This window comes from Pseudomonas sp. EL_65y_Pfl2_R96 (assembly GCF_963970905.1).
In the GTDB taxonomy this organism is placed as follows: Bacteria; Pseudomonadota; Gammaproteobacteria; order Pseudomonadales; family Pseudomonadaceae; genus Aquipseudomonas.
This window is the reverse complement of sequence record NZ_CAXAQH010000022.1, coordinates 1-57,671: the sequence shown is the minus strand read 5'-3', so window position 1 is coordinate 57,671 and position 57,671 is coordinate 1. Positions and strand designations below refer to the sequence as shown.

Genomic DNA, 57,671 nt, shown 5'->3' with positions numbered 1-57,671 from the left:
GGACCCGCAAACCGCGATCTATCAGGCAGCGCTGCTGCGCTTTCGGCCGATTCTGATGACCACCCTGGCCGCGTTGTTCGGCGCGGTGCCGCTGATGCTGGCCACCGGCTCCGGCGCGGAGTTGCGCCAGCCTTTGGGTCTGGTGATGGTCGGTGGCTTGCTGGTGAGTCAGGTGCTGACGCTGTTCACCACCCCCGTCATTTACTTGTACTTCGACCGCCTCGGGCGGCGCTGGGGCCGTAAGGCCGAGTCCGTGGACCCGGTAGAGCAGCCATGAACCTGTCTGGACCTTTCATCAAGCGCCCGGTCGCGACGATGTTGCTGAGCCTGGCGATCATGTTGCTGGGCGGCGTGAGCTTCGGTCTGTTGCCGGTGGCGCCGTTGCCGCAGATGGATTTCCCGGTGATCGTGGTTCAGGCCAGTTTGCCCGGCGCGAGCCCGGAGGTCATGGCCTCGACCGTGGCCACGCCGCTGGAGCGTTCCTTCGGCGCCATCGCCGGGGTCAACACCATGAGCAGCCGTTCCAGCCAGGGCTCGACCCGGGTGATTTTGCAGTTCGACCTGGACCGCGACATCAACGGCGCGGCGCGGGAAGTGCAGGCGGCAATCAACGCCTCGCGCAACCTGCTGCCCAGCGGCATGCGCAGCATGCCGACCTACAAGAAGGTCAACCCGTCCCAGGCACCGATCATGGTGCTGTCGCTGACCTCGGATGTGCTGGAAAAAGGCCAGCTCTACGATTTGGCCTCGACCATTCTGTCCCAAAGCCTGTCCCAGGTGCAGGGCGTGGGTGAAGTGCAGATCGGTGGCAGCTCGTTGCCGGCGGTGCGCATCGAACTCGAACCTCAGGCGCTCAACCAGTACGGCGTGGCGCTGGACGATGTGCGCACCACCATCGCCAACGCCAACGTGCGCCGGCCCAAGGGGTCGGTCGAAGACGGCCAACGGCTGTGGCAGGTCCAGGCCAACGATCAGCTGGAAAAGGCCAAGGATTACGAGTCGCTGATCATTCACTACGCGGACGGCGCGGCCCTGCGCCTGAAGGATGTGGCCAAGGTCAGCGACGGCGTCGAGGACCGCTATAACAGCGGGTTCTTCAACGATGACGCGGCGGTGTTGCTGGTGATCAACCGCCAGGCCGGCGCCAACATCATCGAGACGGTCAACGAAATCAAGGCGCAGTTGCCGGCGTTGCAGGCCGTGCTGCCGGCCAGCGTCAAGCTGAACCTGGCGATGGACCGTTCGCCGGTGATCAAGGCCACCCTGCATGAAGCGGAAATGACCCTGCTGATCGCCGTGGCGCTGGTGATTCTGGTGGTGTTCCTGTTCCTTGGTAACTTCCGTGCCTCGCTGATTCCGACCCTGGCGGTGCCGGTGTCGCTGGTGGGCACGTTTGCGGTGATGTACCTCTACGGGTTCTCCCTGAACAACCTGTCGCTGATGGCGCTGATCCTGGCCACCGGGCTGGTGGTGGATGACGCCATCGTGGTGCTGGAGAACATTTCCCGGCACATCGACAAGGGCGTGCCGCCGATGAAGGCCGCGTACCTCGGGGCCCAGGAAGTCGGCTTCACGCTGCTGTCGATGAACGTCTCGCTGGTGGCGGTGTTCCTGTCGATCCTGTTCATGGGCGGGATCATTGAAAGCCTGTTCCGCGAGTTTTCCATCACCCTGGCGGCGGCCATCGTGGTGTCGTTGCTGGTGTCGCTGACGCTGACACCGATGCTCTGCGCCCGCTGGCTCAAGCCGCACACGCCGGGTCAGGAAAACCGCCTGCAACGCTGGAGCCAGCGGACTAACGAGTGGATGGTCGGCAAATACGCCACCAGCCTTGATTGGGTGCTGCGTCACCGTCGGCTGACCTTGCTCAGCCTGTTCGTGACAATTGGCGTCAACATCGCGCTGTATGTTGTTGTTCCTAAAACCTTCCTGCCCCAGCAAGACACCGGCCAGTTGATCGGTTTCGTGCGCGGCGACGATGGGCTGTCGTTCAGCGTGATGCAGCCGAAGATGGAAATCTTCCGCCGCGCCGTGCTCAAGGACGAAGCGGTGCAAAGTGTCGCCGGGTTCATCGGTGGCAACAACGGCACCAACAACGCCTTCATGCTGGTACGGCTCAAGCCGATCAAGGAACGCAACCTGTCCGCCCAGAAAGTCATCGAGCGCCTGCGCAAGGAAATGCCCAAGGTGCCCGGTGCACAGTTGATGCTGATGGCGGATCAGGACCTGCAATTTGGCGGCGGCCGTGAACAGACCACCTCGCAGTATTCCTACATTCTGCAAAGCGGCGATCTCGGTGCGTTGCGCGAGTGGTATCCGAAAGTCGTCGTCGCCCTCAAGGCGCTGCCGGAGCTGACGGCGATTGATGCGCGCGAAGGCCGTGGCGCCCAGCAAGTGACGTTGATTGTCGATCGCGATCAGGCCAAGCGTCTGGGCGTCGACATGGACATGGTCACGGCAGTGCTGAACAACGCCTACAGCCAGCGGCAGATTTCGACGATCTACGACAGCCTCAACCAGTATCAGGTGGTGATGGAGGTCAATCCGAAATACGCTCAGGACCCGATTACCCTGAATCAGGTCAAAGTCATCACGGCTGACGGCGCGCGGATTCCGTTGTCGACCATCGCCCATTACGAAAACAGCCTGGAAGACGACCGGGTCAGCCACGAAGGCCAGTTCGCTTCGGAAAGCATTGCTTTTGACATGGCCGAAGGCGTGACGGTGGAGCAGGGCAGCGCCGCCATCGAGCGGGCGATTGCCAAGGTGGGTCTGCCAGAGGATGTGATCGCGAAAATGGCCGGCACCGCTGACGCCTTTGCCGCCGCCCAGAAAAGCCAGCCGTGGATGATTCTCGGCGCGCTGGTGGCGGTCTATCTGGTGTTGGGTGTGTTGTATGAAAGCTACATTCATCCGCTGACCATTCTCTCGACCTTGCCGTCGGCCGGGGTCGGCGCGCTGCTGTCGATCTATGTGCTGGGCGGTGAGTTCAGCCTGATCTCCTTGCTCGGGCTGTTTCTGCTGATCGGCGTGGTGAAGAAAAACGCCATTTTGATGATCGACCTGGCGCTGCAACTGGAGCGGCACCAAGGCCTGGAGCCGTTGGAGTCGATCCGCAGCGCTTGTTTGCAACGTTTGCGACCGATTCTGATGACCACCCTGGCGGCAATCCTCGGCGCCTTGCCGTTGTTGCTGAGCCGGGCCGAAGGGGCGGAAATGCGTCAGCCGCTGGGCCTGACCATCATCGGCGGGCTGGTCTTCAGCCAGGTGCTGACTCTTTACACCACCCCGGTGGTTTACCTCTATCTCGACAAACTGCGCCATCGCTTCAACCATTGGCGTGGGGTGCGTACCGATGCTGCTCTGGAAACTCCGCTATGACTGACCGTTCGCTTCTCAACCTGGCTGCACCGCTGATCACGGCCCGAGGCTCGCGTTTGCTGAGCCTGTCGCTGTGCGTGGCGATGCTCAGCGCCTGCGCCATCGGCCCGGATTACCAGCGCCCGCAAGCCGCCGCACCTGCGCAGTACAAAGAGGCGGCCGGCTGGCGTCAGGCCAACCCCAGCGATTCGTTGGCGCGCGGTGCCTGGTGGGAGCTGTATGGCGATCAGCAGCTCAACGGTCTGATTGAAAAACTCAACAGCGCCAACCAGACCGTCGCCCAGTCCGAAGCCCAGTACCGCCAGGCTCAAGCCTTGGTGCGCAGTGCCCGGGGGGCGTTTTTCCCGACGGTGGACCTGACCGTCAGCAAGAACCGCTCCAGCCAGGGCACCGGCAGCAGCAGTTCCAGCCTGAGCAGTTCCTCCAGCGGCATCCGTGACACTTACTCGGCACAGGCCGGGGTCAGTTGGGAAGCTGATATCTGGGGCAAATTGCGCCGAGGCCTGGAAGCCGACACGGCCAACGCCGAGGCGAGCTTTGCCGACCTGGCAGCGATGCGCCTGAGCCAGCAATCGGAGCTGGTGCAGAACTACCTGCAACTTCGGGTGATCGACGAACAGAAACGCCTGCTGGAATCAACAGTCGAGGCCTATCAGCGTTCGCTGAAAATGACCGAAAACCAGTACCGCGCCGGTGTCTCCGGCAAGGATGCGGTGGCTCAGGCCACCACTCAGCTCAAAACCACCCAGGCGGAGAGGGTCGACCTGATCTGGCAGCGCGCGCAGTTCGAGAACGCCATTGCCGTGCTGATCGGCTTGCCGCCCGCTGAATTCAGCCTGGCCGAAACCCGGGACATCCCGGCATTGCCGCAGGTGCCGCTGAGCCTGCCTTCGCAGTTGCTGGAACGCCGCCCGGACATTGCCGCCGCCGAACGCTCGGTGATGGCCGCCAACGCCAACATCGGCGTGGCGAAGGCTGCCTATTACCCGGACCTGACCCTGAGCATGAACGGCGGTTATAGCAGCAGCACCTACGCCAACTGGATCAGCCTGCCGAACCGCTTCTGGTCGGTCGGCCCGCAACTGGCCATGACCCTGTTCGACGGCGGCCAGCGCTCGGCGGAAGTCGACCGCAGCGAAGCGGCCTACGACGAGACTGTCGCCAAATACCGCCAGACCGTGCTCGATGGCTTTCGCGAGGTAGAAAATTACCTGGTGCAGCTCAAGGTGCTGGAAGACGAAGCCGTCGTGCGCCAGGAAGCACTGGATGCGGCGCGCGAGTCCCTTCGCTTGACCCGGAATCAGTACAAGGCCGGGTTGATCGCTTATCTGGACGTGGCGGTGGTTCAGGCCACGGCGTTGAGTAACGAGCGTAACGTACTGAGCTTGTTGCAGAGCCGCTTGATCGCCAGCGTGCAGTTGATTGCCGCGCTGGGCGGCGGGTGGGACGGGCAGCTTCAAGTGAGCGACAAGCAATAACCCGACTCTGTGGCGGGCTTGCCCTGATACCAGCCAGTCAAGGTGCAAAACCTGTGGGAGCGGGCTTGACTTGCCGGCCCCTATCGTTATTGCGACCCTGTGCAACGATTACACAAACGTTTCATCGACTTGATGGCCTTTTGATTACTTTGTGAGTGCGTTCATCCGCGGAATCAGTACAATCTCCGACTTTGCTCCCCGAGAACGGATGCGGGGGCGTTGCGAGAAGTCCCATGCTCATCGGTAGCTATTCCCTTACATTAGTTTTCATATCGCTCTGCGTGGCGATACTGGCCTCTTATACTGCGCTCGACCTCACCGGCCGCATCGCCACGGCCACGGGCCGAGCCGTGCATCTATGGACGGCGGGCGGCTCTTTTGCGATGGGCATCGGCGTGTGGTCGATGCATTTCATCGGCATGCTCGCCTTCACATTGCCAATCGATCTGGGTTACGACGCCACCCTGACGGCGCTGTCGCTGTTGATCGCAGTCCTGTCCAGCGGCTTTGCCCTGTGGCTGGTCAGTCAGCCACGACTGCCCGCCTGGCAACTGGCGTTCGGCGCGCTGGTCATGGGCGCTGGCATCAGTGCCATGCATTACACCGGCATGGCCGCCATGCTCATGCAGCCGGGCATCGATTACGACCCCGCCCTGTTTAGTGCATCGCTGCTGATTGCCGTCGGCGCGTCGGGCGCGGCGTTATGGATCGCGTTCCGCCTGCGTCGGCACGCACCGTATGTTCGCTTGATCCGTGGCGGTGCCGCGATCATCATGGGCATCGCCATCGTCGGCATGCACTACACCGGCATGGCCGCGGCGCGCTTTGCCGACGGCAGTTTCTGTGGCGCGGCCATCCGTGGCTTGAACGGCAAGGGTCTGGACAGCCTGGTGCTGATCACCACTCTGGCGGTATTGAGCATCGCCTTGCTGACCTCGATCCTCGATGCGCGCCTGGAGGCTCGCACCGCTGACCTCGCCCGCTCGCTGACAGAGGCCAACCGCGAACTCACTCAACTGGCCCTGCACGACACCCTGACCGGTTTGCCCAACCGCATGCTGCTCGCCGACCGTATCGATCAGGCCATGTCGAAAGTGCAGGATCAGGGTGGCTGTTTTGCGCTGATGTTCATTGATCTGGATGGCTTCAAACCGGTCAACGATGCGTTCGGCCATCACATGGGCGACCAGCTGTTGCGCGAAGTTGCACTGCGCCTGCGTGAAGACTTGCGTAGCCAGGACACCCTGGCGCGGATCGGCGGCGACGAATTCGTGCTGCTGGTGCGCCTGAATGAGCCGAACGATGCGCTGAACCTCGCCGCACGCCAGGTCGGGTTGATCGCGCGGTCGTTCCGGGTGACCGAACATGACTTGCAGATTTCGGCCAGCGTCGGCATCGCCCTGTACCCGGGCAACGGCCAGAGCGCTCAGGAACTGTTGATGAACGCCGACGCGGCGATGTATCACGCCAAGGGCGGCGGTAAAAACGGCTACAGCTTCTTCGACGCCTCGATGAACAGCAACGCCCGCAAGCAATTGCAGCTGCTGCAGGATCTGCGCGCGGCGCTGGAGCACGGGCAGTTCTGCCTGCATTATCAGCCCAAGTTCGATGCCGCCAACGGTCGCCCTGTCGGTGCCGAGGCGTTGCTGCGCTGGATGCACCCGACCGAGGGCATGTTGCTGCCGGACACGTTCATCGACCTGGCGGAAAAGACCGGGCTGATCATTGCGATTGGCGAGTGGGTGCTCAATGAAGCCTGCCGTCAGATGCGCGAGTGGTACGTGCTCGGCTACACCGACTGGCGCATCTCGGTGAACCTGTCGTCCTTGCAGTTCTGCCACGCAGGGCTGGTCCAGAGCGTTGCCAAAGCCTTGGCGACTCATCATTTGCCAGCCAACAGCCTGACCCTGGAAATCACCGAAACCACCGCCATGAACGATGCCGATGCGAGCATGACGGTGCTGCAGGAACTCTCGGAAATGGGCGTCGACCTGTCCATCGATGACTTCGGTACCGGCTATTCGAGTTTGATGTACCTCAAGCGTTTGCCGGCCAATGAGCTGAAGATCGACCGGGGATTCGTCCGCGATCTGGAGCACGACAGCGACGACGCGGCTATCGTCTCGGCCATCGTCGCCCTTGGTCAGGCGCTGGGCTTGCGAATCGTGGCCGAAGGGGTGGAAACCGATGTCCAGCAAGACTTCCTGACCCGGCTGGGCTGCGACTCGTTGCAGGGGTACCTGCTCGGGCACCCGCTGCCGGCCGATCGCTTCATGATCGACATTCACCGCGGGGAGCAATTGACTACCAGCTGATGGACCCCCGTGGTGAGGGGGCAGCCCCCTCGCCACAGGGTTGACGCAGGCCCATGCAAAACCCGCCGATGGCGGTTATCCTTGGCCCCGACTGCTTACGCTACAAATGGGGGAAAGCCAGCATGGACAAAGTCATCGTCATCACCGGCGCCAGCCGCGGAATCGGCGCCGCCACGGCCCTGTTGGCCGCAGAGCTTGGCTATCGGATCTGTATCAACTATCAGTCCGACGAACAGGCGGCACAACGTGTGCTCGAGCAAGTACGTGCGCTCGGCGCCCAAGCCATCGCGGTGCGCGCCGACGTCAGCATCGAAGACGAAGTGATCGGACTGTTTCACCGGGTGGACACCGAGCTGGGCCGCGTCACCGCACTGGTCAACAACGCCGGCACCGTCGGGCAAAAGTCGCGGATCGACGAAATGTCTGAGTTCCGTATTCTGAAAATCCTCAAAACCAACGTCCTGGCACCGATCCTCTGTGCCAAACACGCGATTTTGCGCATGTCGCCCAAACACGGCGGGCAGGGCGGCAGCATCGTTAACGTATCGTCGGTCGCCGCTCGCTTGGGCGCGCCCAGCGAATACGTTGACTACGCCGCGTCCAAAGGCGCGCTGGACACCTTCACCATCGGTCTGTCCAAGGAAGTGGCGGGCGAGGGGATTCGCGTCAACGCCGTGCGCCCAGGTTACATCTACACCGATTTCCATGCCTTGAGCGGTGATCCGGACCGGGTCAGCAAGCTTGAGTCGGCAATACCAATGGCGCGCGGTGGGCGGCCGGATGAAGTGGCGGAGGCGATTGTGTGGTTGTTGTCGGATAAAGCGTCGTATGCGACCGGGACTTTCGTCGACCTCGGTGGTGGGCGTTAATCGTTAAGATGCTTTGTTGTCTGATCTGGCCTCTTCGCGAGCAAGCCCGCTCCCACAGGGGGCGTTGGTGAACACGTCATTTGTGAACACCACCGACCCCTGTGGGAGCGGGCTCGCGAAGGCGATAGCTCAGACGCCATTGAGCCCTTAGAACGACCGCACAATCCTCCCCAACGTCTCCATTGCCTTTTCCGAATCCTCAGTCCACGGGCTGCCGTAATTCAACCGAATACAATTCCTGAACCGCTGGGTCGGTGAAAAGATCGGCCCTGGGGCAATGCTGATCCCTTGCGCCAATGCCATCTGGAACAACTTCAGCGAATCCATCTGCGGTGGCAGCTCCAGCCACAGGAAGTAGCCGCCGGCCGGTTGGCTGACGCGGGTTTGGGCCGGGAAGTAGCGGGCGATGGCGGCGAGCATGGCGCTTTGCTGTTCTTCCAGGGCGTAGCGCAGTTTGCGCAGGTGTCGGTCGTAGCCGCCGTGTTGCAGGTAATCGGCGATGGCCGCCTGGGCGGGCATCGAGGCGCAGAGCGAGGTCATGAGTTTCAGGCGTTCGATCTTCTGCGCATAGCGCCCGGCGGCGACCCAGCCGATGCGGTAACCGGGGGCCAGGCTCTTGGCGAACGAACCGCAGTGCATCACCAGCCCTTCGGTATCGAAAGCCTTGGCCGGTTTTGGCGCCTGTTGGCCGTAATAGAGTTCGGCGTAAACGTCATCCTCGATCAGCGGCACCTGATGGCTGCGCAGCAGCTCCACCAGTTCCTGCTTCTTCGCCTCGGGCATGGTCGCGCCCATGGGGTTCTGGAAACTGGTCATGCACCAGCAGGCCTTGATCGGATGCCGTTCCAGGGTTTGCGCCAATACGCCGAGGTCAATGCCGTCTCGCGGGTGGACGGGAATTTCCACGGCTTTGAGTTTCAACCGTTCCAGCACTTGCAGGCTGGCGTAAAACGCCGGGGCTTCGATGGCCACCAGATCGCCAGGCTCCGTCACGGCTTGCAGGCACAGGTTCAGTGCTTCCAGCGCACCGTTGGTGATCAGCAGTTCTTCCATCGGCAGCATCAGCCCGCCGACCATGTAGCGCCGGGCGATTTGTCGGCGCAACTGCGGGTTGCCCGGTGACATGTCGGTGACCACCATGCGCGGGTCCATCTCCCGGGCGGCACTGGCCAGTGAGCGGGACAACCGTTGCAGCGGGAACAGCGTGGGGCTGGGGAAGGCCGAGCCGAAGGGCACGGTGGTCGGGTCCTTGATCGAGTCCAGCACCGAGAACACGAGCTCGCTGACGTCGACTTCGGTGGACTCGTTGACCTGGCTGCTGATCACCGGCTCCGAGAACGGGCTCGGTGCATGCGCATTGACGAAGTAGCCGGAACGCGGCCGGGCGCGGATAAGGCCGCGACGTTCGAGCAGGTAATAGGCCTGGAACACCGTGGACGGGCTGACGCCGTAGGTCTGACTGGCGTAGCGCACCGACGGCACCCGCTGGCCGGGGCCGAGAACGCCGGAGCGGATCAGTTCAGCGATGTCGTCGGCGAATTTTTCGTAGCGTTTCATCGAAGGCCCGGTTTGAAGTTATTCAAGTTTGTGCACTGTTGTGGCGAGGGAGCTTGCTCCCGCTCGGCTGCGTAGCAGTCGTAAAATTTTGGGGGCGCTTCGCACCCCAGCGGGAGCAAGCTCCCTCGCCACAGGGGACCGCATCTGACAAAGGACTGCATCTTAAAGGCTCAACGGTTCATCGGTGCAACAAACCGGCTGTTGGCCACGCTGTAGATGTCCGGCTCATCGCTGTCGACAATCTTGAAACTGATCGTCTGTGAGCTGCTGCTCGGCCGTTCCGTGGTCATCGCCACCGATACCGGTACGTCGACGATCTCTCCGGGGGCCAGGCTCAGTTCGGTCTTGCCTTGCAACTGGAAGCCGTCGCCATCGACCAGCGTCAATTGATAATCCTGACGTTGCTGGGTCTTGTTGATGACCTTCAGGCTGTAGATGTTTTCGATCTGGCCTTCACTGTTCTCGCGGAACAGGCCACGGTCTTTGCTCACGTCCAGCGACACCATCGGCCGTTCCACCAGCGCCAGGGCGAGGGCGCCGATCATCACCAGCAGCACCATGGTGTAACCGATCAGCCGCGGGCGCAGCAGGTGGGTCTTGCCACCTTGCAATTGATGCTCCGAGGTGTAGCTGATCAGCCCACGGGCGTAGCCCATTTTGTCCATGATCGAATCGCAGGCGTCGATGCAGGCGGCGCAACCGATGCATTCCATCTGCAAGCCGTCGCGGATGTCGATGCCGGTCGGGCAGACCTGCACGCACAATTGGCAGTCGATGCAATCACCCAGTCCGACCTCGGCAGGTTTCACCTCACGTTTGCGTGGGCCACGGTTTTCACCGCGGGCCACGTCGTAGGAAATGGTCAGGGTGTCCTTGTCGAACATCACGCTCTGGAACCGCGCATACGGGCACATGTGCATGCACACCGCTTCGCGCAGCCAACCGGCGTTGATGTAAGTGGCCCCGGTGAAGAACAGCACCCAGAACAGGCTGACGCCGCCGATTTGCAAGGTCAGCAGTTCTTCGGCCAAGGGCCGGATCGGCGTGAAGTAGCCGACAAAGGTCAAGCCGGTGAGCAGGCTGATCGCCAGCCACAAGGTGTGTTTGGCCGAGCGGCGGAGCAGTTTGTTCAGGCCCCAGGGAGCGGCTTGCAGCTTGATTCGCTGGTTGCGTTCGCCTTCGGTGATTTTTTCGCACCACATGAAGATCCAGGTCCAGGAGCTCTGCGGGCAGGTGTAACCGCACCAGACTCTGCCTGCGAACACGGTGATCGCAAACAGACCGAACGCGGCGATGATCAGCAGCGCCGAGAGCAGGATGAAATCCTGTGGCCAGAAGGTCGCGCCGAAGATGTGGAATTTGCTTTCGGAGAGGTCCCAGAGCACCGCCTGGCGACCACCCCAGTTCAGCCATACCGTGCCGAAGAACAGCAGAAACAGAAACCCCGCGCCGCTCATGCGCAGGGTGCGGAACAAACCGGTGAAGCTGCGGGTGTGGATCAGGTTGTCGCTGGACTTGGCCTTTATCTTTGGACGCAAGGGCTCATTGCTTTTTATAAATGAGGCAGGCTCAACGGTTCGGACGGGGATTCTATTGCTCATGGTCTTTCGCTCATCAGCCTCCATCAGGCCTGAGCACTATGACCAGCGATCTGTTTGCATAACAGACTCAGCTAACGCAATAAAAAGCGGATCAGATGGATTGCCCGCACCCGCCTGCGACAACTTGATGCACCCGCAAGGGCGGGCTGCAAACGCCTGTGGCAGGTGTTTGCGGCGTGTATTGTGCGGGTCAGTCAAATCACCGAATCACTGTCCGTGGCCTTCAAGTGCCGGCGACCGTCCACGGCGCCTGCTACGGTCAATGCATCGGCTTCTGCTTCGGTGATGTAGAAGCGCTGGCCGTCGAGGTCGACCGCCGACATGGATTTTTCCCCGTCGGTGATGATGGTGACATCGGGGCAAAGACGAATTTCTTCGCTGTTCTCGGTGATGAAAAAGCAGGTCTGGTTGTCGATGCGCACGGTCATGGGGGTGTCCCTTTTCTACGGATTCTTAAGGGTTAGGACCCATCTGTCGGTTATCGTTCTGTGCAACCGATTAATGGCGGGCACCCTGCTGTAAAAGGACCGCCCCCCGCCCATCGGTTCATGGGTTCACGACCGTCTACAGTGGCAGATGGCGTGAGTCGTGCTTAAGTTGGTTGACCTGTACGCGGGGAATTTGATTCCCCGAAAGACTTGGCAAATCCCTCTGAACTTTTACCGGTGCCTGCGGCTCGGAACTTAAGTGAGTTCATGTCGGGGCAGACCGCTCCGCGTGAACGACGACCAGGCACAAGAGCGTCCTTGGGGCGTAAAGGAGAGATGCTCGATGACTGCTGAAAAACCCACAGAGCTGAGCTACAACCCCCATATACCGCTGTCGCAGGCCTTACTGCTGCCGCGGATCGTGATCGAAAACACCATGCCGACCCTCGATGGCGGGCAATTCGCCGTTAAAGCCGTGGTCGGTCAGGACGTGGTGGTGACCAGCAAGGTATTTGCCGACGGTCACGACAAACTGGCCGTGCGCATTCGCTGGCGTGCCGAGGGCGACGACACCTGGCAGAGCGAGGTGATGGCCGAGCTGGGCAATAACGGCTGGCAGGGCCAGTTCCGTGTCGAGCAGCAGGGCCGCTATGCGTTCTGTCTCGAAGCCTGGATCGATCAGTACGCCAGCTTTTGTTATGAGCTGGAAAAAAAGCACGTTGCTGGCGTCTCGGTCAGCCTGGAGTTGCAGGAAGGGCGCACTCACGTCCAGCAGGCGGCCGAACGCAGCGACGGCCAACTCAGCGAACAATTGGCGGCGTTGCACCATGAGCTGTCCAGTCTGCTCGAAACCGAGCAGGTCGCCTTGTTTCTGCACCAACACAGCGCGGACTTGATGGCCCGGGCCGACCATCGTCCCTTCCTGAGCCTGAGCCCTGAATACCCGGTGGACGTGGAGCGGGAGTTGGCGCAGTTCGCCAGTTGGTATGAGTTGTTTCCGCGCTCGATCACCAATGACCCGGCCCGTCACGGCACCTTCAACGATGTGCATGCGCGGCTGGCGATGATCCAGGACATGGGCTTCGACGTGCTGTACTTCACGCCGATTCACCCGATCGGCCGCAGCTACCGCAAAGGCCCGAACAATTCGTTGACCGCCGGCCCTGACGATCCGGGCAGCCCTTACGCCATCGGCAGCGAAGAGGGCGGGCATGAGGCGATTCACTCGGAACTGGGCAGCCGCGAGGACTTTCGCCGGCTGGTCGCGGCCGCCGCCGAGCATGGGCTGGAAGTGGCCCTCGACTTTGCGATTCAGTGTTCCCAGGATCACCCGTGGCTCAAACAACATCCGGGCTGGTTCAACTGGCGGCCGGACGGCACGGTCAAATACGCCGAGAACCCGCCGAAGAAATACCAGGACATCGTCAACGTCGATTTCTATGCCGTGGACGCGATTCCCAGCCTGTGGACCGAGTTGCGGGACATCGTGGTGGGCTGGGTCGAGGAGGGCGTGAAGCTGTTTCGCGTCGACAACCCTCACACCAAACCGTTGCCGTTCTGGCAGTGGCTGATCGCCGATGTGCGAGCGCTGTACCCCGAGGTGATCTTCCTGGCCGAAGCCTTTACCACGCCGGCGATGATGGCGCGTTTGGGCAAGGTCGGTTACTCCCAGAGCTACACCTATTTCACCTGGCGCAACACCAAGACCGAGCTGGCGACCTATTTCACCGAACTCAACGAGTCGCCATGGCGGGAATGCTACCGGCCGAATTTTTTCGTCAACACGCCAGACATCAACCCGGCGTTCCTGCATGAGTCCGGGCGTGCCGGCTTTCTGATTCGTGCCGCGCTGGCGACCATGGGCTCCGGGCTGTGGGGCATGTATTCGGGTTTCGAACTGTGTGAAGCGGCGCCGGTGCCAGGGCGGGAGGAGTACCTCAATTCCGAGAAGTACGAAATCCGCCCACGGGATTACAACGCGCCGGGCAACATCATTGCCGAAATCGCCCAGCTCAACCGTATCCGTCGGCAGAACCCGGCGTTACACACGCACCTGGGCCTGAAGGTCTACAACGCCTGGAACGACAACATTCTGTACTTCGGCAAACGCAGCGTTGATGGCAGCAATTTCATTCTGGTGGCCGTCAGCCTCGATCCGCACAACGCCCAGGAAGCGAATTTCGAATTGCCGCTGTGGGAAATGGGCCTGCCTGACGACGCCAGCACCCAGGGTGAAGACTTGATGAGCGGCCATCGCTGGACCTGGCACGGCAAGTACCAGTTCATGCGGATCGAGCCGTGGCACCTGCCGTTCGGGATTTGGAGGATTACCGCACCGTCATGATCGTTCCCACGCAGAGCGTGGGAACGATCTCGGCCAAGGCGTTCTCTAGTATTAACAGGAGTTTCAAATGGCGAAGAAACCCAGGTCAGCCACCTTCATCAAGGACCCGCTCTGGTACAAGGATGCGGTGATCTACCAGGTTCACGTTAAGTCTTTTTTCGACTCCAACAATGACGGGATCGGCGACTTTCCCGGCCTTATCGCCAAACTCGATTACATCGCCGATCTTGGCGTCAACACCATCTGGCTGTTGCCGTTCTACCCCTCGCCACGACGTGACGACGGCTACGACATCGCCGAATACCGTGGCGTGCACGCTGACTACGGCACCATGGCCGATGCCAAGCGGTTCATTTCCGAGGCCCATAAACGCGGCCTGCGGGTGATTACTGAACTGGTCATCAACCACACCTCGGACCAGCACGCGTGGTTCCAGCGCGCGCGCAAGGCCAAGCCCGGCTCGGCGGCCCGCGACTTCTACGTCTGGTCCGATGACGACCAGAAATACGACGGCACCCGCATCATCTTTCTCGACACCGAAAAGTCCAACTGGACCTGGGACCCGGTGGCCGGTCAGTACTTCTGGCACCGTTTCTATTCCCACCAGCCAGACCTGAACTTCGACAACCCGCAAGTCATGAAAGCGGTGCTGTCGGTGATGCGTTACTGGCTCGACATGGGCATCGACGGTTTGCGCCTGGATGCGATCCCGTACCTGATCGAGCGCGACGGCACCCACAACGAAAACCTCCCCGAGACCCACGATGTCCTCAAGCAGATCCGTGCCGAGATCGACGCAAACTATCCCGACCGCATGTTGCTGGCCGAGGCCAATCAGTGGCCGGAAGACACTCAGCTGTACTTTGGCAACACCGATGCCAGCGGCCAGAACGGCGACGAATGCCACATGGCCTTTCACTTCCCGTTGATGCCGCGCATGTACATGGCGTTGGCCCAGGAAGACCGCTTCCCGATCACCGACATTCTGCGTCAGACCCCGGAAATCCCCGCCAACTGCCAGTGGGCGATTTTCCTGCGCAACCACGATGAGCTGACCCTGGAAATGGTCACCGACCGGGAGCGCGATTACCTGTGGAATTACTACGCGGCCGACCGTCGGGCGCGGATCAACCTGGGGATTCGCCGGCGTCTGGCGCCGTTGATGGAGCGCGATCGTCGCCGCGTGGAATTGCTCAACAGCCTGCTGCTGTCGATGCCCGGCACGCCGACCCTGTATTACGGTGATGAAATCGGCATGGGCGACAACATCTACCTCGGCGACCGCGACGGTGTGCGCACACCGATGCAGTGGTCGATCGACCGTAACGGCGGGTTCTCCCGCGCCGACCCGGCCAGCCTGGTGTTGCCGCCGATCATGGACCCGCAATACGGCTACCTGTCTGTCAACGTCGAAACCCAGGCTGGCGACCCTCATTCGTTGTTGAACTGGACCCGGCGCATGCTCGCGATACGCAAGCAGTCCAAGGCCTTCGGTCGCGGGACGTTGAAGATGCTCTCGCCGAGCAATCGACGAATTCTGGCTTATACCCGCGAATTCACCGGTCCGGACGGCAAACACGAGATTATTTTGTGCGTGGCCAACGTGTCCCGCAGCGCGCAAGCGGCGGAACTGGATCTGTCGGCATACGTCGGCATGGTTCCGGTGGAGATGCTCGGCGGCAATGCATTCCCGCCGATCGGCCAGTTGAATTTCCTGCTGACGCTGGCGCCTTACGGCTTCTATTGGTTCGGGCTGGCGGCGGAAAACCAGATGCCGAGTTGGCACGTGGAACCGGCGCAAAGCCTGCCGGACTTCACCACCCTGGTGCTGAAGAAACGCATGGAAGAGCTACTCGAAGCGCCGTCCCGTCACACGCTGGAACAGGGCATCCTGCCAAGCTGGTTGCAGAACCGCCGCTGGTTCGCTGGCAAGGACGGCACCATTGATAGCGTCAACCTCGCCTACGGCGTGCGCTTCGGCGACCCGCAGCATCCAGTGCTGTTGGGTGAAATCGATGTCACCAGCGGCGGTCAGACCAGCCGCTATCAGTTGCCATTCGGTTTTATCTCCGAGGAGCAGGTCGGCGCGGCGTTGCCGCAGCAATTGGCGCTGGCCAGGGTCCGGCGCGGTCGGCAGGTCGGCTTGATCACCGACGCCTTCAGCCTCGACAGCTTTGTTCATGCGGTGTTGCAGGGCATGCAGGCCGGCACGGTGTTGCCGTCTGATGGCGGCGAGATCCGTTTCGAACCTACCGAAGAGTTGGCCAGACTGGGACTGAGCGCCGAGTCGCAGGTGCGTTACCTGTCCGCCGAGCAATCCAACAGTTCGGTGGTGATCGGCGGCAGTCTGGTGCTGAAACTGATCCGCAAGGTCGCGTCAGGCGTGCACCCGGAACTGGAAATGAGCGCCTACCTGACCCACGCCGGTTTTGCCAATATTTCGCCGCTGCTGGGGGCGGTGATACGTCGCGATGCGGCGGGCGAGGACACGCTGTTGATGATTGCCCAAGGCTATTTGAGTAATCAGGGCGATGCGTGGGAATGGACGCAGAACAACCTCGAACGGGCGCTTCGCGACGAACTCGCCAATGCCGTGTCCGAGCAGGAGCAGCACTACAACGCCCTCGGCGAACTGAAGGATTTCGCCAGCATGCTTGGCCAGCGCCTGGGGGAAATGCATCAGGTGTTGGCGGCCCCGAGTGCCGACCCGGATTTTGCGCCACAGGTCACTACCCAGAAAGATGCCCTGGCCTCGGCCAAGGATGTGACGGCGCAATTGGAGCACGCGCTGAAGTTGCTCAAGCAGCATCAAACCGAACTGAACGCGGTGGACCAGGCATTGGTCGGTCGATTGCTGGATAACAAAAAAGCCATCCTCAGTCATGTTCAGGAACTGGGGAAAAAGGCGGCTGGCGGATTGCGCATTCGCGTCCATGGCGACTTGCATTTGGGGCAGGTGCTGGTGATCAAGGGTGATGCCTACCTGATCGATTTTGAGGGTGAACCGGCGCGACCGCTGCATGAACGCCGGGGCAAACACAGCCCTTATAAAGATGTCAGCGGCGTGTTGCGCTCCTTCGATTACGCCGCGGCGATGATGATCAATGTGCAGAATGTCGACAACACCCCCGACGCCCGGATGGCGCGTCAACGCGTCGCCGAGCGTTATTTGAAAGAGGCGCGACAATCATTTGTCGACGCTTATCGGCTGGCGGCAGCTAGTCTTGCTCATGCATGGCAAGATCCTGAAGGCGAGGACGCTGCGCTGGCGTTGTTCGGTCTGGAGAAGGCGGCGTATGAGGTGGCCTATGAGGCTGAAAATCGCCCCACTTGGCTGCCCGTGCCGTTGCACGGTTTATATGGACTATTGAGTGGGCTTAAACCCTTTTCCGATCTTGGTGGAGAGTAGTCATGAGTTTCTCGAACAAGGAACAGGGTCACGCTAAAGAGGCAATGTTGCCCAGGGCGCGGGACATCGACGCGCTGGTGCGTGCCGAACATCACGATCCTTTTGCAATACTCGGCCCCCATGGCGATGGCGCTGGCGGGCAATTCATTCGCGCTTATCTGCCGGACGCGTTAAGCGTGCAGGTGTTGGCCAAGGACTCCGGGGAAGAGCTCGGCCATCTTGAGGCGACCCAGACACCGGGGCTGTTTGTCGGCCACTTCGATCGGGCGCAACCCTATCTGCTGCGTACCCGTTGGGCCGGCGGCGAACAAACGTCAGAAGATCCTTACAGCTTCGGCCCGTTGCTCGGCGAGATGGACTTGTACCTGTTCGCCGAGGGTAATCACCGTGATCTGAGTGGTTGCCTTGGCGCGCAGCTGAAAACGGTCGATGGCGTGGATGGCGTGCGGTTCGCCGTATGGGCGCCGAACGCCAAACGGGTGTCGGTGGTTGGTGACTTCAACAACTGGGACGGTCGCCGGCACCCGATGCGGCTGCGCCATCCTACCGGTGTCTGGGAACTGTTCATCCCGCGCCTGCAAGCGGGGGAGGCCTACAAATACGAAATCCTCGGTACTCACGGCATTCTGCCGCTCAAGGCCGATCCGATGGCCCTCGCCACCACGCTGCCGCCGGACACCGCGTCGAAAGTCGCCTCACCGCTGAAAGTCGACTGGCGGGACCAGGCCTGGATGCAGTCACGGGGCGAGCGTCAGCGAACCAGCGCACCGTTGTCGATCTACGAGTTGCACGCCGGTTCCTGGCAATGCGAGCTGGATGACCTGGGCGAAGTCGCCCGTCAGTACACCTGGCCCGAGTTGGCCGAGCGGCTGATTCCTTATGTGAAGGAGCTGGGTTTTACCCACATCGAGCTGATGCCGATCATGGAACATCCGTTCGGTGGCTCATGGGGTTATCAACTGCTGTCGCAATTCGCCCCGAGCGCCCGTTACGGCTCGCCGGATGAGTTCGCTGCCTTCGTCAATGCCTGTCACCAGGCCGAGATCGGCGTGATCCTCGATTGGGTGCCGGCGCATTTCCCCACCGATACCCACGGCCTTGCACAGTTCGACGGCACTGCGTTGTATGAGTACGGCAACCCGATGGAGGGTTTTCACCAGGACTGGGACACGCTGATCTACAACCTGGGCCGCACCGAGGTGCACGGTTATATGCTGGCGTCGGCGTTGCACTGGCTCAAGCACTTCCACGTCGATGGCCTGCGGGTCGACGCGGTGGCGTCGATGCTGTACCGCGATTACTCGCGCAAGGCCGGCGAGTGGGTGCCCAACCGTCACGGCGGTCGGGAAAACCTGGAAGCCATCGATTTCGTCCGCCATCTCAACGATGTAGTGGCCCTGGAAGCACCGGGCGCGCTGGTGATTGCCGAAGAGTCCACCGCGTGGCCGGGTGTCAGCCAGAGCACGCAACAGGGCGGACTGGGTTTTGCCTATAAGTGGAACATGGGCTGGATGCACGATTCGCTGCATTACATTCAGCAAGATCCGGTATACCGCGCCCATCATCACAACGAGCTGAGTTTCGGCCTGGTGTATGCCTGGTCCGAGCGTTTCATCCTGCCGATTTCCCATGACGAAGTGGTTCACGGCAAGCACTCGCTGATCGACAAGATGCCCGGCGATCGCTGGCAGAAGTTTGCCAACCTGCGGGCTTATCTGAGTTTCATGTGGACGCATCCTGGCAAGAAACTGTTGTTCATGGGCTGCGAATTCGGCCAGTGGCGTGAGTGGAATCACGATCAGCAACTGGACTGGTATTTACTGCAATACCCGGAACACCAGGGGGTGCGCAAACTGGTCGGTGACCTGAACCGGCTGTATCGCGAAGAGCCGGCGCTGCACGATCAGGACGATGCCCCGCAAGGCTTCCAGTGGTTGATCGGCGACGATGCGATCAACAGCGTCTACGCCTGGCTGCGCTGGAGCAAGGAGGGCAGGCCGGTGTTGGTGGTGGCCAACTTCACTCCGGTGCCGCGTCAGTCCTACCGCATCGGCGCGCCGTTTGCCGGGCGCTGGGTCGAGTTGATCAACAGCGATGCCGACACTTATGCCGGGTCCAATTATGGAAACGGTGGCGGGGTGTTCACCGAGGAAGAGCCGAGCCATGGGCAGGCCCTTTCGCTGGTGTTGAATTTGCCGCCGTTGGCGGTGTTGATCCTGCGTCCGGAGGGTTGATTTAACACCGTGTCGCTCCTATCGCGAGCAGGCTCGCTCCCACAGAGGAATGCATTTCAAATGTGGGAGCGAGCCTGCTCGCGAAGAGGCCGGTCCGAACAAAGCACGTCTTGAAGGCATACTCTCACCACCGCATCCGCACACCCAGGCTGCCAATCAACCCGTTCAAATCATTGTCATCCACATTGCTGCTGTAATCGGCGCTGACATACAGGCTGACCAAAGGTGTCACTCTGGCCACCAGCCCCAGACCCACGTCCACCGACGAGGAGCTGCGGCTGCTGCTGATTTTGTCGACCTGATCCAGGCTGACGGTGTTGCCGGTGTACACCGTGTGCCACAGGTTGGTCCGCACATAGGGTTCGACCGGCAGGCCGTTGATATCGTAAGTGCCTTTCAAGCGTGCCCCGACCCGTCCGCTCCAGGCGTTCACGTCGCTGGACGAGGCGTTGCCGGAGCCGGCGTACGGCGTATCCAGCGTGATGCGTTGATTGATCAACTGCGCCTGGGGTTCGACCACCCAGTTATCGCTCAGGCCGATGGGGAAGCCCCCTTCCACCGACAATGTCACCGCGCTGCCCTCGGCGGCTTGCCGCGCGCCCTGGTCGTTGCGGCTGTAACCGCTGACCCGGCCACCGCTGGCCGACAAATCTACGTGCCAGCCTTGCGGCCCGGTCAAGCTCCAATAGGCACCAAGGCTTTGGCCTTGAAGGTTGAGCGTGTCATTACCGGGGTCGGCGAGGGCGCGGCTGGTCAGCAGGCCGTTGTCGTTGCCCTGGAATTGAGCGGTGCCGCCGATTAGTCCGACCCGTTGGGTATTGCCGCTGGCGCTTTGCACGGTCAGGAGCGCCGGGCCTTTGAGTTCGCTGGCGCCGGGAATTGTGCCCTGGGCCAGATAATCGGTTTGGGCCTGCCGCGATGTCGCCCCATAGACGTAGTCCCAGGCCGAAGGCGCAGTGTCTTCGATCGTCAGGCGTGAGTTGTGTAAACGGTCGGGATAGGTGGCGAAGCCGAAGGGCAAGGTGAGTGTCGGCGGTTCCTGGTTGTACCAGAGGGTTGTTTCATCCTCGGCGGGCGATGCTCTCACCTCCATGGATGAGCACAGCAGGAATGAACCCGAGACAACGCAAAAAGTAATTTTTATCTCTTGTGGGGTGAATGAAGTTCTCATGGGGGTCTACCTTGCAATCGCATGCGTATCTCGCTGTGGCGTCTCTCCTACCCCGAATGAGGGGCGACCGAATGGATTGAGGCAAGGTCCGACCCGCCCGTTTTTACGGGTGTCTGGAGGCTTGCCCCTGATGGATTTCCGGGGGTAGTAAGGACTAGCTAAGAAGACCGATGGCGTCGCGTCAAGAAAATGGCCGATAAGTGGTATTGCTAATTTTAGTTCTGTAAGTGACTGATTTTTGGCGCAGATCTAAGTTGTTGTTTGTGCGAAAAATCATTCTGAAAGGTGCGCTCCAGACGTGTTAGGTAGTGGGCTATCGGTTGCGCGACGGATCACCCGTGCAAAATTCATGAGCAAGTCCGGCACGTTATTACGGTCATTTTTTCTGTTGGGCGCGGCAGTTCCTGGCGCCTGTCGCTTGACGGTGTTAAAGGCGCACCTCCACCGCCAGCGGCAAGTGATCCGACAGGTGCGTCCAGGGCTTGTAGCCGAGTATGCGCGGCTCATGACTGCTGGCATTGCGCAGGTAGATCCGGTCCAGGCGCAGCAGGGGAAACCGCGCCGGGTAAGTTTTCGCCGGCCGGCCATGGTGGCGTTCGAAGGCTTCATGCAGGTAGTCGCGTCGGGCGAGGGCGGCGTTGCCTTGTAACTGCCAGTCGTTGAAGTCGCCGGCAATGATCACCGGAGCATCGTCAGGCAACGATTCGAGCAACAGGCAGAGCAACTGGAGCTGGAGTTGTCGATGGCTTTCCAACAGGCTCAGGTGCACGCAAATGGCATGCACCTCGGCATGGCCCGGCACATCCAGCACACAGTGCAGCAACCCGCGCCGCTCGGGGCCGGTGATCGAGACATCGAGGTTACGAAATTCGCGTATCGGGTATTTCGACAGCAGGGCATTGCCGTGGTGGCCGTTGGGATAGACCGCGTTGCGACCGTACGCGAAATCGCTCCACATGCTGTCGGCCAGGAACTCGTATTGCGAGGTTGGTGGCCAGTCGTTGTAACGGGAGGAATGCCGGTCGTGCTCACCGACCACTTCCTGTAGAAACACCAGGTCCGCCGACGTACTGCGTACCGCTTCACGCAATTCCGGGAGGATGAAGCGTCGGTTGAGGGCGGTGAAGCCCTTGTGAGTGTTGACCGTCAGCACTCTGAGTCGATGAATCGCCGGGGGCGTGTTCGATGGCACTGATTCGACGGCTTGGCGTTCGGCATCGCTGGTCACGTTCACTCCTCTGAATCAGGGCTGCTGTATCTATGCGACTGATGCGTGGGCGAGCAGTTCAGCGTGATTTGTGGCAAGGGTGCTTTTGTGGTGAGGGAGCTTGCTCCCGTTCGGCTGCGCAACAGTCGCAATGATTTTGGGGCCGCTTCGCAGCCCGGCGGGAGCAAGCTCCCTCGCCACAAGAAAAATCTTCGAGTCATTCAGACAAACACGATTTCATACGGCAACCGCATGCGCTCCAGAATCACCCGGGGCAACATCGGGGCGATGCCGATCGCCGGTTCGCCGTCGAGTTGGCTGGCGTAGGCGTAGGTGGCGTGGCTTTTGCGCGCGACGGTCCAGGTGTCGAGGCGCACCTTGCGCGCGCGATGCCAGGGGATCAGCCCGTGATCGCGCATCGGCCAGTGCCAGGCCCAGACCGGTACTTCGTTGAGCGTCGCACCGACCAGGGCCGCAGCCCGGGCGCTGGCCCGGCCGACAGCGTCGTGGTCAACATTGCCGTCTTGGCGCCAGGTGCTGAACACCACATCGCCGGGGCGCAGGTAGCGGACGATGAATTGGGTCAACTCTGACTCCCGCTCGGCCAGCGCATTGTCGGTGAAGCCGCCGCGAATCCACTTCAGGCTGTGCATCGGCAACCCGAGCCGGCGCAAGGCTTCGACGCTTTCCTGGGGGCGGAACACGCTCAGGCGTTTTTCCGACCACTGTCGCGAGCCTGGATGGCTGGCGCTACCGTCGGTGATCGAGATCAATTGCAGGGGATGACCGAGGACGCACAGCAGTTGCAGCAGGCCACCGCAGGTCACCACTTCATCGCCGGGATGCGGGGCGATCACCACCGCGCGGGCGCCGGCCGGGACCAGCGTTTCGGTGTTGATGACGGGAATGTTGTCCAGTTGCGCGGCGCTGTTCCAGATCTGCGCGGGCAAGCTGTTTTCGCTGATGGAAACTGTTTTCATAGGCGCTACGTCCTTGTTCAGTCTTGCCCTCAGTCATGCGCAATGCTTGCGGGGGAGCAAGCCTGGCAAACCCTTGAAGGCGGGGTAGATAGCAATGTGCAGCGCTCCGAACCCTGGATTGCCGCGGGCAGAGTATTGCCCATGAAACGCTATTCGTCGCCCCAGCCTTTGGTCTGATGCGGTTTTTTTAACCCTGGCTGTGTCGGGGTTCGCAAAAAATCAGCAAAACCCTGTGGGAGCGAGCCTGCTCGCGATAGCGGTCTGTCAGTCACATCAATGCCGCATGTGCCATCGCCTTCGCGAGCAGGCTCGCTCCCACAGGGATTGCCTCGTTTTCACTCTTCTTCCTCATGCTGCAATTCGAACAGCAGCAGCGAACGGCCGGTGACCGAGTATTGGCGACCGAATTCGAAGTGTTCCTGGCCTCGAATCGACGGTTGATTGGTATCGATCATGCAGGTCCAGAAACCGCCGTCAGGCACTTCCGGCAGCAGGAAATTGACGATGTCATGGTGGGCGTTGACCACCAGCAGCAGGGTCGCGTCGGCACCCTTGCGGCGAATGCCGGTTTCCTGGGCGCGGCCATCGAGCAGCATGCCCAGGCAGCGACCGTGGCCTTCCTCCCATTGCTCGTTGGACATTTCGCTGCCGTCCGGGGCCAGCCAGGTCACGTCCTTGACGCCGATGTCTTCGTTGTAATTGCCCACCAGGAAGCGCCCGCGCCGCAGGATCGGGTAGGTCAGGCGCAGTTTGATCAGGCGTTTGACGAACTTGAGCAGGGCCTTGCCGTCTTCGCTCAGGTCCCAATTGACCCAACCGATCTCGCTGTCCTGGCAATAAGCATTGTTGTTGCCTTCCTGGGTGCGGGCGAATTCGTCGCCGGCTACCAGCATCGGCGTGCCCTGGGACAGCAGCAACGTGGCAAAGAAATTGCGCATCTGGCGCTGGCGCAGGGTATTGATCTCGGGATCGTCGGTGGGGCCTTCGACGCCGTGGTTCCAGGACAGGTTGTTGTTGCTGCCGTCCTGATTGTTCTCGTCGTTGGCTTCGTTGTGTTTGTCGTTGTACGACACCAGGTCGTTCAGGGTGAAACCGTCGTGGGCGGTGACGAAGTTCACCGAGGCATACGGCCGCCGGCCACGCTGATTGAACATCTCGCCGGAGGCAGTCATGCGGCTGGCGAAGTCCGCCAGTTGGCCGTCGTCGCCTTTCCAGAACGCGCGCACGGTGTCGCGGAATTTGTCATTCCACTCAACCCAACCCGGCGGAAAGTTGCCGACTTGATAGCCACCGGGGCCACAATCCCACGCTTCCGCAATCATTTTCACCTGGCGCAGCACCGGGTCCTGACGGCAGGCCACGAGGAAGCTGTGACGCTCGTCGAAGCCGTCGTGGTAGCGGCCAAGAATGGTCGCCAGGTCGAAGCGGAAGCCGTCCACGTGCATTTCCGTGGCCCAGTAACGCAGGGAGTCGGTGACCATTTGCAGCACGCACGGGTGGCTCAGGTCCAGGGTGTTGCCGGTGCCGGAATCGTTGATGTAGTAGCGCTTGTCGTCGGGTCTCAAGCGGTAGTAAGAGGCATTGTCGATGCCACGCATGGACAGGGTCGGGCCTTGTTCGTTGCCCTCGGCGGTGTGGTTGTAGACCACGTCGAGGATCACTTCCAGATTGGCCTCGTGCAGGTGCGCGACCATCTCCTTGAACTCGGCGATCTTGCCGCTGGCCAGGTAGCGTGGGTCCGGGGCAAAGAAGGCGATGCTGTTGTAACCCCAGTAATTGGTCATGCCTTTGTGCAGCAGGTGCTGGTCATTGACGAAGGCATGAATCGGCAGCAATTCCACGGTCGACACGCCGAGTTTGCGGATGTGTTCCAGCACGTCATCGACCATCAACCCGGCGAAGGTGCCGCGCAGGTTCTCGGGGACGGAGGGATGACGCATGCTGAAACCGCGTACGTGTGTCTCATAAATGATCGTCTTGTCCCACGGCACGCTGACCCGATGGTCGTGGCCCCAGGTGTGAGCCGGGTCGATCACTTTGCATTTGGGCACGAAGGGCGCGCTGTCCCGTTCATCGAAACTGAGGTCGGCGTCAGGATGGCCGATGGTGTAGCCGAACAACGCTTCGGACCATTTCAATCGGCCGACCAGTTGTTTGGCATAGGGATCGATCAGCAGCTTGTTTGGGTTGAAACGATGACCGTTGGCCGGGTCGTACGGACCGTACACGCGATAGCCGTAGATCAAGCCCGGGTGGGCATCGGGCAAGTAGCCGTGGTAGATCTCGTCGGTGTATTCCGGTAATTCGATACGTTCGAGTTCCACCTCGCCAGCATCGTCGAAGATGCACAGTTCGACCTTGGTCGCGTTAGCCGAAAACAGCGCGAAATTGACCCCCAGGCCATCCCAGGTCGCGCCTAGCGGGAAGGGCAAGCCTTCACGGATTCGCGAAGCCTCGGCACGAGGTTCGGGCGCGGTTTTCTTTGGACTGGTCATAGCTGCTCCTGCAACGTTTTTTTGAGGGCGAATGCGCTCTCGGTGGCGAGAGGGCTCGCCACGAAGTCAATCAGGACAAGGCCGTGAAGCGTCAGACCGCGGGCGGTTTACGCGCGGCGCGAGGCTTTTTTACGGTGGCTTTTTCGCCCGGCGGAGTCACTGCCGAAGCTGCGGCGGGTTTGGCTTTGGGCTTGGCACGGGCTTTGGGTGTGGCTTCGATGCCCTTGGCATTGACCAGTTTGCCGTCGGGCTTGCTGGCAGCGGACTTGTTGCCGACACTTTTGCTGCCGGTCGCTTTCGCTGACTTGCCGGGCGCCAGTGCTTCGGCTTCGGCCAGCTTGCAGGCCATTTCCCAATGGCGTTTTTCCTGGCCTACGGGTTTGCCTTCGGATTCCCAGATTTGATAGGCAAATTCGCGGATGCGTTTATCGTCGGTACTCATCGCAATGCTCCTGGACTGAACTCAAGCTTGGGTCGTTTGGATAATGAGATTGACCGGGAAAGCCCCCAGCGCGGCGCTGACCATTAGTTCCCTGTGTTTTGTGACTGCGACGCTTGCAAAAAGTCCCTTCAGATTTTCTTCAGGGGCGGCGAATGGCAATTTGACTCGGGTATCGCCCCACAGGGGCGCATCAACCTGTGGATCGGCACTGTTTTCCAGCAGTTCGGCACAGCGTATCGGTACGATCACGATAGCCCGTTTTCCCTGCCATTCCCGCGCAAACGCCAGTACCCGGTGAGCCTGGCTGCCAATCACTTCAAGGGTTTGATAAGTCCCTTTTTGAAACAGCTCGACATGCTCGGCACGCAGGTTCAACACCTGGGCAACCAGGGCTTGCTTGATGCGCCCGTCACGCCAGTTCGCCAACAGATCGGGCAGCTCCAACCGCCAGTGCATGGCCTGCTGACGGCTGACGTAATCCACCGGTCGACGGTTGTCTGGATCGACCAACGTAAAGTCCCAGAACTCGTTGCCCTGATAGAGGTCCGGAACCCCCGGCACGGTCATTCGCAGCAAGGTTTGCGCCAATCCATTCAGCGCGCCCGGTGCGGCAATGCTCTGCGCGGCCGCACCGATGGCCGCGCGCAGTGGCTGGCCTTCGGGGCTCAGCAGCAGACGCTCGAGAAACCCGTGGGTCGCCTGTTCATACGCCTCGTTTGGCGCGCTCCAGCTGCTTTGCAACTTGGCTTCGCGCAGGGCTTTTTGTTGCCACTGCCAAATACGTTTGGCGTAGTCCTCGAGCGCCACTTGATCGTCACTGCGCAGTTCCAGTGGCCAACTGCCGAGGATCGCTTGATAGAGAATCAGCTCATCGCCCGCCGAGGGCGCGCCGGGGTCGGTGCGCAGTTCGCCGGCGAGGTTTCGCCAGTGTTCGACCTGTTCGGCATACCAGGCGCTGCGTTCGCTCAACACCGCCAGCCGCGCGCGGCTGTCTTCGCCGCGTTTGTGGTCGTGGGTCGCGGTGGCCAGCAGGTTGTCGGGGAATTCGGCGAGGCGATTAACGCAGGCAGCATGGAAGTCGGAAACCGGCGCACTGAACTGCTCGGTGTTGTAGCCGACATCGTTGCGCGACAGCAGCACCGCCGAGCGATAGAGCGCGGTGTCTTCCACCGCCTTGGCCGCCGCCGGTGAGGTCAGTTGCTGGAAGCGCACGCACGCATGCTTGAGCAGTTTGCGTGGGCGGCCCATTGGGTGTTTGCGCCAGGGTTGGCCACCGAGCCAGCCGGCCAGGCAGTCGAGCACCGGCCAATCGGCTTCGCCAAGGGTTTGCCTTGCACCGTCCATGGCCTGCTGGAAAAACGCCTCGTCCTGAGCAAAGCGGCCCAAGGGGCTGATGTAAGTGCGGTACACCGGGAAGTGCACGATCAATTCCTGCAAGGCCCGACGGATCGCGCCGAGGGTCAGGTCCCGCGTCATCAGGTCGTCCCGGGCCACTTGCAACAGGGCGTGGGCGACACTTTCGAAATCCCCGGCCAACGAGCCGTTGAGAATCTGCTGGCGCGCCAGTTGCGCTTCCTGGCGGAAATCGGCGGGCCGTTCGCTGTGCCGGCTCCAGAGCTCACCCAGGGTCCGGGCGCCTTCGGGGTCGTGTTGCAGCAACGACAACTGGTTCATGAATTCGTAACCGGTGCTGCCATCGACGCACCAGTCGCGGTGCAGGGTTTCGCCTTCGCCGAGGATCTTCTCGACGTAGATCGGCAGGTGCCGCTGCGGTGACAGGCGATCGACCCTGCGCCGCAGTTTGCGGCAGTAACCGCGCGGGTCGGCGAGGCCGTCGATGTGGTCGATGCGCAGTCCGTCGACCAGGCCTTCGGCCACCAGCTCGAAGATTTTTGCATGGGTCGCTTCGAACACCGCTGGACGTTCGACGCGCAGGCCACCCAGTTCGTTGATATCGAAAAAGCGCCGCCAGTTGATATCGTCCGCCGCGGTGCGCCAACTGGCCAGGCGATAACTCTGGCGTTCCAGCAGCGTGTGCAGACGCTGGAAGCCCTCGGGGTTGAGCGAGTCGTAGGTGCCGAGCGTGCGCTGGATGGCGTGCAGAACGGCCGGATCGCTGGCCAGTGCCCGCAGCTCCATTTTCAGTGGAATCGCCAGACTGTGGGCGTCGGTCTGATAGCTCAAGGTACTGAAGCGGTCCGCCAGGGATTTGAGCCGCTCAGCCTGTTCGGCATGCAATTGATCATCCGTCTTGAGCAGTTCGCCGTAGTTCGTGGGGCAAATCGGGAAGTGATGTTCGTAGTGCTCGACATAAAAGGCACCGCGCCGGGCATCGAAGCGCAAGGGCAGGGTGCCGTTCTGCAAGGCGACGCCGTAATCGCTGCCCAGGAAGGGCAGCAGCAACTGGCCTTCCATCAACGGGTCGGGCGAGTGCCATTGAATGTCGAAGAACTCGCCGTGAGGGCTCAGTCGTCCCCATTCCAGCAAGTCGAGCCACCAGGGGTTATCGCCACCGCCGACGGCCATGTGGTTGGAGACGATGTCGAGGATCAGCCCCATGTGCTGTTCGCGCAACGCAGCGACCAAACGGCGCAAGGCAGCTTCGCCGCCCAGTTCAGGGTTGACCGTGGTCGGGTCCACCACGTCGTAGCCATGCATGGAGCCTGCGCGGGCGGCGAGCAGCGGCGAAGCGTAGACGTGGCTGATGCCCAGACTGGCAAAGTACGGCACCAGCGGGATCGCCTGATCCAGGGTGAAGTCTTTATGAAATTGCAGCCGCAGGGTCGCCCGCAGCGGTGGGTTGAGCGGTTGCTTCATTGGTCACGCTCGGCCGCCTGAAGTCGCGCGCAGGCGAGCAGTTCCAGGCGGCGGGCGGCGTCCGGATCATCGAGCAGGGCTTCGCTGTCGCCAGGTAGCCTGCGGGACCAGTTGGGATGGCTGTCGGTAGTGCCGGGCAGGTTGGCCTGCTGTTCGATACCCAGGGCATCTTCCAGCGGCAGCAACACCAGCGGCGCGCGGGTATGGCCGAGGAAGCGGACGCTGGCGTCGAGCACCTGATCGGTTTCGTGGGACTCTTCGCGAAAATTCTGCGGGTCCTGGCTCAATACCCGACGCAAACCTTCGCGCTCGCGTTCGCGATGGTGGCGCCATTCGATTTCACCCGTGGCGTCGGTCAGGCCCAAGCGAGCGCTCCAATCGATATCGCGGCCATGCCACCAGCCATTGAGCGTCGGCAGGTCATGGGTACTGGTGGTTGCCAGGGCGTTGTCCGGCCAATCGAGAATCGGCTTGAAGTGGGTGTTGTCCTGTTCGAACAGCAGCACGCGCATGCCGAGGATCGAGCGCGCGATGAGTTTTTCCCGCAGGCCATCGGGTACGGTGCCGAGGTCTTCGCCGAGCACGATGGCCTGATGCCGATGGGATTCGAGGGTCAGCAAGCGCAGCAGGTCGTCCACCGGGTAATAGAGGTAGGCGCCGTCGCTGGGCGGTGCGTCGTTGGGGATCACCCACAGTCGTTGCAGGCCCATGACATGATCGATGCGCAGGCCGCCGGCATGGGCGAAGTTGGCCCGCAGCATTTCGATGAACGCGCGAAAGCCGTTGCGCACCAGGCCTTCGGGGGAAAACGCGGAAATGCCCCAGCCCTGGCCCGTGCGGTTGAGGATGTCCGGTGGCGCACCCACGGTCAGGGAGGCGAGTAATTCGTCCTGGCGACTCCAGGCCTGGCTGCCGCCGCCGTCGGCGCCCACCGCGAGGTCGGCGATCAGGCCGATGCCCATGCCGGCACCGCGGGCGGCGGCCTGGGCGCGTTCCAGGCTGCGGGCAATCAGCCATTGGCAGAACGCGTAGTAGCCGATGCGGGACGAGTTTTCTTCGGCAAAATGCGCAAGAGCGGTGCTGCGCGGGTCACGCCATTGCTCGGGCCACGCGCGCCAGTCGAGGTTTTCACCGCGCTGCGCACGGGCTTCCTGAATCGCTTCGAAGCGGCAATGATTTTCCAGCGCTTCGCCACCGGCATGGCGGAAGCTGCTGAAGTCGGCATGCAAGGGGTGTTCGCCGTGGGTGAACCCTTCGTACAAGGCTTCGAGCAAGCGGTGCTTGGCTTCGGCGGCGGTGGGCCAGTCGATCAGCGGCAGTGCTTCGAGGTGCTTGAGCTCAGCGCCAAGGCCGGTGGCGTCGATCGCGGTGCGCAGGGCGCGCTCACCGAGAATGGCACCGGGCGCCGCGTACAGGCTATTGAGGAACAAACGGCTGGATGGCGAGTAAGGACTGTAACGCTGGGTGTCGCCGCTGAACATCGCGTGCAGCGGGCTGATCGCCAACGCTTCGGCGCCCCGTTCGCCGGCCACCCGGGCCAGATCTTCGAGGGCCTGGGTATCGCCGAAACCGCCATCGCCGGGACGGCGCAGCGAGTACAACTGCACACTCAGGCCCCAGGCACGCGGGTTTTGACTGTCAACGGCGTCGCCGACGCTGTAGCAGCGCTCGGGCGCCACCGCGAGGGTGAAGGATTGATCGTCGATGCTGACGTGCTGATAACCCACCGGCACCAGCCCGGGCAAAACAGCGTTGTCATCCAGCTTCAGGTTGATCCGTGAGCCGTCTTCCAGATGAATTTCACATGGGGTTTGCGGTGCGAAGTAGTGGGCCAGATTAAGGCCGACGCCCACGTCGCAGGTCAGCAGCGGCGGCAGGTGCCGGGTTTGTTGCACCTCCTGTAGTTGCAGCAGGCTGGCGTCGATTTCCTCGGCGGTGTCGGCGGGATGGCCAAGCCCGGCCAGCACTGAGCGCAGCACCGCCGGGGCGACTTTTTGTGGGCGGCCATTGGCGTCGATCCAGTCGACGGCCAGGCCTGCTCGGCCGGCCAGTATTTCCAGTTGTGCATCGCTCATGGGCGCTCTCCATCCGGGGGTAGCAAAGGGGCTGCGGCCGTGAGGCTGACGAGCGCGCAATGCGGGGCAAGTGTGCCCTGATCCAACAGGTCGGCCGATTGCGGCGGGTATTCGAACAGCCGCGTCGCGTTGGCCTGTGGGGTGTGGACCACGGGCGCGTCGCTGAGGTTCAGGTCAATGCGCAGCTGACTGCCATTGCCCAGCCGCCAGCGTGCCGTCACCGCGCCCTCGGCCAGTACCTGCGCACCCAGGGCCTGGGCGCCCGGCAGGTGCGGGATGATGTGCTGATGGCGGATCTGCAACAGTTGGCGATACAGGGCGTAAACCGGCGATTGGCGGCTGGTGGTCAGTGTCGGCCGCGAGACTTCGAAGGTCTGCGTCGCGTTGGGGTCGGGTATTTGCTCGCGCTTGTGCGGGTCGGCAAAGGCACTGAAGGCCGCGAACTCATTGCGTCGTCCTTCGCGCACCAACTCCGCCAGTTCACCGTGGTGGTTGGTGAAGAACAGGAACGGTTGCTCGGCGGCGAACTCATCGCCCATGAACATCAGCGGAATCATCGGCGACAACAGCAGCAACACGGTGGCGGCGTAGAGGGCATCAGGCCGGGCCAGTTGATGCAGGCGCTCACCAAAGGCGCGGTTGCCGATCTGGTCGTGGTTTTGCAGAAACAGCACGAAGGCCGTGGGCGACAAGTGACCGCTCGGCTCACCGCGTGGCGTACCGTGGCGGGTGATATGGCCCTGAAATACGAAACCCTGGCTCAGGCAGCGGGCGAGTTGTTCGGTGGGGTTTTCGGCGTAGTCGGCGTAATAGGCGTCGGTTTCACCGGTGAGCAAAACGTGCAGGGCGTTATGGCCGTCGTCATTCCACTGCGCGTCGAAACCTTGCTCCAGCAGGCTGGCCTGGTTGTGCTCGTTTTCCGCCATGAGCCACACGTGCCGCGCCGTGTCGGTTTGCTGGCGAACCCGTTGCGCCAGTTCCTGAAGGAAGTCCGGGTCTTCGATGGCGTGCACCGCGTCCAGACGCAGGCCGTCGAAGCGGTACTCCCGCAACCACATCAGCGCGTTGTCGATGAAGAAGTCGCGCACCTCGCGCCGCCGGAAGTCGATGGCCGCGCCCCACGGGGTGTGCTGGTCTTCGCGGAAAAAGCCTTGGGCGTAGCGATGCAGGTAATTGCCGTCCGGGCCGAAGTGGTTGTAGACCACGTCGAGAATCACCGCCAGGCCATGACCATGGGCCGTGTCGATCAGGTGTTTGAGTTGTTCGGGGGAGCCGTAGGAGGCCTGAGGCGCGTAAAGTAAAACCCCGTCATAGCCCCAATTGCGCTCGCCGGGAAACTGCGCCAGCGGCATCAGTTCGATGGCAGTAATGCCCAGCTCGGCCAGGCGCGCCAGATGTTGCTCGACCTCGCTGAACCCCCCGAGTGCACCGACGTGCAGCTCGTAGATCACCGCCTCATTCCATGGCCGACCCTGCCAGGCGCTGTGTTGCCACCGATAAGCGAGGGGGTCGACCACCACGCTGTGGCTGCCGATGTCGCCCGCCTGGGCGCGGGAGGCTGGGTCCGGCACCGTAAGCTCGCCATCGATGTTGTAGCGGTAACGGGTTCCTGCGGGGCAGCGGGTATTGATCACAAACCAGCCATCGGCCTGAGGCAGCAGCGGCAGGGATTGTCCGTTTTCCAGTTCAAGACTGACGTAAAACGCATCTGGCGCCCACAAGGCAAAACGCGTGTGCTCTGCGTCCAGCATGATTGCGCCGTGGGGCCAGGTCTCAAGGGTCCGTAACGGCATCGTTGAAAACCTCTTACTGTTTGCCCGATTTGCCCAGCGCTTTAGCCACCAGTTGTTCATAGAGTTCGGCGTAGGGTTCGACCGCCTTGCACCAATTGAAGGGCGCCGCCATGGCCCGGCAGCGCATGGCGTTGAGCAGGCCCGGGAAGGCGAACACCTTGAACGCGCGGCTCAGGGCTTCGCGATAGCTCTCCACGGTGGATTCGTCGAAAAGGAAACCGGTCACGCCGTTTTCAATGGTGTCGGCCAGGCCACCGGTATTGCGCGCCACCGGCAATGAACCGAAACGCTGGGCGTACATCTGGCTCAGGCCGCAAGGTTCGTAACGCGAAGGCATCAGCAGGAAGTCACTGCCGGCGAACATCCGGCGGGCGTCGGTTTCATTGAAGCCGATGTGCACGCCGATTTGCCCGGGGACGCGCAACGCCAGCTCACGCATGGCTTGCTCTTCTTCCGGTTCGCCACGGCCGATGATCGCGATCTGCCCGCCATTGGCGACGATGTATTCGGCCACCGCTTCGGTCAGGTCCAGGCCTTTCTGGTAGACCAGCCGCGAGACCACGGCGAACAGCGGACCTTCGGAGTCTTCCAGGCCGAACAGTCGGCGAACGTGCGTCGCGTTGATCGCCTTGCCGTCCCAATCGCCGATGCCGAAAGGGTGGAACAGGTGCGGATCGGTAGCGGCGTCCCAGCTTTCATCGATGCCATTGGGAATCCCGCTGAGCAGACCTTGCTGGGTCTTGGCGGCGAGAAAGCCGTCGAGGCCGCAGCCGAAGGCCGGCGTGGTGATTTCCTGGGCATAGGTGGCGCTGACGGTGGTGATGTGGCTCGAATAGGCCATGCCGGCCTTGAGAAACGACATCTTGCCGTAAAACTCCATGCCTTCCTGTTGCAAGGCATGCAGGGGGATACCGAGTTCCGGGCACGAGCCGAGGCTGGTGACACCCTGGTATGCCAGGTTGTGGATGGTGAACAGGGTCGGGGTGCGTTGCCCGCGCCAGTGCATATAAGCGGGCGCGAGGCCGGCAGGCCAGTCGTGGGCGTGCACCAGGTCGGGGCACCAGTGAATTTGTGCGAGGTTGGCGGCGATATCGGCTGCGGCGAGGCCCAGCCGGGCGAAACGAATATGGTTGTCCGGCCAGTCGCGGCCGTTGTTGGCGCCGTAGGGCGAACCTTCGCGCTGGTACAGTTCAGGGCAGATCAACACGTAAATGACCAGGCCGTCGGGCATGTCCATGCGCCCGATCTTGCAGGGCGGCAACGCGGCGTGCCCGCCCAGTTCACCGATGATATGAATCGGATTTTCGCTGTTCAGCACTTGCGGGTAACCGGGGATCAACACCCGGACGTCGTGCAAGTGAGCCATGGCTCGTGGCAGCGCGGCGGAAACGTCGCCCAGGCCACCGGTCTTCACCAGATCGGCAATCTCCGAGGTGACGAACAGGACTTTCTTCTTGTTGGGGTTTTGACTGGCTACCGGTGCCAGCGTCTTGGTGACGGGTACGCTGACCGATTTGGCGGTAAGAGCCTCCACGGCGTTCGTTTCGCCGACCTGCTGATGAGCACGCTCTCCCTGAATATCTAACGCCGTACTGATCATATGGATCTCCCCGTGTTGTTGATCTAATTCCAGGCCGGGCACAAATGGTGTTCGTGGCCAAATCCGTGACCGGGCGCAAACGCGCTACGCATCGGTGAGCAAACGCTGCCCATGCGCTGAAGCAGAATGGGTGGAGTGGCTGTTGCAAGGAATGCACCAGTCGCTGTGGCCCTACCTTTAACCTGACCCGAAGCCGGCATCGAAAGTTTCGATTTTTTTCACCGAATGACCGGCCGGTTTTACCCCGCGAAAATGAGTCTAGGCCAGAACCTAGAGCGGGGCTCGTCAACTGGGGAGATTGTTCGACAATCGGTTGAGAGAAGATGCAAGCACGGGGCTTTGCGGGGAAGCGCACCGACGAAGGGCAGGTTTGTTTTTGGGTGTGGGTCAAATCGGCACCGGGAAGTCACCGAAATGGGCGCGGTGAAACAGGTGTTTGCACCATTGCAGTGCGCAGGGTGCAGGAAGTGGTGGTGGGTTTGAGGGCCTCATCGCGAGCAGGCTCGCTCCCACATTTGCTCTGCACCGAACACAAAACCCCTGTGGGAGCGAGCCTGCTCGCCAAGAACGATAACGCGGTCTTAGTTCAGAATCCGAACCGGCGCCCCGGCCACCCAGGCTTGAATGTCCTCGATCATCTGCGAAAAAAACAGTTGGTAGTTCTGCCGGCTGACATACCCGACATGAGGTGTGGCCAACACATTGTCCAGCGTTCTAAAGGGATGATGGCGGGGCAACGGCTCGTGTTCGAACACGTCCAACGCAGCGCCCGCCAGGCGTTTTTTCTGCAGCGCCTTGATCAGTGCCGACTCATCGACAATTGGCCCGCGCGCAGTATTGACCAGCCATGCCGTGGGTTTCATCCAGTCCAGTGCCTGAGCGTCCACCAGCCCTCGGCTGCGGTCGCTGAGCACCAGATGGACCGACAACACATCGGCTTGCTCGAACAGTTCCTGCTTGCTGACGTAGGTCACGTCGACTTCGGCAGCACGTTCGGCGGTCAGGTTTTCGCTCCAGGCAATTACCCGCATGCCGAACACCTGACCGAACCGGGCGACCCGTTGACCGATGCTGCCCAGGCCGAGGATCCCCAGCGTCTTGCCTTGCAGGTCACCGCCCAGGCCTTGTTGCCAAAAACCTGCGCGCAAGGCATTGGCTTCATTCACCAGGTTGCGGGTCGCGGCCATGATCAGCGCCCAGGTCAGTTCGGGCGCGGCGTGTTTGTAACTGTCGGTGCCGCAGACCTGGATACCCAGCGCGGCAGCCGCTTTCAGGTCCAGGGCGGCGTTGCGCATGCCACCGGTCACCAGCAGTTTGAGTGTGGGCAAGCGGCGCAGCAGGTCTTCGTCGAACCGGGTGCGCTCGCGCATCACGCAGATCACCTCGAATGCGCCCAGACGCTCGGCCAGGGTTTCGTTGTCGGCGGGGTAGTCATGGATAAAACTCACCTCCCCGATGGTGTCCAGCACCGACCAGTCCACCACGTCGCGAGCTACGCCCTGCCAGTCATCGATCACCGCAATTTTCACCGCCATCAGCCTTACCTCATCAACGAACGGGATTGGTTTTGTTCAGCCAGTCGAGCAACGCCTGATGGAACTTCGCCGGTTCCTCCATCTGCGGCGCGTGGCCAAGGCCCGGGAACTCAATCAGGGTCGACTGCGGGATCAGCTTCGCCACATGCTTGCCGAGTACGTCGTAATGACTGATTTTCGCCTTGACCTCGGGCGGAGCGATGTCCTTGTTGATGGCTGTGGTGTCGCAGGTGCCGATCAGCAGCAGGGTCGGCACTTTCAGGTCCTTGAACTCGTAGTACACCGGTTGTGTGACGATCATGTCGTAAATCAGTGCCGAGTTCCACGCTACCGCTGTTTTGCCCGGTCCTTTGGCCAGGCCTGCGTACATGTCCACCCAGCGGTCAGACTCGGGCTTCCAGCGGCCATCGTAATAGGTGGTGCGTTGGTAGTCGTGGATACCTTGCGCGGTCACGTTCAGCTCGCGCTCATACCATTGATCAACCGTGCGATACGGCACGCCGAGGGTTTTCCAGTCTTCCAGGCCGCGTTCAACCCATCCAGCCCAGCGTGGCCAGGGCCAGCACACCATAGCGGGCGCCTTTGGCGAGGGTCACGATCACCAGGAAACGCCCCAGCGGTTCGCGCATGACACCGGCCACCAGCGTCAGTGGGTCGCCAATGATGGGCACCCAGCTCAGCAGCAAGGACCAATGACCGTAGCGCTGATAGTGCTTTTGGGCTTGCTGGAGGTGGCGAGGCCTGACTGGAAACCAGCGTCGGTCGCGGAACCTCTCGATGCCGCGCCCCAGCCACCAGTTCAGCAGCGAGCCCAGCACGTTGCCCAGCGTTGCCACTGCCAGCAGCGACCAGAGCCCATACTGGCCGCTGAGCAACAGCCCCACCAACACCGCTTCGGACTGCAAGGGCAGCAGGGTCGCGGCACCGAACGCCGCGAGAAACAGCCCGATGTAGGCACCCAACATCAATGGGCAGGGTAGTCCGCCACCACCACGTCAGTGCCGTCCTTTTTCAGGCCGATCACCTGGTAGGCATCACTCATGCCGTCCATTTCCATGCCGGGCGAGCCCATGGGCATGCCGGGGGCGGCAACCCCCAACAGATCGTCACGCTTGCTCAAGGCCAGCACTTGCTCGGCCGGTACATGGCCTTCGACGAATTTGCCGTTGATCAAGCCGGTGTGGCAGGACGCGAGGCGAGGCGGAACGCCGTGTTGTTGTTTGAATTGGCTCATGTCGGCTTCGACATGATCTTCAACCTTGAAGCCGTTGGCTTCCAGATGGCTGACCCATTTCTTGCAGCAGCCACAGTTGGCATCGCGGTGAACTTCGATGGGGATCAAGTCGGCGGCCTGGGCCAGGGAGGAAATGAACAGGGCGCTCAGGGCGGCCAGACGCAGGTGGGTTCGCATGGGGATTTCGTCTCGGGTTGCGGCCAAAAAAGATGCATTTTGACCCTTTTCAGCCGAGAGGAGATACGAGATTGTTTCCGGGTAATACAGCCTTGAGTAAACCCTTGTGGGGCGGGCTTGCTCGCGAAAGCGGTGTGTCAGGCGACATCAATGTTGGCTGTGCCGCCGTCTTCGCGAGCAAGCCCGCTCCCGCAGGTTCCGCATCGCCAGCCCCCTCACCACAGGGCCGGGGACCACTTATCGGTCGAGCAACTTCATGACCTCTTCCGGATAGCGCAAGCCTGCGGTGGCATTCGCCGGGAATATTGCCTCCAGAGCGTGCAATTCTTCGCGACTCAGCTTCACGTCCAGCGCGGCGACATTTTCTTCCAGGTATTTACGCTGTTTGGTCCCCGGAATCGGGATCAGGTGGTCGCCTTGGGCCAGCACCCACGCCAGTGCCAGTTGGCCGGCAGTCACGCCTTTTTCTGCGGCCAGGCCCTGCACTTGTTGCACCAGCAACAGATTTTTCGCGAAGTTTTCCCCTTGAAAACGCGGGCTGAAACGACGGTAGTCGTCCGCCGCGAAATCATCCGGACTTTTCAGTGCCCCGGTGAGAAAACCCCGACCCAAAGGGCTGTATGGGACGAAGGCGATGCCCAGGCGCTGGCACGCGGCCAGGCAACCGTTCTCCTCCTGATCGCGGCTCCACAGCGAATATTCACTTTGCAGTGCGCTGATCGGATGAACCTTGTTCGCTCGCTCCAGCGTGACGACCGATGCTTCACTCAACCCCAGGTAACGCACCTTGCCGGCATTCACCAGCTCTGCCATCGCGCCGACGGTTTCCTCGATGGCCACCCGCGGATCGATGCGGTGTTGGTAATACAAATCCAGGGTTTCCACGCCGAGGCGCTTGAGGGTGCCGTCAATCGCCTCGCGAATGTATTCCGGTCGACCGTTGACGCCCCGTGCACCGGGGTTGGACGGGTCACGGACAATGCCGAACTTGCTGGCCAGAAACACCTGGTCACGCTTGCCGGCAATGGCCTTGCCGATCAGCTCTTCGTTGGTATGTGGGCCGTACATGTCTGCCGTATCGAGCAGGTTGATCCCCAGTTCCAGCGCGCGGTGCAACGTTGCCGTGGCTTCGCGGGTGTCCACGCCCGTGGTGTAGAAATCGGTCATGCCCATGCAGCCCAGTCCGATCGCGCTCACTTGCGGACCGTTTTTGCCCAGTTGACGTGTTTGCATGACATCAGCTCCCTGTGAATTGAAATCCCATTGTTGACCTCGACAGAAACAAGATAAACCGGCTAAAACTGCTATCACTATTTGCATTTTCTAAATAATCAGCCGGTAAGCCAAAGCAATGGACCGTTTCAACGCCATGCGTGTGTTCACCCGAATCGTCGAACTGGGCGGCTTTGCCAAAGCGGCGGACAGCCTGCAATTGCCCCGGGCGTCGGTGACCATTCTGATCAAGCAACTTGAGGCGCATCTGGGCGTGCAGCTGCTGCAACGCACCACCCGGCAGATCAGCCTGACGCTCGATGGCGCCGCCTATTACCCGCGTTGCGTACGGTTGCTGGCGGATCTGGATGAGACCGAGGCCGTATTTTCCGCTGCTCGTCACAACCCCAAAGGTCTGCTGCGAGTGGATATGCCGGCGGGGGTGGGGCGTTTGATCGTGATCCCGGCATTGCCGCTATTCACAGCCCGGTATCCCTTGATCGAGCTGGAGATCGGTTTGAATGACCGGCCTGTGGATCTGATTCGCGAAGGCGTCGATTGCGTGTTGCGGGGGGGCTCGCCCCTTGACGACTCACTGGTGGCGCGGCCGCTGGTCACGCTGGATCAAGTCACCTGTGCCAGCCCGGAATACTTGCAGCGTCTCGGGACGCCGCTGTGTCTGGAGGATCTGAAGGTTCACCAGATGGTGGAATACTTTTCCAATAGCACTGGCAAACGCTACGGGCTGGAATTTGTAGTCGATGACCAGCGGCGGCTGATCGACTTGCCCAAGCACGTTTCGGTCAACAGCGCCGATGGTTATCTGGCGGCGTGTGAGGCGGGATATGGTTTGGTCCAGGCTCCGTACTATCACGTTGCCCGCCAGTTGAAGGAGGGGCGCTTGGTCGAGGTCCTGAAGGATGTGCCGCCACCAGGTATGCCGCTGACGGCGCTCTATCCTCCTCACCGGCAGTTGTCCCGGCGGGTGCGAGTATTCGTCGACTGGATGGTGGAGCTCTGCACGCAGTCGGCTAATGGTTTTTATAGATAGGACTCAAGCGGCTGAGCGCACTGCATTCAGTGCTTTGGCGCTACTGTGTGTGCTCGTGGTATTGGCGTTCAGCTGTAAGTCGTCATGTAACTGTTGCATGTGTGGGCAGTGCAGGTTGAGGGATCGAGACTGGGCACCTCGATGAAACAGGGCGAACCAGCCATTGTCGCCCGGCATGGGCATCAGGCCGGTGAAGGCGAAGCCCAGCGCCGAAAATCTGCGCAGATCCCGGGCGAAGTACCGGGACAGTTCGAGTCTGGCTGAGAGCAGCCAGTGACTGGGCAGTCGCCAGAGCTGCTCGAGCAAGTGTCTGTTCAAGCGCTGAATCACAATGTCGTACCGATGTTGGTGTTGCTTGACTTGCAAGGGCATCGCCGGTGGTGACGCCTTGTCCTGATGGGTTCCGAACACCGAGCACAGGTGCTGCATAAACGTCCGGCAGCTTTCGGGCCAAGGGATGTCGGGGAGAGGACGGGTGTGTCCGTCGATCATGTGACAGCCCATCACAATGGTTTCCGGCAGTGGTTCAGCGAATGGCGAAGGGACGTAGTCAGGAAGCAGTCCTGTACTGTAGAAGCCGATTTTTTCTGCCATGCGTTGAGTGTAGGGGTGGTGGGTCACTTGCTTGATCGAGACGCTCTTGAGCCCCAGAGCACCTGACTGCCTCAGTAACTCGCAGCTCAGACGGGTTGCGAGACTCTGTCCCTGGGCGGCGGGATGCACCACGCTGAGGGCCAGCTCCGCGGTATTCGAAGGCGTTTCGCGTCGCAACGCGGCATGCCCGAGGACGCGGGCGTCGTCCACGGCCAGCATCGATTGCCAGCGACCCTCGGCGTTGTGCTGGCTGATCATGGCCGGCAAGTAGACATCTGGCTGAGCGTAATGATCGCCGTAGACTTCTCGGAACAACCGGCTCACCGCACCGGCGTCGGAGGGACGGTAGGCGCGAACTATCAACCGGCTCATCACGCGAACTCCAGTGGGGGAACGTCATACACTCGCAAATCCAGCACCCGCAGTTGTTTGCCCGAGCGAGGGTGAAGCTCCAGGTCTGTGGTTGCGCAGGGCAGCACCCGCAACTCCAGCAGACCTTCGTGGCTCAGGTCGTCGATGGCGGGGTAGCGGGCAAGCAGCGCTTCACACAATGCGCGACGCACCGGCTCGACGGTTTGTAACTGAGGTTCGGGCACCCACTTCACGCTCAACAGATCCTTGGGGCCGGCCTGTTCGATCAGCAATTGCCATTGCTCGCTGTGCGCTACACGCTGAACGATCTCGTGTATTTCTTCGGTGAACAGCGACAGCACACCTACTCGTATTCGTTGACTGTGAGCGCTACGTCCCTTGAGGGCGAATTTACGCCTCGGGGTTGCGGTCGGTTCACGCCAACAGGCACGGTCGCCCACCGGATAGCGCAGCAGCGGCATGAGCCGGCGTGTCAGGTTGGTCAGTACCAACAACCCGGTGCGATCGCATTCTTCAATCACTTCACCGGTGTGTTCATCGACGATTTCCAGCAGGGTTTGCTGTTCGAATACCCGATGCTCGCCCAATGCACAGTCGCGATCGCTGGCGCCTATGAGTCCGGCGTCTACGCTGGCATAGCCAATGGAGGCGATGCGGGCGTTGGGGAACACTTCGCCGAGGATTGCCAACTGCGGGGCAAACAGGCTTTCGCCGCCATACAGTAGCGTCTCGACCCCACATAACACCCGCCGATGCTGCGCCAGGTAGGCCGCGAATCGCAGTAACTGTGCCGGCACTCCGGCCAGAACGTTGATCCGGTGTCGTGCGATGGCATCTGCCAGTACGTCCAGCTCGACGTCTCCGGTAAACGGAAACTCACAGATGGATTGCCCGACATGGGCCAGGGCGTCGTGAATAAACAGAAAACTGGCGTAGAGATCCCCTGAAAAGAACAGATTGGCGATCCGGTCACCCTTGTTCAGTTGAGAGGAGAGACTGCTTCCGAAGGTACTGACCAGTGTTTGCCATTCCTCGTAGGAGTAAACCGCAAGCTTGCCCTGACTGGTCGAACCTCCGGTTTTAAACACCAGCGCATCGTCGACGTTTGCGGTCAGAACCGGCCAATGACCCAAATCGTTGCTGCCGGCCCAATAGTCGGCCGCATGGGTTAATGGTAAGTTTTTTAAAGTAAAACCTTCCGTGGGCAAATGTTTCAGGTGTTTGCCGTAAAAGTTTGAGTGTTGTCGTACATGACGAACTAGTTGTTCAAACAAGCAGGTTGATTTCACTGGGATCTCTTTTTTATATCAGGCATCTTGATTAAAAGAACATAGCTAACGTTGTTTGTTTTTATTTTCGTCGGTCGATAACTAATGGATTTTTTCCGCTGTGTTTGTTTCGGGTGAATGAGTGTTCGGCGCACGCTGTCACTTCCACAACTAAAAGTGCAGAACTCACCGCATTCGCCAAGGCTTCGTGAGTCAGCAGCCTCTCGTGTACCCAGGCGGGGTCCGCATCCGCTAGAACGCGCATTCGTTCGGTCCCGTCGGCGGTGTGGTCCAGAACAATTTGAATCGGTATTGCCACGCTGTGTTCCAGCGCCGAAGGGGAAATGAATTCCGTGCCAATCCGCACCAGTTTGCCGTGCCGTTGCAGCAGTTCGAATCGTGGCGTCTCCAGTCCGCACGGGCAGGCTCCAGGTATCCAGCGCCCGGTGTCGCCGATGTCATATCGGTGCACGTGCTGACCTTGCCGGGCGCGGGACGTAAACAGCAGGCGGCCGATCTCATTGGCCTGCACCGGCACATCCTGTTCGAGCTGAACGATTTCCAGATGCTGGGTTTCGCACATCAAGTGAAACACGCCGTCCGCCGTTGCCCGACAGGCATGCCCCAGGGGGCCTGCATCGACGGAGCCATAAAGGGCGGAGCGAATCGTCGACACCCCACAGCTTTCCATCAGACGCCGGCTGGCCTCTCCCGGATGCTCGCCGCCAAGGAATACTTTGCCTATACCGGCATAGGCGTGAAGTCGGGCCTGCTCTTTGAGGAACAAGCGATGCAGCGTACTGGGCATGCCGATCAGCACGTTGACACGCTGCTCCACGATCAGTCGGGCGACTTCGCTAAAGTCATCGTCCTGGGGCGCGCCCATGGGCAAATGCACAACGTCCATCTGCTCGAGAATGTTTGAAAAACTGAAAAAACCACCATAGAGGTTGCCGCCGTAGAACAGGTTCATCACCCGGTCCTGTGACGGATCGAGCCCGACGCAGAACATGCCATCCGCTGCGGCACGCATTTGCCGTTGAAAGTCGCGATAGCTGAAACCGGCCAGGGCCGGGGTCCCGCTACTACCGCCGGAGCGGAAGTACAGCTGTGCTTCTGGGCCGATTGGCTGGGTCGTGAAGGCGTCTTTGTCCATGATCGGGCCATGGGCCCTGTCGGGGACAGGCGGAACCGGGTCGAGCGTTGCACGGCCCGTCAAGACATCCGGGGGCAAACTCACCGATAGACGGCGACTCAGGCGCGACAGTGCGTAGACGCCATCGTGGGGCTCACCGGCGTAGCCGTCATGGATCGACTCGCAAGACGCAATGCGGCTGACGCCGGCATTGACCAATGTTCGAACGAGCGCGGGGGTTTCTGCCGAGGGGCACATCAACGCGCAGCTTTGCAGGACAGCGCGCCAGGGCTGCAGCGTTTCGGTGAGCAGAGACCGCGGCACTGGTTTGAGCAGAATCGTACGAAACAGCGGCGACGGCGCGAGCGTTTGGTGATGCTCCCAGATGACACGCCATCCGGGACCGGCCCACACCTGACCGGTCTGATGGTTGAAGCATTGATCGAGCTGCGCCATGGCAGTGCGAGTGGTGATTTCCGAAGCTTCCTGGTCTGTCGGCACCAACGCCGGCCAGTGGAGGGCGCGGCGTTTGAACGCTTCGGCCAGACGTTCTCCCAGGTCGCGCAGGACCACCGGATCGTTGCTGTCCACCAGCACCCATTGAGGGCTGGAGCACGCTTGTTGATCCAGAAGGCAGACTTCATCCGCCAACGCATCGAGCGCCGAAGGGGTCGCCGCGTCAGGTGACAGATAGGCGAAGCTGACCTTGTGACCCCAATCGATCCAGCGACAGCCGGCCGGGATTTGCTGACGGATCGCTTTAAGCGCCGTTTCTGCGCCCCAGGCGGATACCCCGTCGGCCTTGGCGCAGAGTTGAGCGATGCAAGAGGTGTTCACCGGCAGAACCGCTACGAATTCGGCCAGTCTGCCGCTGGTGTCGCACCGCGCAAGCGCGGCGAGCAACCGCGCGGTCAAACCCTGATCGCTGGAGCTGGGGCGAAGCCAGTTGATGTTGCCGGCCAACAGGCTTTCGAGGATCGCGCAGAACGCCAGCATCGGCGCATTGCCCGGGGTGATATGCACCACCAGCCCCAACGGATGCCAGCTTTCGAAGCTCGGCTGGCGGTAATCGATGCGTCGCAGCGAACGCGGTTGCTGGCCCAGTTCCCGCTCAAGTTTAGTGCTCAGGTTGCTGCGTTGGCAGAAATCGATGAGCCCCTGGTATTGATCATCGTCGAGGGACAGATCCAGGCTACGAGTTTGCAACTGCGTGGCAAAGTGAGCGGCGGACTCGATGACGGTGTCGCTATCGATCGGTGAAGAAAGCAGTCGAGGCAATGATTTCCGAAGGAGTTCCAGGGCGCTTTCCGGGGTGACGTCGTCACGCAACTGGCCATTGATCAGGTACATATCAAACGCCTCCGATCAGTTCTGAAGCGGCCATGGCACAGCTGCGACTGGTGGTGGTGCCGGCACGTCCATGCAACTCGAACCAATCGGTCGTCAGGCCGCATCCGCAACTTGTGCCGGGGTGCAATGACGCCAGATCGCCCATGACCACAGCATGGGCAGGGCTGGACGAAATGTACGGTGAGACGAACTCCAGCAAGCCACGCTGGCCGTATGGCTGGACCGTGAAACAGGATGGGTTGCGCACGAAAACCTTCGAGTAAATCGGTACATGAAAATGATGGTGGGCACACTGGATATAGGGCACGGCATGCTCTACGGCGCCGTAACCGTCCCGACAGCGGGACAGGTCGATACCCAATTGCCGGTTGATTCGGGCATACAACCGATGCAGGGGAATTTCCTGTGCTGCCTGGGTTTTCCAGCCACCCCCCAGAAACACCAGTGACTGGGCAGGCAACTGCAAATCGGCCACACAGGTGTCCTCCATGCGTTGAAGCGCATGGGAAAGGAACGCCGGAAAACCGAGAATGCGAACGGGCAATCCTTCTTCGGCAAACTCCTGCAAGGCACGAATCACACCGAAAAGGTCGAATTCGTGGCCTTTGCCGGTGACGCGCAAGCCGTACACGACTCGGTTGACGGGGGCATAGCTGCAAAGAAACTGATCGGTGTAGGCCGTTCCCAACGTGATGGCAGACTCGGGCTCGTAGCTCAGCAGGAGGTAATTGCAGGGGCTGTCCGGGGTATCCCAGCCGTAATGCCGGAAAATGTGGCTTACCATGCCTTGTGCCGCGGCCATGCTGCGATGATCGTAGCGCATGCGACTCTTCTGGCCGCTGGTGCCGGACGATGTCAGCTCCAGCGCGTCTTCGCCTGTAGGGCCGAACACCAAGTGACGTTTGAAGTAATTGGCAAAAATCGGTGGCAGCCTTGACCAGTCATCCAGTGTTTCCAGGGCGTGGGCATCGAGATCATTGGCGTTCAGCCAGCGTTCGTATCCAGGCGTGTGATGGCAATGAAACAGGCTGATTTCGCCCATGGCCCGGTCGAACAGGCCTTCCGGCACGGAGTCCAGACAATAGGGTTGCGTTAACGCGCAAAGCGCATCGGTGTGGGGTAGATGGATCATCAAAAGACCTATTGGGTGGTGTCAGACGGCCAGCGCGATGTGAGAGCGCCGCAGAAACAGTCGCAAGGGCAACAGGCACAAGAGCCCCATGAGACCGGCCATCAGGGCGAAGGCTTCAAGGCTGTCAGCGGCACCCAGTGCCGCGAGAATCGAGCCGCCACTACCCATGACGGCGATGGAGAGCATGCCGATCATGGCCGAGACCAGGCCTTTGCTGTCGTCGCTGGAAAACAGGGCAAGCCGGTACAGCGCGGCATTGCTCATGCCAAGACCGATGGCATATATCGACAGGCCACTGATCAGCAGTACCGTTGAAGCGCCGGTGAACGTGATGGCGACCAAGGCAATGAGCCCGCCGCAAAATGGCCAGAGCGCGTATCGGATCAGTTGGGGCAGTTCAGTGTTGGCAATCAATCGGTTGAGTATCAGATTGCCGAGAATGACGGCCGCAAATACCGGGATTTGCCACAGGCCATACTGCAGAGGAGAAAGCCCCTGGCTCTGGATCAGCAAGAGTGGCGCCAAGCCGATCCAGGCAATCAACGGCAGGCTCATGAGTCCCAGGGCGACGGCAGCGCTCAGGAATGGCGTGTTGGTGAGCAAAGCGGCGTATCGGCGCACGGTGCCGCCCCATTCAAAGGGCACAGCAGCCAATTGTTGACCGTCATGGCGCAAGGTGCCCACGGTTTCCGGCATGAACAGGTAAAGCCCGAGCCAGACCGTCGCGCCGCCGACACCCAACACTAAAAACAACTCCCGCCAGGAAAGCCATTCCAGTGCCAGGCTGCCGAGCAGGGGGCCGAGCAGCGGGGAGAGCAGCGCAACGTTCCCCAGCAACGCCATGATTTTTACCGCGTCGGCTTCGCAGAAAACTTCTTGCAGGGCTGGATAACTGACAGCGATGACAAATCCCAACCCCATGCCCTGAATCAGGCGCAAGCCGTTGAAGGCAAGGATGCTCTGCACATGGAACGCTGAGGCACAGGCCAGAGAGAACACCGCACAACCGATGAGCAGCATCGTGCGACGACCGAAGTGATCGGACAGCGGACCGATAAGCCATTGCAGAAGAATGCCGCCAATCAAGTAAAGATTGAAGGCATAAGGAACGTGGTTCGGGGTGGCATCCAGTTGATGGGTTACAGTCAACATGGCCGGCATGATCATATCGCTGGCCATATAAGTCAGAAGTTCGAAAAAAGTGATTGCAAGACAAAACCCAAGTAATCGAGGCGGGCTTATATCTATCAAAGGCTTGTGCATGACGTTCCTGTTGGTGCTGGTAATTTGATAAGGCAGCAGGCCAAGAGTAGTCATGGTTCATGAATAATTTCATGGGCTTATTTGAGGCTAAAAGTTTCCATACCTTTCGTTATGTGTCTGGCTGGAAGTTTAGGGGAAAAAAGAGTGGGGCTTTGTAAATAAAATTACAGTCGAATAAGAATAGTCCTATAAGCAAAATGCCCGCTATAGAGCAGGCATTTGTACACGGCTTGTAGGATAAGTTCTTCGGCGAGTGGTAAGTTTTTCACTCGTAAAGAAAGTAATTTAACGTTAACGATGCTGATAGTAGCCCGGTCCGCCACGGTCATAATGGTGGCCGCCATGCCAGCCGCCGTGGGGGAAAATGATGCAGCCACTCAAGGTCAGGAGCGCAAGCAGGGGAATCAGCAGTGTGATTCGACGGAGCATTTTCAAAATCCTCATGGTTATCGCCGCAATGAAGTCAAAACTCTTCATCGGCTGTAACATGAGACCCCGTTTGCAGCCCCTCATTCCCACGCAACGGTAGAGGCTTGGTAAGCAACCGGATGCAAACCGGATACATTTTTTGGTTCAGGAACCCGCAATGACCCAGTCGCAACGTTTGAAATACTCGATTCTGATCTCCCTGGTGGTACTGGGGATCATGTTCGGCCTCTCCTGGCTGCAAAACGCAGGGATCATCACAGAGAAGCTGTTCCAGTACATCGCCATTGGCGTGGCGGTGGTCGTGGTGGTCATCAATGGCGTGATGCGTCGCAAGGTCAAGCCTTGAGCGACGCCCCCCGGCCGGATGGCTCGCTATAAAGGACGGCGGCAGCCTGTGGATGCAGGCTGTAGCTTTTGTCTGGGTTGAGGGTAATCACGCCTTCACCGCACAAGCGTTTCAACACTTCGCGGACACTGAGAAAGGACAGGGGAATGTCCAGGTCCAGCAAGTGGCTGTGCACGCCGCGCACGCCCAGGCTGCGGTCGCTTTCGGCGGCGGTCAGCAAGGCGTCGATGACTTTCAGGCGAATCAGGCTGGTTCGCAGGCCAAAGCTTTTGAGCAGAAACCTGATCCGTTCGTTGCCGTGGCGTTCGGTCTGTTGATTGAAAACGCCGGAACCCATCGAGGTGTTCTTTGGCGCATGGCTACCGTCCGTTGGCAGTTGCGGGTTGTACATGCAAAAACTCCTTTTCAGAGCCTGATCAGGACAATGTGATGGATGCTCTTAACCAATAAGACGAACGAGCAGGGAAATAATGAAGAACCGTATGTAGAAAATTTGTCGCCGTTACGTCAGCAACCCGTGAGATGGGCGTGGGGCGACCTGAAAGGCTTAAATTTTTGCCGCTTGCTTCGTTTTCAGGGGAGGCGCATTGCGTGTCAGACGTCTTTTCGATCAGGAGCGAGCGTGATTATTTCCAGGCAGTTAACAAGGTTGAGCCTTGCGGGTGTGTTTCTGGGGCTGAGTCTTGCGGCAAACGCGCGTAGCCAGCCAGAGCAAGCGACGGCCGACATTCGTCGAACCGGTTTCGGCGTGCCACATATTCGGGCCGAAAACGAGCGTGGGCTCGGCTACGGCATCGGCTATGCCTACGCTCAGGACAATCTGTGCTTGCTGGCCAATGAGATCGTCACCGTCAATGGCGAGCGTTCACGGTATTTTGGCCCGGACCTGTTGACGGTCGAAGAGCGCGGGAACCTGGCCAGCGATCTGTTTTTCAGCTGGCTGAACACGCCACAGGCTGTCTCCGCCTTCTGGCAGGCGCAAACGCTTGAAGTCCGTGAGCTCATCGAAGGTTATGTGGCGGGTTACAACCGTTCGTTGGCAGAGCGTCGGGTGCAGGGGTTGCCGCAGCAATGCCAGGGGGAATGGGTGCGCGCGATTACCCCCCAGGACGTGGTCAAGCTGACCCGCCGTCTGCTGGTCGAAGGCGGCGTGGGGCAGTTTGCCGAAGCGTTGGCCGGCGCCACCCCGCCTAAAGCCGTCGCTCATGTGGCAGGCGAACCGGCGTCGTTCCAGCTGGCGGCTTCGCGCCTGCAACGGTTCGCTCTGGATCGCGGTAGCAACGCAGTGGCGGTCGGCAGTGAGCGCTCGTTCAACGGCCGCGGAATGCTGCTGGCCAACCCGCATTTCCCTTGGGTGGGCGGGATGCGTTTCTATCAGATGCACCTGACCATTCCCGGCAAACTGGACGTCATGGGCGCTGCGTTGCCAGGTATGCCCATGATCAACATCGGGTTCAACCAGCACCTGGCGTGGACCCACACCGTGGATTCGTCCAAGCACTTCACCCTGTATCGTCTGCAACTCGATCCAAAGGACCCGACCCGTTACTTGCTGGATGGCAAGTCCTTGCCGATGAGAAAGCAGACGCTGAGAGTCAACGTGAAGCAACCCGATGGCCACACCCGGCAGATTTCCCATGTGGTCTATAGCTCGGAATTCGGCCCGATTGTGCAATGGCCCGGAAAACTGGACTGGAACAACCAGTTTGCCTACAGCCTGCGCGATGCCAACCTGGATAACGACCGTGTCTTGCAGCAGTGGTCCGCGATGAACCGTGCCGCCAGCCTCAAGGATTTTCAGGCCTCGGTGCACAAGATTCAGGGGATCCCGTGGGTCAATACCCTGGCGGTGGACGATCAGGGGCAGACGCTTTACATGAACCTGTCGGTGGTGCCGAACGTCAGTGCCGACAAGTTGGCAAAATGCAGCGATCCACGGGCCGGATTACAGATGATCCTGCTCGATGGCTCCAACAGCGCCTGCGCCTGGGACATCGACCCGCACGCCGCGCAAAAAGGTATTTATGCGGCAGACAAATTGCCGCAACTGCTGCGCAAGGATTTTGTGCAGCACTCCAACGATTCGGCCTGGATGGCCAACCCGGCACAACCGCTCACCGGTTTCTCGCCGTTGATCAGTCAGGACAACCAGCCACTGGGGCTGCGTTCGCGTTTCGCACTGGAGCGCCTGGGCAGTTTGAACAAGGTCGGCCCTGTCGCTGCGGCGGATCTGCAACACATGGTGATGGACGATCAGGTGTATCAGGCAGCCCTGGTGATGCCGGACCTGCTGCAATTCTGTGCCGCGGACCTCGGCCCCGATGCGCCGACGCTGACGCCGCTGTGTGCCAGCCTCAAGGCGTGGGATCACCGTGTGAATCTGGACAGTGGGTTGGGCTTTGTGCACTTTCAGAATGTCATGGTGCCGTTGCAGAAAGTCCCTGACCTCTGGCGTGTGGCGTTCGACCCGAAGGACCCGCAACACACTCCACGTGGCCTGGCGATCGAACGGCCGAAAGTCGCCAAAGCGGTCCGGACGGCGATGCTGGCCTCGGTAGAAAAGATCAAAACCCTTGGCTTGAAAGCTGACAGCCGCTGGGGCGATATCCAGGTGGCCAGCAGTGGCGGGGAGCAAACGCCGATCCACGGTGGGCCGGGCACGCTGGGGGTGTATAACGCCATTCAAAGCGTGCCGAGAACCGACGGCAAACGTGAAGTCGTCAGTGGCACCAGCTATTTGCAGGTGGTGACGTTCGATGACAAGGGGCCGCAGGTTCAGGGGTTGCTGGCATTCTCGTTGTCCAGCGACCCGGCGTCGAAGTATTCCCGGGACCAGACACAGGCCTTTTCGAAGAAACAGTTGAGTGTGTTGCCGTTCACCGAGCAGCAGATCACGGCTGATCCGCAGTACCAGGCTCAGACGATCCGCGAGCAGGACGAAAAGGTGGGGAAGATCGCCGCGCAGTAACAGCAACAGCGTTGAAATGAAAAAGTGAAGGCCGCACCCCTCAGGGTGTCGGCCTTCAGCTTTTTGGGGCTTGTTGAGGCATCGAGTTGAGGACCGGATTGCCGTCCTGGTTGCGGGTCAGGTAGACCGGCAGCACCTTGGGCAGCGAAGCCACCAGGTTATTGAGTTCTTTGATGTTGTAGATACCGCCGAGGCGAATCGAACCGGTGCTGTGGTCTGCAAGCATCACCGGTTTGTTCAGATAACGATTGATCAACGGCAGGGCGTCGGTCAGCGCCAGATTATCAAGCACCAGCTTACCGCTGCGCCAGGCCAGCGACTGATCGTTGGCATAGGTCTGGCTGATTTGCGGGGTGAAGTCGCCGTGCCTGTAACGTGCCTGCATCGCAGGTTCCAGGCGTAGACCGTCGCCGGGCAGGGCATCGTTACTGGTCACCAGCACGGAACCCTCGATCAGGTTCACGCGGACCTGGTCTTCATACATCCAGACATTGAATTGGGTGCCGGTGACGCGAATCCTGCCGTCGCCCGCCCTGACAATGAACGGGTGCTGCAGGTCGTGGCTGACGCTGAAGAAGGCTTCGCCTTTTTTCAGCGTGACACGACGTTGATCCTTGTAATTGCTGAACGTCAGTTCACTGCCCAGGTTCAGTTCAACCTGACTGCCGTCGCTTAGCGTGACCTGACGAACATTCTCGGTCGCCTCGAAATGCTGATAGGCATTGGGCAGCCAACCCAGGTTCCATCCGGTATACGCCGCCAGTGGCAGCGCCAGGGCGCAGACGGTGGCGGCAATACCGAAGGTGCGCCAGGGCGTTGTCGGTTTGACCCGAACAGCCGGCGCGGCGGATTCGGGACGCGGTAAATCCCCCGCAACATCCCAGATCTCCAGCATGGCTTCGTACTCGAAGGCATGCAGCGGATGAGCATCACGCCATTGCTCGAACGCCAGGCGTTCTTCGGCCGTGCAGTCGATGGCGTGCAGCCGCATACACCAGTGCGCAGCGGCATCGGTGATGGCGTCGTATTGGGCTTGCGAGAGAGAGTGGTCGGTCATTGACTCATCCTGATTTCCTGCATTCTAACCTTGAGGGCAAGTCTGCGAGAACAACCGTCATGGCATTTCCCCATCAAAGTCGAAACTATTTTGCAGGGCACTGACGTTGCGCCAGTGCCCTGTCACCGCGTTTCAGGGCGTGTCGACGTGAAGCTGGCGTCCCAAATGAGTGATAAGCCAGGCGATGGAGTCAGCGTTGGCCAGTTGGACCGCCAGTCTCGCCGTCGCATCCTTTTTGAAATGCGTGCGTGCTTCGGCCAATGTCTTTTTGCCGGTCAGGCTCAAAATCTGCTGATGTAGATAATCGGTGTTCTCATGGCTGGTTTTACCAAAGTCTTCCCACACGTTTGTTTCGGCATTCAAAACGGTGAACAGCTCGTATAAAGGCGTATGGTTTGAAAGCGCCTCCTGAGCCTGCGTCAACGTCCTGCTCAGCTTGGCGCCACGGGTCGTGGTGGTATCAATCAGATCGACAAACGGTCTGCCGCAATCCAAATAAACGATATCCTCCGCGTTACAGATCACATGCGACAGCTCGTGGATCAACGTCGTTGCACGGGCGTGAGCACGGATCGGGAAAGAGGCATCGGTCAGGTAATTACGGTAGTGATCCAGATAGGGCATAAAAAACTTCTCTGCCAGATAGATTTTTTTCTCCTGGTCGGCGGGGATCGTGAAGCCAAATGTAATGTCCCGGTATTCATGAACTCTTCCAGTAACAAAGCGTTTCGACTTCTCGTTCCTGAGCGTCGGGTCCACCAGGGCACTGAGGATTTCCTCTACGACTTTCTCTATCTTCGCCACATGCGCGGGCAATATCGCCGGTACATCTAGAAATCTCTTGATCAGTTGATGGACCGGTGTCTCTGTGTCGCCTGTTTTTTTCAACAGTTGCAAGTTGCGGAAGCTGTTCCAGGCATAGGTGGTCGCGAAGTCAAGGCTTTCATCGATCAGCCGGGCCCGTACAGGGAAGAGCCTGCGTATTTCGGCCATTCCATTGGCTTCGACGTTCATCCCATCCCGGACAGCGGACCATGTTTTAAGCCGCTTGCTTAAACTGTACTGGCGAGCCTGCGTGTCCTCCGGCTCCCGCACCCACTGCTTTGAAGCGTTCTGCACGACATAGGGGCCATCGCTGCCCGAACTACTGATGCGCCAGCGCTTGCCGCGTTTTTCGAGTGGATAGACCTTTCCTTCAACCGGAGCGTATTTTTTCTTTGTGGTCGGGTGTGTGTAGAGCCCAAGGGTGGCGTCCCGGGTCATTGAGCCGAGGTCGGCATCAACGTGCTCGCGGCTCTGCAACCCTGTGCGTACCGGATCGGTAATGGCGATGTCCCGCCATTGAAGGTTGGCACTGGTTGGAGGGGGGGAAGGCTCACTTGCCGCCGCCGAGGGTTCTGCCTGGCTTTCCATTGACTGGCGCAACATCGCCAGTTGCGCTATGCCGCTGATAAAGGACTTTATCGCCGGCCCCCATTTGTGTTGTTGAAGGTCCTCTGCAGACGCCTTGAAATCGCTATAGCTGTGCCACACGACAGTCGGGTAGGCCAGCTTGCCCAGCAGGAACGTAAAGGCTTGTTCAGGAGCGTCACCCAATACGCGTTTTATGGTTTCCCAGTCGCCCTGAGCGTCCTTCAAGGATTGGGTGCCCAGCAGTCGCGCCAGGCATTCGACATTTGCGTTGAACAGGTGCTTGAACAGATCGCCCCTGATGGGTTTGGAGGCCAGATTGACTTCGCCGGACGCAGTCGTACTGGTCACATGGCTGTCGTAATGCGTGCGGTCAGTATGCGACAGACTGTTGCGCACCCAACTCTGCAATGGGCCTTGTGACTTGAGCTCCGTCAGCAACAGATGTTCGTTTTCATATTCCTTCACTCCATGGCCAGGGCTATAGGGCGCGATAAGCACCTGTGGTCCCGCCGTGTTCGGTTTGGGGCCGATCAAATAAATGCCTGGTACTTTGATCGACGGCAGACCTTTACCGTAGAGGATCTCAAGTGGACGGATTATCGCATTCGCACCGTCGACGGCCTCGCGGGCGATTGCATCGGGCATGTCCATGACTTGCCGAATGAAGTCGAACCCGGTTTCGCTCAGGCGTTCCTGCAGTTTTAGCGAATGCGCGTAGTGCAACAGTTGCCACGGTAATTGTGCGGCGAACAGCTGCCGGGAGGCTTTCGCACTCGTATTGGTTTCGGCAAACGCTGCCGTCACTATTTTTTGCTGAAGCTGGCCGACATCCAGCTTTCGTATCAGGCTCTTGATGTAACGCTTGTCCATTTTGGCCGGGACGGCGGTGGAGGTGAGTGACACCAGCTTGAAGTCGGCATTGTCCAGTTCATGAAAGTGAGTCAATGCAAAAGCCGACAGCGTCAGCGTCTTTGCGCCAGACGTCAGGGGCGAGGCAACCTGCACCTGGACGTTGTCCGGATCAATGTCCAGTCGATCGGCCTTGAGTAGCTTTTTCAACTCGAACTGTGCCGTGCGTTCAAGAGAGCGCACGCCGGTCAGGTAATCCTTATCGTCCTTGGCATTGTTCAGGTATTGCTGAAGCAGTTCTGCATGCAGTACCTGATCCTGTATGGACGCTTTGGCCAACCATACCGGAAGTTTTTGTTGGGTCGCCAGAGAGCGTGCGAGGTCTGTTGCCCGACGTAGCCCTGTCTTCGGTGTGTGCAATGCCACCAGGTTCAGTAGATTTTTCAGAGTCGGTGCGGGCAGTGAGGAGGCCAAGGCGCGTTCGACCGAGATTTGATCCAGCCGAACGAATGGTTTTTGTATGTGATCCAGAAAATCCTCATGAATCAACTGTAATGGCGCGAGGGTAAAGGTACGCCCTGATGTTCGCTGGCTTCTTTCGAGATTCTCCAGAATCGCTGGGCGATCGTCCTCGCTCTGCAAACGTTTTTTGAATGCTGTCAGCAGCGGGGTGAGGGAAGTAAAGGCTTCGAATCCCGAGGCTGGGGTCCATAGAATCGCCTTGCCGGAGTGGGTCGGGTCCTGACCGCCGCGCTCGGTGAGCACAAAACAACTGGCGAGCTTGAGCACGTCACTGGTGTCGTCGGCCTTGAGTGCCAGGGAAAAGACATCCGGCAGAAACCCGTTCAGAGCACCGCGTTGCAGCCGGACCGGCGTCTCGAACAGTGTTTTGATCATCGCCAGTTCCGTCGTCCCAAGCGCGCGGGCGACGCCCAGCAGTTTGTGCTCGCTACGCAATGCGGTGCTCAAGGTATGCACAAACTTGGGTTGCAGTTGCTCAAGAGACGAACGAGCGAGGGTTTGTGCCGCCGCGAACGTTGTAACCGAAATGGACGGGTGTTGATCAAGCTGATGCTCGAGTGCCTGCTTGACGGTGGAGAGACTTGCCAGTTGTTCTTTTGCCGATTCTGCACGCACGGTGGCCGGTCGCGCACTCCAACGCTGATCGGCCCGGGTGCTCCAGCGGCCGTTTGCATCGCCGGTCAACAGGCGATTGTCGATCAGGCCTCGTACATCCAGCGCCTTGTCGAGCAACGCATGTACATTGAGCGTGCCCTCGCTTTCCCGGTACCGGCTCAGGGCGTATGTCAGGTTCTGCAGTTGCTTGGCGCGGACATCTTCAATGAGTTGCTCAAATACTTGGCCGGTAATCGGTTCTCCAATGATCAGACGCTCCTGCGGCTCAAGCGAAAGGAAGGTGTCGCGTTCGTCGAGGGACATGAAATTGAGCAGATTGTCCTCGTGACCCTCGCTTCTGAGCATGGCCAGCGCCGTGTCTTTTATCGCTGTAAGATCGGTACTGGCCTGGATGCCTGAGGAGTGGGTGTACAGGTAGCCCAAGGTGTCCGAGTTGCCGCTCATAAAGGTGGACGCGAGCTCTACATAATGTTTATAGAGCGCGCTGACGCGTACTTTCTCGACCCGTAGCGGGAGTTCTGGGGCAGGCTCGGCTCCGCTGACGCTCATCAACTCCAGATATTCAGCGGTGGTCAAAATACCTTGCTGACGCTTTAGCAGAAGATCCACATGATAGGTATCTCGCAGGCTCTCGGCGAAAAAGTCGGAACGGGACTGCCCGCCGCTCATGGGGGCATTCCAGAAGGTTTCGAGCAGACTCTGCAGGCGGGGTGTGAAGCTTTGCGCGATCTCTTTTATCTCGCGTTCCCAGGCTTGGTTGTCAGCGTGGTTGCTCACACCGTGGCCTGGGTTGGAGAAGGTTCTGATATCGCCATCCGGCCACTGATTGGTCAGGTAGACGTGCAGCAGGGCATCGCTCAAAGACAGCGAAGAAAGCTTGCGCCGGCTTTGCGGGTGGGTGGTATCGGAGGCGGGAGAAGCGCTGTCGATATAACTGTCCAGTTGTGTACGGCGCTGGTCCAGTTTGGGAAAACGCTTGGCCAGGGCGATTTTGAGTGTCTCGTCCAGCATCGACTGCAGCGACGGCATTTTCACCAGTTCGGCCAGCATCGTCTGGATGTTCTGCGTCTGGTTGCGGTCGAGGGTCTGTTCCTGGTCCTGAAACGCCGCCCCCTCGATCTTTTGCGTCGACACCGTCAAACCCGTGGTTGCCGATGCAGTCGAACGCTGTTCGATGGAGAGGTAACGCAGCAGCGCCTGCTGGTCGCTGGCCTGGCTCAGCCATCTCTCGAGTTGCGTTGTGAGGTCGGTCATGTCCGCGAATTTGACGAGGCCTTTCCAGGGTGTATAGAGGATGACTTCGCTTTTGTTGGGACGACTCATGCAAAACGCGCCGGCCAATGGAATGTCGGGTCCGGTGGACATCTGCAACATCAGCCGATCTATCTGCATCGCAGCCTTTTGGGTTGTGCGAGCCTCGTGGGTGGCGAGATAAACACCACCCTTCAACCATTTCAGGTCATCAAGGGTGAAGTTCAGCGCTTTCTCGCGCTCGCCGGGTTGTTTTGCATTGGATGCACGTTCTGCCTCGTCGAAAAAATACGGCAGCGGGGGAGCAGTCATGGTTTGTCCTCGATGGGCTGCGATGAATGGTGATCGCAGGTTGCTGGGTCGAGGGAAAACAGTAGGGCCAATGCAAAGCCCGGGTGCGGTACATATTGCTTGACTCGATCCTTTGCTGGAGGCTTGACAGGACGCCGGTAAAACAGCGCTTAATCGACGACTTTTTCGGGTTGCCCGCAACCTCGTTTGACCTGTTGCCCATACCCAATAATAAAACCGGAGCTTCAGATGACCGCATCGCCTGAAATGGCCGTTAACTCGAACACCCAAACCCTTGATTTCGACGCGCTCGTTCTATTGCTCGAGCAGATATTCCAGCGCCATGGCACCTCAGCCGACGTCGCCAGAACCCTGGCCCTCAACTGCGCCGGTGCCGAACGCGACGGGGCTCACAGTCACGGTGTGTTCCGCATTCCCGGTTATGTGTCGACGCTGAAGAGCGGCTGGGTCAATGGTCAGGCCGTGCCGGTGGTCGAGGACGTGGCCTCGGGGTTTGTCCGGGTCGATGCTGGCAATGGTTTCGCCCAGCCGGCCCTCGCGGCGGCGCGGCCATTGCTGGTGGAAAAAGCCCGCAGCGCCGGTATTGCGGTGTTGGCCATCCGCAATTCCCACCATTTCGCCGCCTTGTGGCCGGACGTCGAGCCGTTTGCCGAAGAAGGGCTGGTGGCACTGAGTGTGGTCAACAGCATGACCTGCGTGGTGCCGCACGGCGCTGATCGCCCGCTGTTCGGAACCAACCCGATTGCCTTCGCCGCGCCCAGGGCCGACGGTGATCCGATCGTCTTCGACCTCGCCACCAGCGCCATTGCCCATGGCGATGTACAGATCGCTGCCCGCAAAGGCGAGCGCTTGCCGGCAGGCATGGGTGTGGACAGCCTGGGCCAGCCGACCCAGGACCCGAAAGCGATTCTCGAGGGTGGCGCCTTGCTCCCATTTGGCGGGCATAAAGGTTCGGCGCTGTCGATGATGGTGGAACTGTTGGCGGCGGCGTTGACCGGCGGCAATTTTTCTTTCGAGTTCGACTGGTCGAACCATCCGGGTGCCAAAACCCCCTGGACCGGTCAACTGCTGATCGTGATCGATCCGAGCAAGTCGGCGGGGCAGAACTTTGCCGAACGCAGCCAGGAACTGGTCCGGCAGATGCACGGTGTGGGGCTCAAGCGTTTACCGGGTGATCGGCGTCACCAGCAGCGCGCCAAGTCTGGTGCTCAAGGCATCCCGCTCGATGTACAGACGCTGGCGAATCTGCGGGAATTGGCGGGGCTTTGAGCCCTGGAGAGTCAAACGCAATCCATGTGGGAGCGGGCTTGCTCGCGAAAGCGGTGTGTCAGGCGACATCAATGTTGACTGTGCCCCCGCCATAGCGAGCAAGCCCGCTCCCACAGGTTCA

At 60.3% G+C, this 57,671-nt stretch carries 37 protein-coding genes and 1 pseudogene (1 of these 38 running past the window's edge); 12 read left to right on the top strand and 26 right to left on the bottom strand.

Annotation, left to right across the window (positions count from 1 at the left end; all coding sequences use genetic code 11):
- The 5 genes from AACY49_RS20685 to AACY49_RS20665 all read left to right on the top strand — a co-directional run.
- A protein-coding gene (locus tag AACY49_RS20685) for an MdtB/MuxB family multidrug efflux RND transporter permease subunit (protein WP_339526097.1) crosses the window boundary here: on the top strand, positions 1 to 277 show its end. The gene continues 2,828 nt to the left of window position 1, outside the view; only the last 277 of its 3,105 coding nucleotides appear in the window; its start codon lies off the left edge, out of view; the stop codon is at positions 275 to 277.
- Positions 274 to 3,381: an efflux RND transporter permease subunit gene (locus AACY49_RS20680; protein WP_258696015.1), complete on the top strand. Its 3,108-nt coding sequence runs from the start codon at positions 274 to 276 to the stop codon at positions 3,379 to 3,381. Before AACY49_RS20685 ends, AACY49_RS20680 begins: the two co-directional genes overlap by 4 nt.
- On the top strand, positions 3,378 to 4,859 hold the full coding sequence (locus AACY49_RS20675; RefSeq protein WP_339526094.1) for an efflux transporter outer membrane subunit: 1,482 nt from the start codon (positions 3,378 to 3,380) through the stop codon (positions 4,857 to 4,859). Before AACY49_RS20680 ends, AACY49_RS20675 begins: the two co-directional genes overlap by 4 nt.
- A 233-nt stretch (positions 4,860 to 5,092) precedes the next feature.
- On the top strand, positions 5,093 to 7,174 hold the full coding sequence (locus AACY49_RS20670; protein WP_339526092.1) for a putative bifunctional diguanylate cyclase/phosphodiesterase: 2,082 nt from the start codon (positions 5,093 to 5,095) through the stop codon (positions 7,172 to 7,174).
- Positions 7,175 to 7,296: 122 nt separating this feature from the next.
- Complete coding sequence (locus AACY49_RS20665; protein WP_258696012.1) at positions 7,297 to 8,043, top strand: SDR family oxidoreductase; 747 nt, start codon at positions 7,297 to 7,299, stop codon at positions 8,041 to 8,043.
- Positions 8,044 to 8,190: 147 nt separating this feature from the next.
- On the opposite strand, the gene mapR is transcribed toward AACY49_RS20665, so the two are convergent.
- From mapR to AACY49_RS20650, 3 genes are all read right to left on the bottom strand, one after another.
- Entirely contained in the window at positions 8,191 to 9,600 is a 1,410-nt protein-coding gene (mapR, locus tag AACY49_RS20660) for a GntR family transcriptional regulator MpaR (RefSeq protein WP_339526089.1), read from the bottom strand.
- Between the two features lie 170 nt (positions 9,601 to 9,770).
- Complete coding sequence (ccoG, locus tag AACY49_RS20655; protein WP_339526087.1) at positions 9,771 to 11,201, bottom strand: cytochrome c oxidase accessory protein CcoG; 1,431 nt, start codon at positions 11,199 to 11,201, stop codon at positions 9,771 to 9,773.
- 194 nt (positions 11,202 to 11,395) lie between these two features.
- Positions 11,396 to 11,629 carry a DUF3203 family protein gene (locus tag AACY49_RS20650; protein WP_258696010.1) on the bottom strand — a complete coding sequence of 78 codons (234 nt, stop codon included), beginning with the start codon at positions 11,627 to 11,629 and terminating at the stop codon, positions 11,396 to 11,398.
- 343 nt (positions 11,630 to 11,972) lie between these two features.
- On the opposite strand from AACY49_RS20650, the gene AACY49_RS20645 reads away from it, so the two are divergent.
- The 3 genes from AACY49_RS20645 (at position 11,973) to glgB (ending at position 19,616) form a co-directional block, all read left to right on the top strand.
- Positions 11,973 to 13,973, top strand: a complete 2,001-nt coding sequence (locus AACY49_RS20645) for an alpha-1,4-glucan--maltose-1-phosphate maltosyltransferase (RefSeq protein ID WP_339526085.1) — start codon at positions 11,973 to 11,975, stop codon at positions 13,971 to 13,973.
- 67 nt (positions 13,974 to 14,040) lie between these two features.
- On the top strand, positions 14,041 to 17,382 hold the full coding sequence (treS, locus tag AACY49_RS20640; RefSeq protein WP_339526083.1) for a maltose alpha-D-glucosyltransferase: 3,342 nt from the start codon (positions 14,041 to 14,043) through the stop codon (positions 17,380 to 17,382).
- Positions 17,383 to 17,384: 2 nt separating this feature from the next.
- Positions 17,385 to 19,616 carry a 1,4-alpha-glucan branching protein GlgB gene (gene glgB, locus AACY49_RS20635; RefSeq protein ID WP_339526081.1) on the top strand — a complete coding sequence of 744 codons (2,232 nt, stop codon included), beginning with the start codon at positions 17,385 to 17,387 and terminating at the stop codon, positions 19,614 to 19,616.
- Between the two features lie 124 nt (positions 19,617 to 19,740).
- Here glgB and AACY49_RS20630 read toward each other — a convergent pair whose 3' ends face one another.
- The 14 genes and pseudogenes from AACY49_RS20630 to AACY49_RS20565 all read right to left on the bottom strand — a co-directional run bounded on the left by AACY49_RS20630 (position 19,741) and on the right by AACY49_RS20565 (position 38,375).
- On the bottom strand, positions 19,741 to 20,787 hold the full coding sequence (locus AACY49_RS20630) for an autotransporter domain-containing protein (protein ID WP_258696006.1): 1,047 nt from the start codon (positions 20,785 to 20,787) through the stop codon (positions 19,741 to 19,743).
- A 427-nt stretch (positions 20,788 to 21,214) separates the two neighbouring features.
- Positions 21,215 to 22,015, bottom strand: coding sequence for an endonuclease/exonuclease/phosphatase family protein (locus AACY49_RS20625; RefSeq protein ID WP_258696005.1), 801 nt, complete (start codon positions 22,013 to 22,015; stop codon positions 21,215 to 21,217).
- Between the two features lie 200 nt (positions 22,016 to 22,215).
- Positions 22,216 to 22,974 (bottom strand): PIG-L deacetylase family protein, encoded by a 759-nt coding sequence (locus AACY49_RS20620; protein WP_320390771.1) that lies wholly within the window; start codon positions 22,972 to 22,974, stop codon positions 22,216 to 22,218.
- A 335-nt stretch (positions 22,975 to 23,309) separates the two neighbouring features.
- Positions 23,310 to 25,469 carry a glycogen debranching protein GlgX gene (gene glgX, locus AACY49_RS20615; protein ID WP_339526077.1) on the bottom strand — a complete coding sequence of 720 codons (2,160 nt, stop codon included), beginning with the start codon at positions 25,467 to 25,469 and terminating at the stop codon, positions 23,310 to 23,312.
- A 91-nt stretch (positions 25,470 to 25,560) separates the two neighbouring features.
- Positions 25,561 to 25,911 carry a DUF2934 domain-containing protein gene (locus AACY49_RS20610; protein ID WP_320390769.1) on the bottom strand — a complete coding sequence of 117 codons (351 nt, stop codon included), beginning with the start codon at positions 25,909 to 25,911 and terminating at the stop codon, positions 25,561 to 25,563.
- A 21-nt stretch (positions 25,912 to 25,932) separates the two neighbouring features.
- Positions 25,933 to 28,728 carry a malto-oligosyltrehalose synthase gene (locus tag AACY49_RS20605; protein WP_339526074.1) on the bottom strand — a complete coding sequence of 932 codons (2,796 nt, stop codon included), beginning with the start codon at positions 28,726 to 28,728 and terminating at the stop codon, positions 25,933 to 25,935.
- Positions 28,725 to 30,803 carry a 4-alpha-glucanotransferase gene (gene malQ, locus AACY49_RS20600; RefSeq protein WP_339526072.1) on the bottom strand — a complete coding sequence of 693 codons (2,079 nt, stop codon included), beginning with the start codon at positions 30,801 to 30,803 and terminating at the stop codon, positions 28,725 to 28,727. Before malQ ends, AACY49_RS20605 begins: the two co-directional genes overlap by 4 nt.
- Entirely contained in the window at positions 30,800 to 32,596 is a 1,797-nt protein-coding gene (treZ, locus tag AACY49_RS20595) for a malto-oligosyltrehalose trehalohydrolase (protein ID WP_339526070.1), read from the bottom strand. Before treZ ends, malQ begins: the two co-directional genes overlap by 4 nt.
- Before the next feature lie 13 nt (positions 32,597 to 32,609).
- Positions 32,610 to 34,196, bottom strand: a complete 1,587-nt coding sequence (gene glgA / locus AACY49_RS20590) for a glycogen synthase GlgA (protein ID WP_258695998.1) — start codon at positions 34,194 to 34,196, stop codon at positions 32,610 to 32,612.
- A gap of 581 nt (positions 34,197 to 34,777) precedes the next feature.
- Positions 34,778 to 35,731, bottom strand: coding sequence for a D-2-hydroxyacid dehydrogenase family protein (locus tag AACY49_RS20585; protein ID WP_339526068.1), 954 nt, complete (start codon positions 35,729 to 35,731; stop codon positions 34,778 to 34,780).
- 13 nt (positions 35,732 to 35,744) lie between these two features.
- Positions 35,745 to 36,257, bottom strand: a pseudogene (locus tag AACY49_RS20580) (alpha/beta fold hydrolase); the annotation flags it as partial.
- Positions 36,258 to 36,261: 4 nt separating this feature from the next.
- Positions 36,262 to 36,696 (bottom strand): YqaA family protein, encoded by a 435-nt coding sequence (locus tag AACY49_RS20575; RefSeq protein ID WP_258695996.1) that lies wholly within the window; start codon positions 36,694 to 36,696, stop codon positions 36,262 to 36,264.
- Complete coding sequence (locus tag AACY49_RS20570; RefSeq protein WP_258695995.1) at positions 36,696 to 37,142, bottom strand: DUF411 domain-containing protein; 447 nt, start codon at positions 37,140 to 37,142, stop codon at positions 36,696 to 36,698. Before AACY49_RS20570 ends, AACY49_RS20575 begins: the two co-directional genes overlap by 1 nt.
- Before the next feature lie 237 nt (positions 37,143 to 37,379).
- On the bottom strand, positions 37,380 to 38,375 hold the full coding sequence (locus AACY49_RS20565; protein ID WP_339526065.1) for an aldo/keto reductase: 996 nt from the start codon (positions 38,373 to 38,375) through the stop codon (positions 37,380 to 37,382).
- A gap of 118 nt (positions 38,376 to 38,493) precedes the next feature.
- Here AACY49_RS20565 and AACY49_RS20560 point away from each other — a divergent pair, with 118 nt between their 5' ends.
- Positions 38,494 to 39,405 (top strand): LysR family transcriptional regulator, encoded by a 912-nt coding sequence (locus AACY49_RS20560; protein WP_339526063.1) that lies wholly within the window; start codon positions 38,494 to 38,496, stop codon positions 39,403 to 39,405.
- A 3-nt stretch (positions 39,406 to 39,408) separates the two neighbouring features.
- Here the strand turns inward: AACY49_RS20560 and AACY49_RS20555 are convergent, their stop codons facing one another.
- The 6 genes from AACY49_RS20555 to AACY49_RS20530 form a co-directional block, all read right to left on the bottom strand.
- A complete protein-coding gene (locus tag AACY49_RS20555) occupies positions 39,409 to 40,371 on the bottom strand; it encodes a GNAT family N-acetyltransferase (RefSeq protein ID WP_339526061.1) in 963 nt (320 codons plus the stop codon).
- Entirely contained in the window at positions 40,371 to 41,660 is a 1,290-nt protein-coding gene (locus AACY49_RS20550; RefSeq protein ID WP_445262654.1) for a phenylacetate--CoA ligase family protein, read from the bottom strand. The genes AACY49_RS20555 and AACY49_RS20550 overlap by 1 nt, the downstream gene beginning before the upstream one ends.
- Positions 41,661 to 41,721: 61 nt before the next feature.
- The gene (locus tag AACY49_RS20545) at positions 41,722 to 44,124 is read right to left on the bottom strand and encodes an aldehyde dehydrogenase family protein (protein ID WP_339526058.1); all 2,403 of its coding nucleotides are present in this window, start codon (positions 44,122 to 44,124) and stop codon (positions 41,722 to 41,724) included.
- Position 44,125: 1 nt separating this feature from the next.
- Complete coding sequence (locus AACY49_RS20540) at positions 44,126 to 45,256, bottom strand: LuxE/PaaK family acyltransferase (protein WP_258695990.1); 1,131 nt, start codon at positions 45,254 to 45,256, stop codon at positions 44,126 to 44,128.
- A 21-nt stretch (positions 45,257 to 45,277) separates the two neighbouring features.
- On the bottom strand, positions 45,278 to 46,519 hold the full coding sequence (locus AACY49_RS20535) for an MFS transporter (RefSeq protein ID WP_339526056.1): 1,242 nt from the start codon (positions 46,517 to 46,519) through the stop codon (positions 45,278 to 45,280).
- Between the two features lie 291 nt (positions 46,520 to 46,810).
- Positions 46,811 to 46,948, bottom strand: a complete 138-nt coding sequence (locus AACY49_RS20530) for a hypothetical protein (protein WP_258695988.1) — start codon at positions 46,946 to 46,948, stop codon at positions 46,811 to 46,813.
- Between the two features lie 157 nt (positions 46,949 to 47,105).
- Between AACY49_RS20530 and AACY49_RS20525 the strand changes: the two genes are divergently transcribed.
- Positions 47,106 to 47,294 carry a hypothetical protein gene (locus AACY49_RS20525; RefSeq protein WP_223486845.1) on the top strand — a complete coding sequence of 63 codons (189 nt, stop codon included), beginning with the start codon at positions 47,106 to 47,108 and terminating at the stop codon, positions 47,292 to 47,294.
- On the opposite strand, the gene AACY49_RS20520 is transcribed toward AACY49_RS20525, so the two are convergent.
- Positions 47,284 to 47,685, bottom strand: a complete 402-nt coding sequence (locus tag AACY49_RS20520) for a fe2+ zn2+ uptake regulation protein (protein WP_258695987.1) — start codon at positions 47,683 to 47,685, stop codon at positions 47,284 to 47,286. The genes AACY49_RS20525 and AACY49_RS20520 overlap by 11 nt on opposite strands.
- Before the next feature lie 231 nt (positions 47,686 to 47,916).
- Here AACY49_RS20520 and pvdQ point away from each other — a divergent pair, with 231 nt between their 5' ends.
- Positions 47,917 to 50,262, top strand: a complete 2,346-nt coding sequence (gene pvdQ, locus AACY49_RS20515; protein ID WP_339526053.1) for a bifunctional acylase PvdQ — start codon at positions 47,917 to 47,919, stop codon at positions 50,260 to 50,262.
- A gap of 55 nt (positions 50,263 to 50,317) precedes the next feature.
- Here pvdQ and AACY49_RS20510 read toward each other — a convergent pair whose 3' ends face one another.
- Together AACY49_RS20510 and AACY49_RS20505 are read right to left on the bottom strand one after the other, a co-directional pair.
- Positions 50,318 to 51,319, bottom strand: a complete 1,002-nt coding sequence (locus AACY49_RS20510; protein ID WP_258695985.1) for a FecR family protein — start codon at positions 51,317 to 51,319, stop codon at positions 50,318 to 50,320.
- A gap of 132 nt (positions 51,320 to 51,451) precedes the next feature.
- Entirely contained in the window at positions 51,452 to 56,281 is a 4,830-nt protein-coding gene (locus AACY49_RS20505) for a dermonecrotic toxin domain-containing protein (RefSeq protein WP_339526050.1), read from the bottom strand.
- A 228-nt stretch (positions 56,282 to 56,509) separates the two neighbouring features.
- Between AACY49_RS20505 and AACY49_RS20500 the strand changes: the two genes are divergently transcribed.
- Complete coding sequence (locus tag AACY49_RS20500) at positions 56,510 to 57,550, top strand: Ldh family oxidoreductase (protein ID WP_258695983.1); 1,041 nt, start codon at positions 56,510 to 56,512, stop codon at positions 57,548 to 57,550.
- Positions 57,551 to 57,671 lie beyond the last annotated feature (121 nt).

Bases quoted from the DNA above. Each gene is read 5' to 3' on its own strand.
- AACY49_RS20525 (WP_223486845.1), top strand. From the start codon at position 47,106: ATGACCCAGTCGCAACGTTTGAAATACTCGATTCTGATCTCCCTGGTG.
- AACY49_RS20630 (WP_258696006.1), bottom strand. From the start codon at position 20,787: ATGAGAACTTCATTCACCCCACAAGAGATAAAAATTACTTTTTGCGTT.
- glgA (WP_258695998.1), bottom strand. From the start codon at position 34,196: ATGATCAGTACGGCGTTAGATATTCAGGGAGAGCGTGCTCATCAGCAG.
- AACY49_RS20670 (WP_339526092.1), top strand. From the start codon at position 5,093: ATGCTCATCGGTAGCTATTCCCTTACATTAGTTTTCATATCGCTCTGC.
- glgX (WP_339526077.1), bottom strand. From the start codon at position 25,469: ATGACCAGTCCAAAGAAAACCGCGCCCGAACCTCGTGCCGAGGCTTCG.
- AACY49_RS20605 (WP_339526074.1), bottom strand. From the start codon at position 28,728: ATGAAGCAACCGCTCAACCCACCGCTGCGGGCGACCCTGCGGCTGCAA.
- treS (WP_339526083.1), top strand. From the start codon at position 14,041: ATGGCGAAGAAACCCAGGTCAGCCACCTTCATCAAGGACCCGCTCTGG.
- AACY49_RS20565 (WP_339526065.1), bottom strand. From the start codon at position 38,375: ATGCAAACACGTCAACTGGGCAAAAACGGTCCGCAAGTGAGCGCGATC.
- ccoG (WP_339526087.1), bottom strand. From the start codon at position 11,201: ATGAGCAATAGAATCCCCGTCCGAACCGTTGAGCCTGCCTCATTTATA.
- AACY49_RS20610 (WP_320390769.1), bottom strand. From the start codon at position 25,911: ATGAGTACCGACGATAAACGCATCCGCGAATTTGCCTATCAAATCTGG.
- AACY49_RS20560 (WP_339526063.1), top strand. From the start codon at position 38,494: ATGGACCGTTTCAACGCCATGCGTGTGTTCACCCGAATCGTCGAACTG.
- mapR (WP_339526089.1), bottom strand. From the start codon at position 9,600: ATGAAACGCTACGAAAAATTCGCCGACGACATCGCTGAACTGATCCGC.
- AACY49_RS20500 (WP_258695983.1), top strand. From the start codon at position 56,510: ATGACCGCATCGCCTGAAATGGCCGTTAACTCGAACACCCAAACCCTT.
- AACY49_RS20540 (WP_258695990.1), bottom strand. From the start codon at position 45,256: ATGATCCATCTACCCCACACCGATGCGCTTTGCGCGTTAACGCAACCC.
- AACY49_RS20535 (WP_339526056.1), bottom strand. From the start codon at position 46,519: ATGCACAAGCCTTTGATAGATATAAGCCCGCCTCGATTACTTGGGTTT.
- AACY49_RS20620 (WP_320390771.1), bottom strand. From the start codon at position 22,974: ATGAAAACAGTTTCCATCAGCGAAAACAGCTTGCCCGCGCAGATCTGG.
- AACY49_RS20585 (WP_339526068.1), bottom strand. From the start codon at position 35,731: ATGGCGGTGAAAATTGCGGTGATCGATGACTGGCAGGGCGTAGCTCGC.
- malQ (WP_339526072.1), bottom strand. From the start codon at position 30,803: ATGAGCGATGCACAACTGGAAATACTGGCCGGCCGAGCAGGCCTGGCC.
- AACY49_RS20505 (WP_339526050.1), bottom strand. From the start codon at position 56,281: ATGACTGCTCCCCCGCTGCCGTATTTTTTCGACGAGGCAGAACGTGCA.
- AACY49_RS20575 (WP_258695996.1), bottom strand. From the start codon at position 36,696: ATGTTGGGTGCCTACATCGGGCTGTTTCTCGCGGCGTTCGGTGCCGCG.
- treZ (WP_339526070.1), bottom strand. From the start codon at position 32,596: ATGCCGTTACGGACCCTTGAGACCTGGCCCCACGGCGCAATCATGCTG.
- AACY49_RS20555 (WP_339526061.1), bottom strand. From the start codon at position 40,371: ATGAGCCGGTTGATAGTTCGCGCCTACCGTCCCTCCGACGCCGGTGCG.
- AACY49_RS20680 (WP_258696015.1), top strand. From the start codon at position 274: ATGAACCTGTCTGGACCTTTCATCAAGCGCCCGGTCGCGACGATGTTG.
- AACY49_RS20650 (WP_258696010.1), bottom strand. From the start codon at position 11,629: ATGACCGTGCGCATCGACAACCAGACCTGCTTTTTCATCACCGAGAAC.
- AACY49_RS20510 (WP_258695985.1), bottom strand. From the start codon at position 51,319: ATGACCGACCACTCTCTCTCGCAAGCCCAATACGACGCCATCACCGAT.
- AACY49_RS20530 (WP_258695988.1), bottom strand. From the start codon at position 46,948: ATGCTCCGTCGAATCACACTGCTGATTCCCCTGCTTGCGCTCCTGACC.
- AACY49_RS20520 (WP_258695987.1), bottom strand. From the start codon at position 47,685: ATGTACAACCCGCAACTGCCAACGGACGGTAGCCATGCGCCAAAGAAC.
- glgB (WP_339526081.1), top strand. From the start codon at position 17,385: ATGAGTTTCTCGAACAAGGAACAGGGTCACGCTAAAGAGGCAATGTTG.
- AACY49_RS20570 (WP_258695995.1), bottom strand. From the start codon at position 37,142: ATGCGAACCCACCTGCGTCTGGCCGCCCTGAGCGCCCTGTTCATTTCC.
- AACY49_RS20675 (WP_339526094.1), top strand. From the start codon at position 3,378: ATGACTGACCGTTCGCTTCTCAACCTGGCTGCACCGCTGATCACGGCC.
- AACY49_RS20665 (WP_258696012.1), top strand. From the start codon at position 7,297: ATGGACAAAGTCATCGTCATCACCGGCGCCAGCCGCGGAATCGGCGCC.
- AACY49_RS20645 (WP_339526085.1), top strand. From the start codon at position 11,973: ATGACTGCTGAAAAACCCACAGAGCTGAGCTACAACCCCCATATACCG.
- AACY49_RS20545 (WP_339526058.1), bottom strand. From the start codon at position 44,124: ATGTACCTGATCAATGGCCAGTTGCGTGACGACGTCACCCCGGAAAGC.